Here is a 57,671-nt window from a genome sequence, read left to right on the forward strand (position 1 = left end):
TGGATCAAAAACCAATAGCGGCTCGCATCCTGTAAGCACTGTGATAATAGTTAAAACAAGTATTAATAAAGCAGGTTTAAACTTCATTCTAGTACCCCTTTCTTTTTTTTATTTGGCTGTGTTAAAGGTTATTGTTGATTTTGCCACTCTGTTGATTGGAGCGGAAATCAACAGACAAGTTTAACACAGCCTTTTATTTAATAAGATTTAACGTTTCATAAAACGTGAATTATTTCACAATTGTTTTCAAATAGAAATCTTAAATATATATCTATAAAACAGCTATATAAATCATATCTTTAATCCAAATATCTTAACTGCTGAACTTGTACCAATTCTTGATGCCCCTGCATCAACCATAGCCTTAATATCATCCGAATTACGGACTCCTCCTGATGCCTTAACGCCAATATTTGGTCCAACTGCTTTCCTCATGATTGCAACGTCATCAACAGTTGCTCCGTATAAAGAAAAGCCTGTTGAAGTTTTAACATAGTCTGCACCAGCTTTTACAGAAATTTCGCATGCACGTACTTTTTCTTCATTAGTTAATAAACAGGCCTCAATAATTACTTTTACTAAAGCCTTCCCTTTAGCAGCGTCCACAACAGAACGGATATCTTTTTCAACTAGTTCATCATTTTTATCTTTTAAAGCTCCAATATTAATGACTGTATCTATTTCCGCAGCTCCGGATTCAATCGCATTTTGGGTTTCAAATGCCTTTGTCTCAGGTGTACTAGCTCCTAAAGGGAATCCAATAACCGTACATACATTTACATCAGAATCATGTAATAGTTCCGCAGATAACCTTATCCATGTAGGATTTACACAAACTGAAGCAAATTTATATTTTTTTGCTTCTTCACATAATTTAATGATTTCTTTTTCCTTTGTATCTGGCGCCAGTAGTGTATGATCAATAATGTTTGTATAATTCAAACTTATCACCTCGTAGAGTATTTTTTTATTATTAAAAAACAATTCTTAAACTAATAAAAATTAAGATTAGTGTTCTGTTTCCCATGTTTATTTAATAGCTTTATGTTCTCTTATAACACGTATTGTTTTTAGTTCATCATCCTCTGCACCTTGAACAGGAAGACCAGCTTCGATATTTTTTCTGGTATAGATTATATTATCTTCTGTGATTATTTCTCCTGGTATAAAGATTGGGATTCCTGGAGGATATACCATTACAAATTCCGAAATGATTCTTCCAGCAGACTGTTCAATTGGAATCACTTCTGTTTTCTCGTAAAAAGCATCGCGCGGTGTTAAAGCTAACGAAGGAATCTCAGGTAACAAGACGGAACTGTCTACATTTGCATCTGCTTGATTCTTATATTCTAGTGAAAGTTGTGATAAGGCCTGTACAAGTGTCATCAAATCTTCTTCAGAGTCCCCTGGTGTCACAAGACAAAGGATGTTGTAAAGATCAGATAATTCGACTTCAATATTAAATCGATTTCGAAGCCATTTTTCAACATCGTACCCAGTAAGCCCAAGCTCCTTTACTGATATTAATAGCTTGGTAGGATCTATCGCCACAGCTGCGCTTGATTCCAGGATTTCTCGACCCATACAATATAGATGGTCTATTTCATTAATCTTTGAACGTGTTTTTTCTGCTTTTTTAATCGTGTCCTCCAGCAGCGCTTGCCCTTCCGTTACTAATGATTTTCTGGCCACATCTAAAGAAGCTAATAAAATATAAGAAGTAGAGGTGGTTGTAAGCATACTTAATACAGATTGGACGCGTTTAGATGATACTAGGTTACCGCGTAGGTTCAAAATAGAACTCTGAGTTAGAGATCCTCCTAATTTATGCACACTTGTTGCAGCCAAATCAGCCCCGGCCTCCATAGCGGATAAAGGTAGTTCCCGATGAAAATGAATATGTGCCCCGTGCGCTTCATCTACAAGTACAGGTATATTCCTAGAATGAGCAATCTTCACTATCTTTCTTAAATCTCCCGATACACCATAATACGTAGGATTGATAACAAGAACAGCTTTTGTTTCAGGATGCAGTTCTAATGCTTTTTCAATAGAATCTGGTGTAATTCCATGAGAAATACCAAAGTAAGGGTCCACTTGAGGATGAATAAAAATCGGGACGGCACCAGAAAAAACAATCGCACTCATGATGGATTTGTGAACGTTTCGTGGAACTAAAATTTTATCCCCTGGACCGCAAACAGACATGATCATCGCCATAATGGCACCACTAGTCCCCTGTACAGAGAAGAAGGTATAATCTGCACCAAATGCTTTGGCCGCTAACTCTTGTGACTGTTTGATGATTCCTTTTGGGAGGTGTAAGTCATCAAGAGGCCCTATGTTGATTAAATCGATTGAAAGAGCATTTTCACCGATAAATTCTCTGAATTCAGGATCCATTCCGTTCCCTTTTTTATGACCGGGAATGTGAAATTGGATCGTTTTTTTTTCTGCATGTGTTTTTAGGGCTGTAAATAATGGTGTATCATATTGGTTTACCAATGTGTAACACACCCTTTCTCATCTTAAATTTTGTAAAGTCATAGTTGTAGTAGATGATTAAAACTTTCTTCAGACAGGTACTTTCCTACATAAAAAGAACCAAACTCGCCAAATCGGGCACTTACTTCATCGAATCGCATTTCGTAGATTAGTTTTTTAAATTGAATTGGGTCCTCCCCAAATAATGCTACGCCCCATTCATAATCATCCAATCCGACAGATCCTGAAATGATTTGCTTTACCTTACCGGCATATTTTCGGCCAATTAAGCTATGGCTTCGCATCATTGACTTGCGTTCCTCGGTTGATAACATATACCAATTATTACTTCCACTGCGTAGCTTATTCATCGGGTAGAAACAAATATATTTTACATTAGGAACTTTTGGATACAAACGTTCTCTGATTTCAGGTTTAGCATAGGGATCTTCCCCTTTTGGAAGATAATTACTTAGTTCGACTACTGAAACATACGATGTAGTTTGCACGGTATACTCAGCGAATTTAGTTTTATTAAATGCTAACTCTATTTGAGTTAGTTCATCAAGGGTGGGACGGAGAAACATAAACAAAATATCAGCTTTATGTCCCAATATTTGATATAAAGCCTGACTACCTTCTCCTCGGTCTTGAATACCACTCCATAGATTCCACAAATCAATTAACTCTTTAACCACCTCTTGACGTTTGTCGTCATTTAAAGACTTCCAGCTTTTCCAGTCAAACTTGCGGAAATCGTTTAGGCAGTACCATCCTTCTAATGTTTCAGTTACATTAGACATTGTTTTCATCTTCCTTTGTTAATAAATCTTTTATACCCATATAAATCAATTCAAAGAGTTCTTCCAAATCTTCTTCCTCTACACAAGAAAAGGCGATTCTTAAGTCCGTTGAGTTAATGGCTATTGTGCCTACTCCATATTGATTTAGCAAATGAAGTCTTAACTCAACCGCATCTACATCTTTAAGTTTTAAACACATAAAATAACCTGAATTAAATGGATAGAAACTCAAAACTGACTGATACTTTTTATTTTGGACAATCTTTTTAACCTTTAGGGCTCTTCGTTTCATTACTTCATGCTTTTCATGTTTTTCAACTTCAAATTGATTAGATTGCAATGAATGTAAAATAATTGTCTGCGACAGATGCGAACTACTCGAAATCGTTCCTCTGATTAAACCTTTTGTCTTTTGCTCTAGTACATCTAATATTTCAGGGCTTTCGGAAGCAAAAGTTAGGAATCCCACTCTTAGCCCCCAAACGTAATTCTCTTTTGTTGCCCCGTCCACTTTAATTGGTAATAAATTCGGATGAAGCCCAGCTAATCTACCAAACAAAGATTCTTTAACTGAATTCTCATAAAACAGACCAAAATAGGCATCATCGAGGATTACAGCTACACTGATACCTGCTTCTGCAGCTTCTTTTAATACCGAAACAATCCCTTGGACTTCTTCTTCACCTGGAGTATATCCTGTCGGATTGTTAGGGAAATTAAGTAAGACGATGGCTTTACCTGCATCCTCTTGTTCCATTAATCTTTCCCTTAATGCCAGAACATTAAATTTATTTAACTCATCAAATAGGGGAAAAGTCTTAAGTTCGCCCCCTCTTCGGATGTGAAAAATCGTCTGATAGTTCCCCCAATATTTATCTGGAAGGATGATCACGTCATTTTCATCAACAAAAAGATCAGCTGCTATGCTCAACCCGTGGGTTAACGCATTCGTTGTAATTGGCAAACCCATATGTTTTTCCTTTAAGGAAGGATTATCTCTTAATAATTTCTGTTTCCATTCCAAACGTAAATCTAATTTCCCGGGTGGTGGGGCATAAGGGTATACATCATCAGGTGAATACCCCTGTAAAGTTTCTTGTATATGCTTAAAATGCATAGGTGCATCGTTTTCAGTTGCAATTCCTATCGTTGCATTAAAACGTGTAGCTTTTTTGCTGGCTTCAGCACTTTGGCTTAAGATTCCTTTTGGATAATATAGCTTTTTTCCCAAATTAGATAATAATTGATAGATAATTGGATTATATTTTAATAATTCATCGTTTAGCTTCTTAGCAAGTTCGTTCATTTTACTTCTCCTTTAAAGTTAACTAACCTTAATTTTAAGAGAATGGAACTAATGGCTTCTATTAATATTGTATTCTCTTCCTCTGTACCAATAGATATTCGGATATGTCCCGGCAATCCCCAAGTATCTCCATAACGCACGATAACACCTAGAGCCAAAAGCTGTTGATAAACCTCTTTTGCATATGCTCCAAATTCAATTAAAATAAAATTACTCATGCTTTTTGTATACTTTATCCCAAGTTCTGTCAGAGCATTGTAAAGCTGTTCACGACCTTTGGTATTCACTTGTTTTGATTGATTAACATGTTCCTTATCTGTTATAGCGGCGGCGGCGGCTGCCTGTGCAAGACTATTAACATTAAATGGTTCTTTGACATGAAGAATGCTTTGGATAATGGATTCTGGTGCCACACCAAAACCAACCCTAACCCCAGCAAGACCATAAATTTTAGAAAAGGTTTGTAAAACTATAATGGGATCATCAGAACGAACAAACTCCAATCCATTTGTATAATCTTCATTTGTAGCAAAATGACTATATGCACTATCAAAAACAACTAAAATATTTTTAGGCAGTGAATGAAGTAGCTTTTCTAGCATCGACTTTGGCATGTAAGTACCTGTTGGGTTATTAGGAGAACAGATATAAATTATTTTTGTATGTTCTGTCACTGCTGCTAAGATCGTTTCAATATTAAATTGATATTCATCATCAAGCGGTACTGGAACGACCTTTGCACCCATTAGCTGTGCACCAAAATCATATTCACTAAATGAAGGAAAAGGGACAATAATCTCATCACTCGGTTCAAGATAGGTTTCAGAAATTAATGTAATTAATTCATCTGCTCCGTTCGTAATGATTAATTGTTCTGTATTTATAGCCAGGAAAGAAGCAATAGTCTTTTTTAACTCGACGGCATGTGCATCAGGATAACGATTCAGTTCATTCAGTATGTTAGAGATGGCTTCAATCGCTTTCGGTGAAGCGCCAAGGGGATTTTCATTAGATGCTAATTTGATTACTTGTTGCAAGCCTAATTCCTCTTTTACCTCCCACAATGGTTTACCTGGTGTGTAGGGCTTAATACTTTCTAACGCCTTACGTTTCAAAATCTGATTCATTTGAAACACAACCTTTCCATCAAACGTGATAATTGTGAATCAATTCACACATTTACATAAAAACTTCATATAACATCTACATAAAAAGACATATAAGAATCCACTTCTCCATATTATCGGATTTTAAATTTTTATGACCATCCAATGAACTACTTTTTTCACCATCCATTTGATGTTTATCAAAAAAAGGACCATGTCACTGACATGATCCTTCTAACTTGAGATATTCGTAGACTCAAGTGCTTCCGCAAACCTTTTAATTCCCTCATCAATCGATTCTTCATTTTCCCTAGCAAATGTAAAACGAACAAAACCTTTTTGAGACCCCATCGTATAACCTGGGACATAAATAACTCCCTTTTTAATGGATTCCTCCAATAATTGCGTTTCATTCACCCCTTTTTTTATCCTGCACCAAATATGAATGCCGCCCATAGGGGTGAAATAATCAACTTCACCCTTTAAATAAAATTTAAGACTTCTAATAATTTGGTTTCTTCTTTTTTCTAATTGGTTGTTTAAATTTGCAATATGAGAATGAAAATTTTTGGATTCTAAAAAATCATTTGCTATCCACTGTGTAAAACTTGCGTGACCGAAATCGATTTGCTGTTTCGCATCTGAGAGTCTTTCAATAACAGAGGTTGGGCCTATTATCCAACCAATCCTTAATCCCGAAGCAACGATCTTTGATAAAGAGCTAATATATAAAACATTTCCGTTGACATCCATTGATTTTAAAGTAGAGACCTTTTCCCCTGAAAAGGATGTTAAACTGTAAGGGTCATCCTCAACTACGGGGATACCATGTTCTGAAGATATTTCAAGAATGGCTTTCCGTTTTTTTTCACTAAGTAAAGTACCCGTTGGATTTTGAAAAGCAGGATTCAAGAATATCATTCGTATTCGATGCTTTTTATGCATGGAAAGTAAGTCATCCGGGTTGATACCATCATGGTTAACAGGAATGTAATAGGGTCTCAGTCCTGCTGATTTAAAGATAGGAAGATTATAGTTATATGAGGGATCTTCCAATGCAACTGCATCTCCTGGTTTTAGCAGACATTGAACCACCAAGTGTAGTGCTTGTTGTGCACCAGATGTAATTAAGATGGTCCCAGGATTGGTTTCAATTTCTCGATATTGTTTGACATGCTTTGCAATCGTTTCCCGCAAAATTGCATTTCCTTGCGGATGATCATATCCCAAGCTTCCAATAAACGAGCGAGAAGAAGTAATCTCTCTTAAGTAATGCAACGGAAATAAATCCTCTGACAATTCTCCGCTAGCTAGATTGATTAACTTATGTTCGACAGCTTCTTTCCTTATCCTCTGGGTTACAGGTAAATTAGGTAAAAACGATCCTGCCTCAATGTACCTGTTCCAGGATGGAATACGTTTCCTAGTAATTCCCCAAATATCTTTACTAATAGTCGTCCCGCTTCCTCTGTTTCTTTGAATTAGTCCATTTGACTCTAATTCATCATATGCAGCAACTACGGTACTTCTATTAACATTAAGGTCTTTAGCTAAGGTTCTCTCAGAAGGCAATGGTTTATCTGGTGGAAAAGTACCATTCGCAATTCCATTTTCGATATATTCAGCCAGTTGTTTATATATTGCTTTTTTAGCTTGACGATCTGGTTTCCAATCCATATGTGTCAGTCCTTATAATGTATTGTAGTCTAATTATTATTTTTCTTTGTTAACATTTTTAGTCGGTTGCTTAAAATTCTAAAAAAACCTATCGTTTTAGACGATAGGTTTTTTTGGGGAAACAAAATAATTATTATTTAGAATTGTACATCTAAATATTGATTAGAGTCTACTTGTCACTAACTAATAATAGTATAATTACTAAATTTAATAACCATCCAATTCAATATAAATTTAACCAACCACTTCATTATCCATTAAACTGTAATCCTCTCTTCTTAAGAAAAGATAAGCTCTGTATTATGAACCAACCCTTGCTGTTCTAAATTTTACAAACAGACCGCTCCTAGATGCTTTCGCAAAAATACCATCGAAATCGGAACAGGTCTAAGTCGTTACTCTATATAGATTAATAACATCCTTTAATGCTGCCGCTGCTGCTCCTCTTGGGTGAGATGCGCCTCCAATTGCACAAACGGACCCCATTTCAATCGTTTCAAAAACGACACCTTTATTTGTTTCATTGACATGAGCTAAAGGATGCTCGCTTACCAGTTTAAATGGTTTTACTTCTACGATTACATTCTCACCTTCTTTGTAAGCACTAGCTAAAAGCTTAAGCGTACGGTCATTTTGTTTAGCTTCCTGAATGTCTTCCTTAGTGACTTGTTCAATGCCTTTAATTTTACATCGTCCATTAATAAGCTACTTCCGAAAAATCCATTAGCGGGGAGGAGAATTTTGCAAGCCGAATCAAAGCCTTGAACATCTAAAGCAGGGTTCGCTTCCGCAATTCCTTTTTCCTGTGCAATTTTTAGCGCTTCTTCAAAAGACAAATTGTTCTCGCTCATGCTTGCTAAAATAAAATTGGATGTTCCATTTAAAATGCCTTCAATACGAGTAATCGTGCATCCTGCTAAACTATATTCCCCAATATCAAGCGTTGGTATGGCTGCCGCGGTTGCGCCGCTGTATTTTAATCGGCTACCATGCTTGGTTGCTTGTGTTTTGATTTTATCGAATGACTTTACAAGTGCTCCTTTTGAAACAGAGACAATATCCATCCCATTCACCATAGATTTCTGAATATAGCCAAGTGCTGGTTCTCCCGTTTCTATATTTGTCGGAGTGCACTCGATTAGGACATCGCCTTGAAAAATTGGTTCAGTAAAAGGGAGTTTGAAATATTCCTAATATCTCAAAAGCGCTTCCGAAACCGTTCCGAAATCAATCAAGCTTGTGAGCTGGATTCCTTTTTCTTCGTAAATCATTCCTTTACTGCCAACGATTCCGGTTACGAGTAAGTCAAAGCCATATTTTTCTTTCATTAAAGCTCCATTATGTTTTGTTTTTAAGCATTCCCATTGGTTAGCTATCCACCAGTCTAAATCACTTAAAACAATGTTTGATAGAAGGGGGGACAAGATACCTCCTTGCGGAGTCCCTTTGGTTGGAACCCCTATCCCTTTTATGGGTGCCTTTAGCATTTTCGAGACAATAGTTAGAACTCTTTTGTCCCGAATACCTATACTATAGATTTGTTTGATTAGTTTAGAATGACTTACATTTTCAAAGAAACCTTGTATATCAATATCTACTACATGATGCAACTTCACATTATTGATTAAGAACTGACATCTAGCCATTACATGATGGGTTGACCTGTTTGGTCTAAATCCGTATGAATAGTGATAAAATTTTGCTTTTCAAATTGGCTCTAATACTTGTTTGAACATCTGTTGAATTAATCTATCTCTCATAGTTGGGATACCTAATGGTCGATTCTTCCCATTCGGTTTGGATATTTCAACTCTTCGTACCGTTTGAGGTTTATAATTCTTTAATGATTTTCGAATTTCTTCAATAAATCATCAGCGTTTTCAATTTTGTATTGTTCAATCGTGATGCCATCAGTTCCAGCTGTTTTTGAACCTGTATTCGCTTTGATGTTTCGAAAGGCTAATAATATATTGTCTTTCGATATGATATGTTCATATAGCCTTAAACCCTTTGTAGCATTGTTTTTACTTCGCTCGTAAAGGTCATCAAATATGTCTTGCATACCGTAATATTCTGCATGTCGTAAAGCTGTACTCACCGATGGATTGTTTCTCCTTCCTTGCGGAAAATCCCATCATCTTACTCGACACTGTGAGTTTCATTAAATTGTTTTGCCTTCAAAGAATAAGACTTGGGACCATCCCTCCACGCTCGTTACACGTTTCATTGGTACTATATCCCTACTTTCGCAAGAATAAAGTCACTTCGATGTTTATTTATCTTATAGACACCATCCCGATAGTAGTCGTTTTTATATTGGATGTTTCTTACTTACAACGTTCCGATTAACCTAGCTTTACATATATCCGTAGGTGCTTACTTTAAGCCTGTCAATTCTATATCCTCATAGTTAGATATTCCGAGGTTCCTATGTACTAGTCGTACTTTTCGGTGTTTGACACTGCATTTACAGCATACGTCTTTCGAGCGTATTAATTTCTAGACCCGTACATTCGCAAGTTCGTCAGTCCATCTGGACATTCTCACCTTAGATATTTTGTAGCATCCCGATCTATCATGAACCATATTCTGTTTAGGAACTTAGGCACATTTCAGCCGACTTCACCTAGCTTCATACACGTTCGGGCTACTACCATTCCGTGCATGTAGGAGTATCAGATAACTCGTTTCAGCTCAACATGACGGCTTTCATTCCGAGTTTCGATTAATCAGTTGTAATTGCCTTTAAGCAACCCTCCTATTTCGTGCATTGGCACTTATAAGGAAACGTTTCGCACAGTACATTTTTTCACAATCTTATATAACCTTGTGCTTTCATTTGAATACCATCTTTCAACAAAATACAGATTTAGTTGAAACCTTTTTTACTAGAGAAAGATCGAACGTAATCCCCACATGCATTGCTGCTTTTTTATTCTTCAGCTGACGCATTAAATGGGATGTACCCTCCACTCCAACTATTGCTAACTTCCCCTCACTCAATAAATAATACTTGAAATTGATTGGCTAAATCATTGCCGCCAATCTGCCACCAAACATGTGGTAAACCGCCCGAACTAAAACTAAATAAACTTAACTTATGACAAAAAAAACTTAATAATATCAATCATTTGACTATTTAATACAGTTTAAAATTACACATTCCTAAACTGTAGGTCAGAGGTTCGAATCCTCTTTGGGACGTAAAAAAGCCTTGAATATTCAAGGCTTTTTTCTTTTGGGAATATAATCTGAGTCTTAGACAAGGGGTCCTTCACCTGTATAAGTCGCCGCTTTTCTAGCTCTTAAAAATCTTACTAAGTTCAAGATAATCACTTTACAAACAGCATAGGTCGGAACAGCTAAAACCATACCAAGTACGCCTGCCAGGTTTCCTGCAGCTAATAAAATAATGATAATTGTCGCCGGGTGTGTATCCAATGATTTACCTAAAATCATCGGAGACAGGAAATTCCCTTCAATTTGCTGGGCCACCAGTATAACGACTATTACAAATAAAGCCTTTGTTGGTGAATCAAAGAATGCGACTAGTACGGCTGGCGCACCACCAATGATGGGCCCTACATATGGGATAATATTGGTGAAGGCTACAATAAGTGCCATAATTAATGCATAGCGTAAGTCAATAATTAAATACCCGATAAAGGCTAATGTTCCTACGGCCAAGGCTACCACTACCTGCCCCTGAATGTATGCTGAAAGTGTCTCTCCTGTTTCTTTCAAAATTTTTAAAGCCTCATCCCGGTATTCAGCTGGAATGAACTTAGATACGGCTTTCGGAAATTTTTTTCCATCCTTAAACATGTAAAATAATAAAAATGGAACAGTGACAAGAATAATCGCTATATTCGTGACGATGCCAAAAAAGCCCATGAGCACGTTCGTTAGTGTATTTGGCAGTGAATTAGCATACTCCATTAAACGTTGTTGCACCGTATCAATCATTTCACTCTGCTGCTCTCTAAAGTTTTTAACTTCTGAAGACTTGATGACATCATTAACAAAATCAGTAGTCTTATGAGCAAAACCAGGCAGATCATTGGCAAGCTGTGTTGCCTGTTTGGAAACAGCTGGAACAAGGCTACCTATTACCAACGCAAGAATACAGCCAAATACAACATAAATGACTAATATGGCTGCTACCCTAGGGAGTTTTTTTCGTTCCAGAAAATTCACAACCGGATTCAATAGAAAAAAAAGGAACCCAGTTATCAGAATGGGAAAGAACACCGTCGAGAAAAACACCCCTATAGGATTAAACATAAATGAGATCTTGGTTGAAACGAAAATAATCGTTAAGATAAGCAAAATTTGAATTAACCAGAATTGGATTTTAGATTTTGACACGATTTATACCTCTTACCTTTATTATTTGGATTAAAGTATATCAAAATCTTGGAACAATATACAGTCTTATCATTGTAAGGATTTACAATATTGCAAGCATCCCAGTTAATCCGAACATACGTTTGATTATTATTTAAATTTCGTCCAATCATACATTTTTTGCTTTTGTTTTTTCACTCGCTCTTGCTTTTTACTTTCAACCTGTTTTTCTTTATTGAAATTCATGATAAAACCACAGTCTTCGCAGATGTAGGAATAAATATTGGATTGCTCTGGAATTCTATTTAACGGATTGTCTTCTTCAGATTCTAAATAAAAGTGTATCTTGGCTTCAGATTTTATATTCCACCTAGTATCCTCATCATATTTTTGATATTCTGCAGCAAAAAAACCTTTTCTAAAATGGATCCCATTACAAACAAGACACTCAATTTCTCTTATATTTTTTTTCATAACAGACACCTCCAGTAAATTTTATGAAGGACGTCAATATTTCAAAACTTGAAAAAAATTGTATTTTAAAACTTACTAAGAATGAAAAATTTAATGTTGAAAAAAAGAGTGAATTTATAATTTTTTGATGGGAGTAACCAATGCAATGATGACTTCCACGCCTTTAGTAGATGCCGCTAAAACAAACACCATGGCTGGTTCTTCCTTTGCCATTAGAATTCCTACATAAGCCCCAAGAGGCATAGCAAGCCTGGTGAACATTCTGGAGATTCCCAAAACTCTACCTAGTAAATCCGCTGGTACTGTTTCCTGGCGAATAGAAGCTACTAATGAATTCCAAGCAGAGTTACAAATCATTGTCACCCCCAATGCAATTCCCGGTGCAAGCCAAAAATCACCAGCAATAGCAATTAAAAGACCTAGTGCACCAGTTCCCAGAAGAATCGGAATCAAAAGGCCGCGTCGAAACCTATCCTCAAGAGGTACTGCAATCAGACTCCCTATCAAACCCCCGATTCCTATCATTGAGTAATTGACTCCACTCTGACTCGAATTAAGTTGGAGTTCCCCCAAGAGATAATACATAAATACAGCTAGGACGCTACTTGCTCCGAAATTCCCTACCATTGCTTGTAGGGACAAGGAAAGGTTTAATCGATCCTTTACGAGCCAGCTAAAACCATGGGACATATCTTGAAAAAAGCCGAACTTCTGACTACTCGTCTTAATAAACCTCTTTTTAGGAAGATTCAAGGTGATGAAAATAATCACCAAGAATGAGGCAACATCCAACCAAAGAGTTTGAATGCCACCAATGGCCCCCACTATGATCCCTGCTACAACTGGTCCAATGAGTTCGACAAGTTGATTAATAAATTGATAAGCTGAATTCGCCTTCGTCAGACTTGAACCAACTATGTCCGGAATGGAAGAAACAGTAGCTACATCAAATAAAAGGGACAGTGCAGACAAAATAAAGCTTATGGTAAATAAATGCCATAATTGAAGGACTCCCAGCAGTTGGAATATGGGTATTAGGCTGACTAAAACTAATCTTGAGATATCCGCGATAATCATAATTATCCGCTTATCCCATCTGTCAACTGCGACTCCAACAAATGGCCCAAATATCACGACGGGCAATACTCCCATAACAAACATCGATCCCATGACGACCACTGAATCCGTCAAGCGATAAGATATCCATGGAATAGCGAATGTATATAGAGCATCACCGAGTTTGGATATTAACAAACCGAACAATAACTTCAAATAACTAGCAGGTAAGGGTAACACGTATCCTTTGACTTGCTTGTGTTTTTTAACCCTCTGGGACTGAACCAAATTATCGACTTCCTTCCACTTTCCCCCTTATCAACAATATTTCACCGTTCATTCTTAGTAACCCTATTATACTATATATTTCTAAAAATCTTAATCTTCCCTCTTGTTACAAAAAAATAAGTCACGAGTAAATCACTCGTGACGACCCTTTTCTATTCTAGTAATTCTAAAACACCATCTGTATCAATTACTGTTGCAAATTCCTCGTGCAAGCTGACTAGAGCTAAGTTGTGAATTTCTTCAGCACTGTACAGATTCCCATCAAAACTAACTCTTTCGAAAGTAGCGGTCGCATCTGATACGATGAATGGGGTAAAGCCGAGATTTTTTGCCATACGAGTTGTTGTTGAAACACAATGATCGGTTGTTAATCCTACAATAACGAGTGTTTCAATTTCACCTTCTCTTAAGTATGCTTCCAAGTTCGTACCGATAAAGGCACTGTTTACATTTTTCACTATGACTGGTTCCTCTGGTAGCGGTGCAACAATTTCTTTAATATTACGCCCAGGATGATGCGCCAAGGAAGGATTGCTAATGTGCTGAACATGAATGACAGGTCGATTTGTTTTTCTCCACTCGTTTAACAATAAGGCCATATTCTCTTCGGCATTTGGATTGTTTCTTTTTCCTTGCCTTGGATCATCAAAATAATTTTGCACATCTATTAATAGTAAAGCAGCGTTTGCAGAGATTTTCATAAAAAACCCTCCTATTTCTATATGAAACTATTCTATAAATCCCATAAGCCTTTTTACATTGTTTGCATTATCTGTTGATGTCAAAAGCTCTAGCATGGTAAATGCTACATCGAATGAAGTGGCCGGGTTGAACGATGTAATAATGTTTTTATCGATGACAATCCTTTGAGCCGGAATCACATTCACTCCCATTTCTGCTAATTGTATTTGCCGCTTCCTATTACTTCGATTATAGGTCGTAGCATTTCTCCCTAGTAGAACACCGCTTTTACCAATTACTAATGAACCTACACAGATCGCTGCAATGAGTTTTCCCTGTTTATCGAATTCTCGGATAAAATCAAGGACATCGGAGCGAAAAGCATCCTCGTAAAAACCAGCTTGTTCAAAACCACCAGGTATGGCTAAAGCATCAAACTCATGGGCGGTAACCTCTGATAACAGCCTTTCCGGTTTAACCGTTAAATTCCAGGTGCATTTTAATTCCTCTCTTGTTCCCACCGTTACGAGTTCAGTTGACCCCTCGCATACGTCTTTGTTCCAGCCAAACACATCTGTAAACACGCTTGCCTCAACAGCTTCAAATCCATTAGGTAAGAGTAAACATATTTTTTTCATTTCCATCATCTCCTTAAGTGAATTGTATGTTATAATTTACCATTAGTAAAATTGAAATAACTAAACTATAAGTTTAGAATTTCTGATAACAAACTGGATGAATGGGAGAATCATAAATGGAGATACGTCAATTACAAACGTTTAAAACAGTTGTCGATTTGAATAGCTTTACAAAGGCGGCCCAAACACTTCAGTACTCACAAGCTTCCATTACATCTCATATTCAGCAGCTTGAGGAAGAGATTGGCCTTCCATTATTTGACCGTCTGGGAAAACACATTCAACTTACGATTGTTGGCGAGGAATTGTATCATTATGCTGTAGAATTACTTAGCGTCTATTCAAAGATTCAACATATTTCCACCAATGACAGAACATTGAAGGGCGAGATCCGCATTGGTGCAGCCGAGTCTATTACTGTATATAAGCTAGGCTCGGTGTTATCTCAGTATAAAAAGAATTATCCCGAAGTAACTTTTTCACTAATTAATGATGATTGTCTTCCACTAAGGGAGCGGCTTTATTCTGGTGAGCTCGATATTGCGATTACCTTGGAACCTAAGGTAAATGATCCAAATTTAATCACCCAAGTCTGGTCCGAAGAGTCCTTAGTCTTCGTTGGGGAAAACAATCATTTGATAAAGGCCATGGAGGAAGCCACTGGAGAATGTTTTATTTTCAGTCCGAAAAGCTGTGCATTAAGGAAATTTTTTGAAGGGTATTTAATTAGAAAAGGAATTAGTACACATAACCATTTGGAGTTTAATAGTATGGAAGCGATGAAACAGTGTGTTGTAAGCGGGTTAGGAATCAGCTTAATGCCCTACATAAGTGTAGAAGCATTATTAAGAGAAGAAAAGATGAAGTCAATTGAGTCAGCTTCGGAAAATCCTGTGTTCTATGCACAAATCTCTTACCATAAAAACAAATGGTTGTCGAAGGCCCATAGGAAGTTTATTGAGATGGTTTTGGAGGAAAGTTACAGTTAAAGAACTCAACCCCGCGTTAAGGTTTAATAACATCCTCTTTTGCACATAAAAAAGCCTTGATTTTTTTTCAAGGCTTTTTATTCTGGTTTATAATAAATAACTGAACTATAGGTTTATCCTTCTAACGAGCCAGCCTGAGAAGTTTTTTGAACTTGAGTTACTGCAGTTAATGCTGATGAAATTTCATTTGATGCTTGTTTGATCGCTTCCTGGGCAAGTGTAGGATCGGAATTTGCTTTTTCAATTGCTTTTGTTAACAATTCTTGCGTAAGAGTTACATTGGCTTTTGCTTGATTAAGCTGATTTACATCAATTTGAGGCATGGGTTTTCTCTCCTTTTATTTTAAAGTACTTCTTTATAATGACCTCTCAATTTATTTTTATTAAGGAAAAAACTACCTTGAATTTGTCTTTAGAAATTTAAAAATTGTCCCCCATAAACTCGCAACAGGCAAATCATTATTACCAATTTTTTCTATGTTCAAATTTAAGTTAAAAGGCATAAAATGACTTCTTCCTCCTTAATCTAAAACTGTCCTAGATTATGTAAAAGAATTAAAGCAGGCTTAGAACTAGAAAATTAAGCACTTAGGAGTGATTGAGAATATGAAGAGAAAAGGTATTGTGCCGATTCATGGTTTGTTATTACTGGCCGTAATAGCTGTTTTTATTTGGTCAGTTATAAAGCCTGCCAGCTATTCGTCATGGGTATTAGAAGTCACTCCTGCCATTATTGTTTTGATTATCGCACTTTCAACATACAATAAGTTTCGTCTTACTACCCTTTCATACTTCATTATTACTATTTTGGCAATTTTGATGTTTATCGGCGGCCATTACACCTATTCAAAGGTTCCTTTCTTTAATTGGATAAAAGATACTTTTGATTTAAAAAGAAATCACTATGATCGATTTGGACATTTTTTAAAAGGCATGTTTGGCATAGTAATCAGAGAAATATTATTAAGGAAAACCCTCTTAACAAAAGGTATCTTATTTTGGATTGTGACAAGTATTTCTCTTGCCATTTCAGCTATGTATGAAATTATTGAATGGATCAGTTTTATTATAGGAAAGGGAGGAAAAACGGCTAAAAACTTTTTAGGGAATCAAGGTGACATATGGGATGCTCAGTGGGATATGCTATTAACTCTAGCTGGTACCATCCTAGCATTACTTTTCCTTTCCAAACTGCATGATATGTTGTTACAGAAAGAATTAGGAACATCAGCCGTACTAAACAAGAAACGCTAATTTAACGTAATTCAATCGTCATTTTTTCGGTTTAAAAATCGTTAGATTAGCGTTTAAAATTTTTTTCTACATTAAATATCTTATATAAACATAAATCATTGATATAAGGATTGATACCAACATAAGCGGGAAACCAATCAACAAAAACTTTAAAAACGTTATATGATATCCTTCCTTCGAAGCTATTCCTGCTACTACAAGGTTCGCACTAGCCCCTATTAAAGTTCCATTTCCTCCCAAGCAAGCCCCCAGTGACAAACTCCACCAAAGTGGATTTAAATTGGTAATGCCTAACTGTCCCATCTCTTTAATCATAGGAATCATTGTCGCTACAAAAGGAATATTATCAACAAAAGCAGAAATGAATGCACTCATCCACAAAACAAGTAAGGTCGATGACTTTAGTTCCCCGCCTGTCCAAGTCATGGCGTTTTTAGCAAGAGCTGCGATTAACCCTGTTTCAACAAGCCCCCCTACAATTACAAATAATCCAATAAAAAAGAAAAGGGTTGTCCATTCTACTTTTTCTATCGCCGTTACCAAATATTTATCTCCTGTAAAAAGCAACAAAATAAATGCACCAATTAAAGCAATCGTTGCCGTTTCTATATGTATAAATTGATGAATAAAAAAACCACCAATGGTAATAAAGACCACAATTATACATTTCCTTAATAATGCAGAATCTTTTATTTCATCTCTAGGATTTTTTCTAAGTAAATGATTTTTTAGATCTTCTGTAGTCTCTAAATGTTTTTTATAAATCATTACTAAAATCAATATATTTACAATTAATATAATAGCTATTACGGGTGCAAGATTATTAATAAACGAAAGAAAAGTTAACTCTTGAACAGCACTTCCGATCATTAGATTTGGTGGATCACCAATCATGGTTGCGGTTCCGCCGATATTAGAAGCCAGTATCTCAGCTATTAAAAATGGAATAGGATTTACTTTTAATTGGGTAGTAATGCTTAAAGTAACTGGAACAACTAAAAGAACAGTTGTTACATTATCAAGCAAAGCAGAAGCAACAGCTGTAAATAAACTCAATGCAACTAAAATTTTTATAGGAGCTCCTTTTGCCTTTTGAGACAACAAAACAGCAATGTACTCAAACACCCCTGTTTGAGCAGTAATCCCTACTATAATCATCATTCCCACTAATAACCCAATGGTATTGAAATCTATATGGTGGATGGCATTTTTTTGATCCAAAATTCCGAGCGCAACCATGAATAATCCACCAAGCATAGCAATGGTAGTCCTATGTATTTGTTCTGAAATAATTAATGCATATGTAACAAGAAATATGATAAGCGCAATAATCTCCTGTGAACCCAAAGCGTGTCACTCCTTATTTGAACCAAGTCGTTTATTAAAATTTTCCTATTGTATAGATTCTACTTTCTTGCATATTTTATCCAAAGAATTTATTTTAGTCGTAAAAAAAATAGGAAGGCATATATTCACGCCTTACCCAAAAGTGATAAAGGTATTCATTATTGCTTTTGTTGGTCTGCTACCACTAATACATCCATATGTCGTACCTCTCTTAACAATCGCTGTAATACAGAACCTTTTATGATCTCCTCGAAGCGAGTACGAGCGGATTGGCCGATAATTACTTGTGTTGCTTTTTTTTCATTCATTTCACTTACTAGTTTATTAAAGACATTACGGCGATTTTTGGTCTCATATATTTCGAATAGTCCGCCAAGCCGTTCTGTCAGTTTACGAATTTTATTTAATACTTGTTCCTCTTCTTCGTTTAAGGGATGGTGGTCTTTTACATATGATACATACCATGTGGCTTTTAAACGATAGGCGATGCGAAATCCGCGTCGAATCAGTCTTTCACTGTCAGGCCTTAAGTTGGTACATACAAAAATTACTTCTTCCTGTCGCCACGGCCCTCTTAATGCTCTTTTTCTCTCCCACGCTTCTAGGCGTTCATCCACATCATCTGCAACTTCACGTAATGCTAGCTCTCTTAGAGCAATAAGATTTCCGGTCTTAAAAAAGTTATTTAGTGCTTGCTCCACTTTTACAGAAGCGTAGATACGTCCTTCCCTCATTCGTTCTCGTAATGCTTTCGGAGAGATATCAATCAATTCAATTTCATCCGCTTTTCGAAGAATATGATCTGGCACCGTTTCCCTTACCCTCACCCCAGTTATCTGCTCGACACTGTCATTTAAACTTTCTAAATGTTGAATATTCATTGTTGAGATAACTGAAATACCTGCATCCAACCTAGTTGAAACATAGAAAGCTCTACTTCTATTCAAGTAGAGCTTTTTTGTTTAAAACTTCATCCAATGAATGTGTAAGTTTAATAAACTGTAGCTGTTTACCACTAGATAAATATCTTACCGCTCCAGGTCCCCCTATGTAAAAACGGGTTTTCTTACAGTCAGAGGCAAACCTGTCAAGCTTGGATAAAATTGCTGGGTCCTGTTTGAAAGGAAAAGTCGTGGTAGCAGACAAGATGACTTTATCTGGCTCCAATTTTTGGATCGTCTTTTCAATTGACCCTTCAGCTGGAGAAGCCCCTAGTAAAATTGTTTTCCAACCCTTTAACATAGCTTGAATCAGGAGGATTAGCACCGGAACTTCATGTTGTTCGTACGGCAAACAGGCTCCTAAAAGGGTTGGTGCATTTTCCCTATACTTAAAATTACTCCTCAATTGAACAAGAAAATCTCTTACCGTCAGGCTGGCAAACGATTCCTGATATTCTCCCCATTGACCGTTTTCCCACCGATTGCCTACTTCCTGTAAAAATGGGATCACAACAGATTGTATAAATAATTCTAATCCCTTTTGGTGATAGGCCTGTTGGAGAATAAGATTCATTGCTGCTTCGTTACAGTGGGTGCCCTCCTTCAGTAAATCCAGGACAAATTCGTTTAATTCTTCATATTGATTCTTCTTTTTCCAGCCAGAATCCAATAGGCTTTGATCAGTTGGAGACCCACCTTTTTCTACAAGATATGCTGCTTGTTTGACAGTATGTCCCTGGTCAACTAATCCTTTTACTTTCATAAATGTATTAATATCTGCTTCACTATAAATACGGTATCCATTTTCTAATCTTTCAGGATTAACAATTTGATATCTCTCTTCCCATTTTCGAATGACCTGCTTTGACAATCCGGTTATTTCTGAAACTTGTTGGATTGAATACGTTGTATTTTCTATCTCTATCTCCATAACTACCTCTCACATGCCCAATTATCTTTATCCCGGTCATGCCTTGCTTCATAAGCTGGATGTGTAGATGGTACGCCATTTGGATATACCTTTCTCATCTCTGTACAATTTTTGAAGGATTCCGTTTTACCGGATGATGTCCCCCCTGAAGTTGAATCTTCTGGTGTGGTACCACTCGGTGGAGCCGTCGAACCATTATTCGTTTTCGATGAGTTATCCAAATCGCCCTTCGTTGTCCCCTGTGCTCCATATGCCCAAAGGCCAGCATTAGCAGCTCTTGCTTCTCTCGCAAATTTAACAAAATAATCACTGTATTTCACATCAGGTGGATAGGTAGATGGTTCTGCAAATCCTTTTAATACTAAATCAGCATTGAACATTTTTGAACGAATCTCCGCCTCGTCCATATCATTGGTTGGAATGCCTAACCAAACGATTCTTAACAATCTGTTGTATCGGTCCGTTTCAGATACATCTTTTTGAATCCATACCTGTTTTCCCGTTAACTTTGAGGTTGTATAATTACTTGCTTCTTTCCCAAACTCCTCGTGTCTTGTCGTGGATTCCGGTGTATTAACCCCTACTAATCGAATTTTTCTCCCATCTGAAGTTACAATCGTGTCGCCATCAACGACTCTTCCAACACTAATAAGCTCCAATCCCCATCGCTTTGCCAAATCTTCTTTCTGTTGCACTGAGTCAGCTTGTTTCTCCTGTTCTTCCTTTTCAACCTTCACTTGTTCTTCAGGCGATTTTTGTTCTTCAACCGTTGTTTTCTCCTTCACTTCTTCTTTTTCTATATTCGGTGAGCTCTGAGAACAGCTAGTTAATATAATGGAAGAAGTTAAGAGAAAAGCTAGTATAATTTGAAATCCTTTTATCCTTTTCACAATCCATTTCCCCTTTTGCCAAACTGAAAATCGAAAAAGGACCCTTAAAGGCCCTTCGTCATTTATATGATGGAATTATACACCTTTTCCAACACGTTTATAAAGTTTTTATCTAATTCTTTTTCATCCATTGTTAATAGCTCACGATCAAACATCACCCATTTACCATCTATCATCACATGACGAATTTGCTCTTCTTTTGTTTCAAATAAAAGGTTATGAACTCTGGTAGAGAACTCCTCACTATTAACCTGCGGAATCAATGAATCCTTTTTGATAAACACCAAGTCTGCTTTGTAACCTTCCTTAATTGCTCCTAACCCTTTTTGTTGGTAAGCCTTCGCCCCGTTCACCGTCGCCATTTTGAAGATATCTACTGCCTGGAATCGATTGAAGGGACTGCCTAATTTTAATAAATAATAGGAAGTTTTCATCGTTTCCCAAATATCGACGCTCGCAAAATCCGTTCCAAGACAGACATTTATCCCTTTTTCAAGCATACCACTAATTGGTGCCATTCCAGCACCAGACCATAAGTTAGAATTAGGACAGTGAACGACCGAGGCATTAGCTTCTGCAACGATCTCTATATCCTTCTCGTTCATATGGACCCCATGATAAAGGACTGTTTTCTCATCCAATAGCCCCTTCTCTTTATATAACTCTATGGAGGATCTTCTGAAATTCTTGTAAATAATATCCTTTCTCCAATCATTCTCCATGCAGTGAGTCATGTAAATGGTATCAAACTCATTTTTCTTACGAACACAATCCTCTAACGTTTCTTCGGTTATATCTTCCTCTTCTAGCAAATGGGTTCCGAACGACACATTCCCTACAATTTTTTGATAGTAATCTTCTATATTCGTATGTGTATCTAAGATCCCGCGCAACCCTATTTTTTTAATCGCTCCAGCCACTAACTCTGGCCAATAGGCCGGTTCATTTTCACTCACGAAGGTAATCCCCTTTTTTACCATCTCTGTGTTTGCTTTAAGACAGACCCACTCATATTCCTCAGGAGATAATTGATCAAGATTTTTGAAAAATTTTGTTTGAATCTTCCCTTGTACGGTATCATCACACCAAGATTCTATCTTCATCTCCTTTGCCAGTCCTTTGGCTAACAAGGAATACCCGTGAAAATGAGCATTAAATAGACCGGGAATAATTATGTAGTCATAGCAATCTATTATTTTATCATTATCAACTAAATCGTTCTCACACCCAAGTTTGATGACACCATCTTCAATGACTATGTCACCATTCACCAAATTACAATTTTCGTCTAAGTAACTAGCATTTTTAAAAAGCATGTCCTCACTCCATGTATTAATTTTCCATACTTACCAAACAATTGTACACCATTCAGTTATATTGCCGCTCTTTTTTAGGTCATCTTACAAAAAAAAGAGAGACTTCCTTTAAATTTAAGGGGCAGCCTCCTCCTACAAAGCAACAATTATTCAGCCAATGTACGGTAACGTCCACTGAAATAAATTAAAGGCTCGGCATCCCCGATGTGAATAGCTATCACTTTTCCAATCAACAAGGTATGATCTCCTTCGATATGTTCTGCCGATACTTCGCAGGCAATCTGCGCAACAGCCCCAGCTAATACTGGCTTTCCATCTAGATAGTCAAACCCTACTTCTCGATGCTCCTTAATCTGCCCTGCAAAAATCATAGAGAGTTCTTGTTGGTCGGCAGCTAGAATATTGACAGTAAACATTTTACTCTTTTTTATTTTCTCAAGAATACGAGCTTTTTCAGCTACAGAAATGACTACAAGCTTCGGATTGAGTGAAACGGACATAAAAGCGTTAGCGGTCATACCATGTACTTCCCCGTCTACCTCTGTAGCCACTACAGTTACCCCTGTCGCAAATTTGCCCATTGCATTTCTAAATTGACGATCATCCATTTAATCCTCTCCTCTCATCCGCCTAGATTGTAAAGAATGATTCCAAAACAGGCAGTAAATAACAAGATATTTAATCCCACACCAATTAATGCTCCTTGCCCTAATCGTTTCCTTCCCTTCGCAAAGCTCACAATCGGAATCACTATTAAGGCGATTACTGCTATACATAAATAGGCCATAAATATAGGTGAAATTAATAGTAATATGAATAATCCTAAAAGGTAAATTCCCATACTCAAACCTATTCCAAGCCATAGGTCTTTTAATGAACCATCCTTCTGAGTCTTTTGGGTAAGAGTCATTTCCTGTTCTCCCCTTCTCCATTGTTATTCGGCATTTATGAAGGCTCTAGCCTCTATCTCTGCTCGAATCTTCTTTAATTCCTGCTCTTTATCATCGCGATAAAATAAATTGTACGTATCAAACGGGATGATTCTACCATCTGGATGTGCGATATGTACGCAGGATTTTTTGACAGACCGCACATCAAAATTGTATGCATCTAAAAACTGCATGATGATTACCCGAAATACGTTGTCATAGCCTATGTCTCCTGGCATAGATACTTTTGGTAAGCAACAGAGTAAATCCTTAAGGGATATTGAGGCAGAATCAGGTGAATGATTTAAAGAAAATAATTTAAAAATCATATTTTTGATATTCTCATCCTGTTCAAAAACAATGGTATTGCGTTCACCTTCTAATAAAATATTAGGATCAATCAGGCCTGTTAATGGTGTTGCTTCACCGTTCATTTTTAATGCATACCCCATTGCCAAACAATCCGGGTGGCAAGGAACAGGAATAATATCCTTTGAGCCAAATACATTTGATTGATTAATGATCATCTGTCTTACTTCGCTTAATGTAAGGCGATTTGTTGCTGGATCGTATTCTTCCAATCTGCCTGCAGCCTGAATCGGTTGGAAGGTAACTCCTCTAACACATTTCTGTTTCAACCCATATTGAATGATTTTTCCGACCTCATGATCGTTTAAGCCCTTCTTTAAGGTTACAACCAGGGTCGTAGAAATATTAAATTCATTTAAATGTTCGATTGCTTTTTTTCTTACATCCCTTAAATCTACCCCTCTTAATTCCTCTAGTGTTTCTTTTTCAAAGCTATCAAACTGGAGATAAATTTCAAACCCAGGGGAGTAAGTGGCAAGTCTTCTCACAAACTCTTTATCTGTTGCAATGCGAAGACCATTCGTATTCACCATTATATGTCGGATCGGTCTAGATTTTGCCATATCAAGTATGTCAAAAAACTGTGGATGGATAGTGGGTTCCCCGCCACTGATCTGAACAATATCTGCGTGTCGTTCATTTTTAATGATATTATCGAGCATGAATTCAATTTTCTCTAAGCTTCGGAAGCTTCCTTTTTGAGGAGAGGATTCCGCGTAACAGATGGGACATTTTAAGTTGCATCTTTCCGTAATTTCTAAGAGAGTCAAACAGCTATGTTGTTCGTGGTCCGGGCAAAGGCCACAATCATATGGGCACCCATATTTAATTGGTGTATTCCATCGATATGGCATTTCCGAAGGTTTAATAAACTCCCGGCACCATTTGTAATATGCCACATCTGTTGAAATCAAGACTTTCTCTCTACCGTGCTGCATGCAATGCTTCACAAGGTATACCTTTTCATTTTCAATAATCACTTTAGCTTCCACCTTACGCAGACAGGTAGAACAAATACTGTTTGTTAGTTCATAAAATAAATAGGGACGGTTAGGCATGAATTTCTCTCCTTTTTTCGGTTTGTTTTTTACTAATCAGCCATAGGTAATACATAATTCCTAGTAAACTAGCAAATTGGATATTATTAAAAATCCAGTAAGGATGTGGAGTTGGTTTAATAAAATCAATGATGAGACGAAAGAAGAGATAACCTAGCATAAATAATTGAAATAACAGCCCTTCCCACCCGATCTGTTTTCTTTTTAGATAATGAAGAAAGAAGATTAGAATACATAAGAAAGCGATTTCATATAACTGAGTGGGATGCCGAAGAATACCATCTCCAAAATCTACTCCCGTTGCCCATGTGGTTGGAACACCATAGGTATGATCATCTAAACCAGTTAAGAAGCAGCCAATTCTTCCAATCATCATTCCAACAGAAAGAGGTAAAACGAAATCATCCCCCGTTGAACGCGTCCATCCAATCCATTTCTTAGCTGTCTCCACCCCAATTAATCCACCTAACAATCCGCCCACAATTGTTTTTCCTTCTACTAGATAAACTAGATTATTCCAGTTATCCAGTGTCTTCACCGGATCCTCTAACCAATAAAGAAGCTTTGAACCTAAGGCAGCACCTAATGTCGCACCAACCACCACCCAAAGTGCTTTATCCAAAGGAATTCTTTCCTTATTTCTCGTATATAAATACACGCGAAAACCAATAAAATATGCTAAGGATTCAAATATCAAATGTGGATGCACACCAAAAATATAGAAAGGGAAATTTATCATCCCCCCTCCTTTCTTTACTATAATCTTCCATGCTGATAATTATATTAACACAATTTTTCAAAAAAACTGTTAATAATTCCAAAAATACTAATCATTTCAGTAATAGAAAGAATAAAGCAAAACTGCATAAATATTTAATAGATTTGTGCTACTATTAATTCGACACCTTTTAAAAAATGGAGGCTAGTATCATGAAAATATTAGTTGTTGGAGCAGGAGCTGTTGGGGGTTATTTTGGAGGTCGTTTAGCTGAAAAAGGAGAAAATGTTACCTTTCTTGTTCGGGAAAATCGAAAGAAACAGCTAGAACAAAATGGACTGATCATCCATAGCATCCATGGAAACTTACATATAAAGCCACAACTACTTCTCTCTGGAGAGGCAACAGAACCCTTTGACGTTATTTTGATATCCACGAAGGCTTATCACCTTGAACCAGCAATTGAGGACGTGCGCCCTTACATTGGAAAAGAAACGATGATTCTACCACTTCTGAATGGGATGTCACACATAGACAAGCTGGTGGAATCATTTGGTGAAAAAAACGTCCTTGGTGGGCTTTGCTTTGTGGAATCCACCCTTGATCAGCATGGAACCATCATTCAAACTAGTCCTATTCACGACTTAGTTTACGGTGAAAGAAATGGAGAAAAATCTGAACGAATAACACGTTTAGAGAACGTTCTTAAGGGGACAAAAGCCAATTTTCTGCTTTCAGATAAGATTAACCAAGAGATGTGGGTAAAATATTTATTCATATCCACACTTTCCGGTATCACCTCCTTGTTTAGGTCTCCAATCGGACCCATTCGTGAAAATAAAGAGGGATTAAACACTATTGAGAAGGTGCTGCAAGAAACGGCTACCATTATGAGAAGTATCCATGCACCCCTGCCAGAAGGTATTGAAGTCTTACAAAAGAATAAATTAATGGCTATGAATTATGAGATGAAGTCCTCGCTCCAACGAGATATGGAAAAGAGCTTGCCCATTGAAGCAGATCATCTATATGGATATTTATTAAACATAGCCAGCCAACATACTATTGATGCTTCCACCTTAAAGATTATTTATTTAAATTTAAAAATTTATGAAAATATGAATTTTTAAGATTGCAAGCAAAAATCTACGTTTGGGGAAATATTTATAACATTTTTATTTCCCTATTTTCTTTTTTATTTTCTTATAAAGACGATAGCCTTTCCTTACACCATCCACGATAAAAAAGGGGATGGGCGGATGGAATTTAAGTATATAGGGCCTATAAATCTTGTAATATGCTTTTTTCAAATCTTTCCACTTGTGACAGACACCCTGTTTATAGAAATCAGATACATCTACTATATATCCTCTACCATTATGCATCACGACGTTTTTACCATGAACATCAAAGGGATTTAAGCCAACTTTTCTTGCATATTCTAATCCAGCATCGATATCCTGAATCACATTTTCAGGTATAGGTACACCCTTAACTATAGCATCAAATAAAGTAATCCCCTCCAGCTTTTTTAAGATCAAATAATTCTCACCATAGTCTAAAAGCCTGGAATAAGATTCATGGTTCCCTAATTTTTTATATACCTCTATTTCCTTCTTTAGTTCTTCAGGTTTCCGTCCATATATTTTTACAACCCAGTTTGGGTTGGACTCATGAGCAAACACTCCCGCGTAATTCCCGCTACCGATAGTCCTCCATGAATTAGATTGATTTTTTACAATAATGGGATCAAATGGGCTGGGCGACCGTAATTCAATTTTGGTTAATAACTCATTTTCTATTAGCTTTATATATTGTGCGATTTGCATCCGTACCCACCTTCTCTACGCTTCCGTTCATATTACATAAATCATAATGTTTTTACCCCATTTCTTCAACCGAATCTTTTCAGCAGTACGAAACCATAGTACACTTAAAAAAAGTTATCATTTTTCTATTTTTTAGCTCTGTGAAACTAGTGTGCTGATTTCCGCTCCAATCAACAGAGGGGCAAAAATCAACATCCTATAAACAAAGCCTATTAATTAAAAGTGAGGAGATACTGTGAATTTTCCCATTTTAGAAACAAAGAGACTGAAGTTAATTGAAATTACTCATCAGCATGTTGATTCCATTTATGAGGTATTATCTTTAGAAGAAGTAACACGTTTTTACGGAACGAATCGTTTTACCCTGCCGATTGAAGCTTCCAGATTAATTGACATGTTCCACAAAAACTTTCATGAAAAAAAAGGGATCCGCTGGGGAATTAAAGTAAAGGAAAATCAAAGGATTATTGGGACAGTAGGTCTGAATGCTTTACATATGAATAATAAAAGGGCTGAAATTGGCTACGAACTACATCCCGCGTTTTGGAGAATGGGATATGCCTCTGAAGCTATAAAAGAAGTATTGGCGTTTAGTTTTAATCAATTAAATTTATATCGGTTAGGAGCAGTCGTCTTTCCCGAAAATGAAGCTTCCATCAATTTGCTAATGAAACTAGGCTTTGAGCAAGAGGGCTTTCTACGAGGGTATATCCATCAAAATAATGAATTCCATGATACATGCGTACTTTCTCTGTTGCAGCCTGATTGGAAAAGAAGCCAGGAAAATTAGTTCTCCTGGCTTTCATTATTTTCAAAGAAATTCTTCATTGCCTCTGGATCATGTGTTTTTCCATTGTGATAATAAGGATTATCTTCTGATGGTTCCTTAGGGTCGAGGTTCGTTTTGATTACTAACATCGGTGAAGAAGGACTTTCAGCAATCATTCTGTCATTTAATTGGTCAAAATCAGGCATCTTCTTATTTCCAGGTTGTCTCGGCTCCAACACTAACACCTCCTAGAAATAGCATGCTGATATTGTCAGTTTGCCATTCATTAAATTTCCAAAACCAAATCAGATTCAGAACAGAAAAAAACTAGGAAGTTTTACCTTCCTAGTGTCCTTACTCTTCTTCTGAGCCGACTAAGAACTCTGGATTCAGATCCTCAAATTCTTCGTCGTCTACATCCAATCCCCAATCATCGTCACAGTCTTTGCAGCCTTCAGAACTAACGCGAACACAAACCTTTGTTTCGCCAATTACTTCTACAAGGAATTCCCTTTCGACGTGAACGATGATACGATTACCGTTAGGGGAAATGACTGCTTCCACACAATTTGGCTGTTGCAACACTTTAGCGCAGATCTCACTGTCATCGTGGCAGTCATGGTCACGGTACTTTAACTTGATAACATCAGTATATTGTACTCGTTCAGTTACTACCTCTGTTTTGGTATTATCATTAAACGAGTACCAAACGTTGATATCATAGTGACCGTGAATCTCTACAGTCTTACCTACTTTTTTCGCGTTGTATTTATGGTTGATAATCCAACAACCAAGAATACTTGTTGGACTGTGCGCCGGGCTAATCGTATGATTGGACTGGGTGAATTTACGTCCTTTCGCTACTACGGCCTTCGTAATTATCTCTCTATATTCTCCCATTTCGCGCGAACCCTCCTCATTCAGTTTCATTTCATCGTATGCTAAATTGTAGACTAGTGTGATATATAATTTTGTGAATACTAGTTAAAAGTTTAGTCATAGTTCATTTTATGCGGGATTTAATGGTGTGTGCCTAACATGCCTGTACTTAAAAATGGATGTTTCTTATGTAGATTCAATCGAGGAGAATGCTGATTCTTGAAAAAGAAAAAGGCTGACCCTTTATTTGAGTCAGCCTCTAAACCTAATTAATGCTCATGATCACAATCGTCGTGGCCATCACAAGCTCCGCCGCCATTTTTCAAACTGCCGCCTGTTTCACCCATTAATACATCGCCACCTGTGGAAGTGATAATCTCATCAGTGACTGTGTTTGAAATAGTCGATGCAATTAGTTGCAACAACTCATTAACTTCTAATTGGGATTGCTTAAAATCCTGGACAACAGGAATTTCATCTAGCTCCTGTTCAATTGAAGCAATTTTATCTTCAACTCTCTTTAATGCCTCAGGTTTTCCATAATGCTGCAGATTAACGGCCTGCTTCTGAAGACCTTTCATATCTGCAATTAATGTTTTTACCTTTGGATTTTCATGAATATGAGCTTCTGCTCGTTTGAAGAAGTCTACTTCCTCAGTTTCTGCTATCATGCGTGCTAAATCTGCTGCACGAGAGACGATATCGTCTTTAGTATACTTCGCCACTTTACTTCACCTCTGCTGGTTCTAATTCTTCCACCATTTCTCCGTTTAATGACCATGTTTTTGCTTCTGTAATTTTTACTTTAATAATTTTGCCAATCGATGATTTAGGTGCTACAACGTTGACAAGCTTGTTTCTTGTCGTGTAACCAGCAAGAACATTAGGGTTGTTCTTGCTTTCCCCTTCAATCAGTACATCAAGAATCTGACCTTCATGTTTTTTCATTGCTTCTAATGAAAGGTCATTAACAAGCTTGTTTAGACGCTGTAACCGTTCTTTCTTCACTTCCATTGGAACATTGTCTTCCATTTTGGCCGCTGGTGTTCCTTCGCGTGGAGAATAAATAAAAGTATATGCTAATTCATACCCTACTTCACGATAGAGGGACATTGTCTCTTCAAACTGCTCATCCGTTTCATTTGGATATCCCACAATAATATCAGTTGTCAAAGCAACATTTGGAATCGCCGCTTTAATTTTTCTAACAAGCTCTAAATATTGTTCTCTTGTATATTTACGAGCCATGATTTTTAATACATCCGTTGAACCTGATTGGACTGGCAGGTGGATATGATCCATTAAGTTGCCGCCTTTAGCCAAAACTTCAATTAAATGATCATCAAAGTCACGCGGATGGCTTGTAGTGAAACGAATTCGCGGAATATCAATCTTACGTAATTCGTCCATTAAATCACCTAGACCATAGTTCATTCCTTCTAAGTCTTTACCATAGGCATTTACGTTCTGACCAAGGAGAGTTACCTCCTGGTAGCCTTGTGCTGCCAAATGACGTACTTCCTGGATGATTTCTTCTGGTCTGCGGCTACGTTCCTTACCACGTGTATAAGGTACGATGCAATACGTACAGAATTTATCACAGCCATACATAATGTTAACCCATGCTTTAATTTTGCCACGGCGTACCTTTGGAAGGTTTTCAATAACATCCCCTTCCTTAGACCATACTTCCACAACCATTTCCTTTGACATATATGCTTCATGAAGGATGTTTGGCAGACGGTGGATATTATGAGTACCAAAAATCATATCCACTTGGTTATACGTCTTTAAAATCTTATTAACAACGGACTCTTCTTGAGACATACAGCCACAAACACCTAAAAGTAAGTCTGGCTTCTCTAATTTTAGTGCTTTCAAATGACCTAATTCACCAAACACTTTATTTTCAGCATTCTCGCGAATTGCACATGTGTTTAGCAAAATTACATTTGCATCCTCAGTATTATCAGTAGGCTCGTATCCTAATGCTAAAAAGATTCCAGCCATAACCTCCGTATCATGCTCGTTCATTTGGCAGCCATACGTACGGATATAGAACTTTCTTCCTTCACCCATTCCACGAAACTCTTCTGGAATAGCAAAGTCATTGTGATACTTTACTTCTTCTTTACCGCGTTTCTTCGCATCCTTTAAAGAAGGTGCAGTTATTACTTGCTCAAAGTACTTGCTGTAATCCTTGGCGGATTTTTTGTCCGAAGAATTAGCCGTTTCTACTTGTTGACCTTCTAAACGTTGCTTTTCATTCATTTGGTTCAAAATCCCCTTTCTTACATAGTTAACTGATGGCTTCTATTAATTTCATTAATTATTCTTTGTGCTAAGAATAAATTTTTGGTTAATCTGCACATTATTATAGTATAAAGGTTTACTCTAATGAAAACAATAGAAATCCCTGTAAACACGCCCTTTTAGAGGACATTGCTAATCATTTAAAATAAAAAATTAACCAATTAATAATTGTACTGGATTACTAGTAATATAAATGTGATGTAACTCACTATTTTCAAAAAAAATTCCCGTGGAACAAAGTTCCGCGGGATCTTTTTATTTATTACATAAATTCGCCGACTAATTTATCAAAATAGTTTTGGTCAAGATTTAGGTCCGCTTGAGATAACGGAGCTGCTGCGTACCCTTGGATTAACTCCTGGTAAGATTGACGCTCAGTATTTTGATAGATTAAACCAGTTACAAGACCATTATGCTTCATCAATGTTTGCATAGCCATTTCACGACTATTTGGGTCGTATCCTTCAACATCACTTAGCTTTGTAAGGTTTTCTTTGAACCAGTCATATGTGTTGACCTTATTATAAGTTACACATGGGCTGAACACGTTGATTAGTGAGAACCCTTTATGATTGATACCTGCTTCAATTAGAGCAGTTAGTTCTTTTAAATCAGTTGAAAAGCTTTGTGCAACAAATGTTGCGCCAGCAGTTAAAGCCATTTCCATTGGAGAAATCGCTTGTTCAATGGAACCCATTGGCGTTGACTTTGTCTTAAAGCCAGCTGCTGAACGTGGTGATGTTTGACCTTTAGTCAAACCATAAATTTGGTTATCCATAACAACATAAGTAACGTCGATATTACGACGAATAGCGTGAATCGTATGACCCATACCGATGGCGAAACCGTCACCGTCACCGCCAGATGCGATAACAGTTAAGTCACGATTAGCCATTTTAACACCCTGTGCAATCGGTAATGAACGGCCATGAATACCGTGGAACCCATATGAATTGATATAACCAGAAATACGTCCTGAACAGCCAATACCAGAAATAACAGCTAAATTTTCAGGTTCTAAACCAACATTTGCTGCAGCACGTTGCATTGCCGCTTGTACGGAGAAGTCGCCACAGCCAGGGCACCAGTTCGGTTTAACATTGTTTCGAAAGTCTTTAAAAGTGGCCATTTAGAACAACTCCTTACATTTTGTATAAACTTCGTGCGGCAAGAACGGATTACCGTCATATTTAACATGCTTAACGATTTTTTCAGCATGTCCAACATTCATCTTCATGATATTCGCTAACTGTCCAGTTGCGTTATTTTCAACAACAACAACCTTCTTTGCAGAGCGAACTAAAGGAAGGACTTCGTCTGTTGGGAACGGATGAATTAAACGAACATGAGCATGGTTCACTTTTAATCCGTCCTTCTCAAGACGAGTCATAGCTTCTTCAATTACACCGCGTGTTGAGTTAAAACCAACAAATAAAACATCAGCATCTTCATGCTTTACATTTTTATAGACTGGTGTATCAAAGCGGATATTCTCGACTTTACGGAAGCGCTTATCCATTTGAGCAATTCGGTTAGGAGCTGACTCTGATGGTTTACCAGTTTCATCGTGTTCTACACCAGTTACATGGTGAATACCATTTTTCATACCAGGAATAACACGTGGAGATACGCCATCTTCTGTCACTTCATAACGCTTGAAATAGCCATTGTTTTCGTTCGCAGGAATGTCTCCTGAAACTAACTTACCTCGTCTAATTTCTACTTTACTAAAATCTAAAGGTTCAACTGTTTGTTTACCTAAAGATAGTTGAAGATCAGTAAGTAGAATAACTGGGCACTGATATTCTTCTGCTAGATTGAATGCTTCAGCGGCATCATAGAATGCCTCTTGAACTGTACTTGGAGCCATAACGATCTTTGGAATTTCACCGTGAGTTCCATAAATCATAGCCATTAAGTCTGATTGTTCTTGTTTTGTTGGTAATCCAGTAGATGGACCGCCACGTTGAGTATCAACGATAACAAGTGGAGTTTCTGTAATACCAGAAAGACCAATTGCTTCCATTTTCAAGGATAATCCTGGGCCAGCAGAGGCTGTAATTGCACGAACACCACCATAGTTAGCACCAATAGCCATTGTACATGCTGCGATCTCATCTTCTGTCTGAATAACTGTTCCGCCAAGAGCAGGAAGCTTTTTAATTAAATATTCCATAATCTCAGAAGCTGGAGTAATTGGGTATGCAGCCATAAATCGGCATCCACCAGCGATCGCACCTAATGCAATTGCATCGTTCCCAATCATAAACATACGCTTCTTACCATCAGCTTTTTCAAGCTGCATAGTTTGGACACCTGCTCCAAGTTTTTCTTTCATATAATCATAGCCGGCTTTAATTGCATCCATGTTTTTCGCAACAACTTGTTCGCCTTTTTTACCGAAAATTTCATGAACTACTTCTTCAAAAACTTGAATATCCAAGTCTAACACAGCAGATGTTGCACCAATAGCTACCATGTTTTTCATTAAAGAAGTTCCTAGTCCAGTAGCAATTTCTGTAAATGGAACCGCATACAAGGAAGCTTGTGTATCTTCAGGTTTCTTTGGATCGAATTTGGAGTCAGCTAGAATGACACCTTTGCTATGAAGCTCTTTGTAGTTTACATCAACAGTTTCCTGGTCAAACGCTACAAGGATATCTAGATCGTCAGAAATAGAACGAACTTCAGTCGTACTTACTCTGATTTTATTGTTTGTATGACCGCCTTTAATACGAGATGAAAAGTGACGATAACCATACAAGTAATATCCCAGGCGATTCAGTGCGATTGCAAAGATTTCCCCAGTACTTTCAATACCTTCCCCTTGTTGTCCGCCAACTTTCCACGAAAGTTGATTGATCATGACTTACACCCCTTTGGATATGTAAAAAATAAGTTGATTGACCATACTAAGTGTAGCACTTTTCCGAGTAAATCACTAGAAATTAGCCCATTTAAATACTTTGCAGACTAAAAAATAGAATCAAGGATACGTACTAAACGCTTACAATTCTAGACCTATGGACTAAAAATTGCAACCCTTTCACGCGAAATATTGTCTAAAATATGAATATTTTTTTATTATTTGAAATTAACTGTGTTACTTTAAAGCAAAAAATAGATAAATAGCAGATAAAAACTGTTATTCTAATGCGGTTTTGCACGATTCATCACTAAACACAACTTCTTTTTTTTAAAATTTTCCTTGTATATCAGAATAATATTTTTATATGCACTAACAAGCCCTAGACATAAAAAAACCCGCTTGTGTTCAAACAAGCAGGAAAATTTTTGCCCCCCGGAAAATAGTCTATCTCTTTCAACGTGGTTCAACAATCAGTTTGATAGCTGTGCGTTCTTCCCCATCAATTAAAATATCGGTAAACGCAGGGACACAGATTAAATCAACTCCGCTAGGCGCTACAAATCCTCGTGCAATTGCTACTGCCTTTACGGCTTGGTTCAATGCACCCGCACCAATGGCCTGTATTTCTGCTGCACCTCTTTCACGCAGAACTCCGGCAAGTGCACCAGCTACAGAATTAGGATTAGATTTTGCTGAAACTTTTAATATTTCCATTCCTAGCTCCTCCTTAAAAAATCCCGATCCCGCATGAGCAGTTTCATGTACAAATCAGGTTATAACTATCCACTGCTACTATATTCAGCCTGCAAAAGACATATTCCGGCTTGGACAAAAAAAATGCGTTGTCTCCCCTTGGTACACTATGGAACATTCCCAATAAAAAAAGAGCAAAAGGGTTCTTTTGCTCTTACGAATAAAACGGATGGTCATCATTTATTAAAATCGGACTGATTTTTTTCGTCAATCCTGTTTTTCGATCTAGTTCAATATAAACAGCGCTTAACTGATTTCTACCTGAGGTAGGAACTTCAAAACGGACTGGAAGGCTGGTTAGGAACCTCTTAAGGACAGCATCTCTTTCAACACCCAATATGCCGTCATATGGACCTGTCATACCCACATCTGATAGATACCCAGTCCCAGAAGGTAGAATCCGGCTATCAGCTGTTTGCACGTGTGTGTGGGTACCAACAACTGCTGATACTCTTCCATCTAAGTACCATCCCATGGCTTGTTTTTCACTCGTCACTTCTGCATGGAAATCAACAAAGATAAATGGGGTTCTTTCCCTTGCTTTTTCAACTAACTCATCAGCTTTTTTAAATGGACAATCTAATGGTGCCATAAAGGTTCTTCCTTGGAGGTTGATGACTGCAATCTCAAAGTCATTAACTTTAAAAAAAGCCATCCCTTGCCCTGGTGTACCTTCAGGAAAATTCGCTGGCCTTACCATATTTTTTGCCGAACCGATAAACTCAAAAATATCACGATTATCCCAAGCATGATTGCCAAGCGTTACTGCCTGTGCCCCATACCCTAAAAATTCCCGGTAAATTTTTTCTGTAATTCCCTTACCTCCGGCAGAATTTTCCCCATTGATAATAGTAAACGTTGGCCGATATTTCTCTTTTAATTTTGGTAAATATTCCTTCACCATGTCCCGGCCTGGTGAGCCGACCACATCTCCGATAAATAGTAAATTCATTATTTTTCCTTTCGTCAATAAGTAATTTTAGTTGTCTCAATTGTATCACAATCAAAATAAATTAATCTTGTACCAAATAAATAAAGCGGTGCAAATGCACCGCTTTATTTTGCATATTCTACAGCTCGTGTTTCACGAATAACTGTGACTTTAATATGTCCCGGATAATCTAGCTCTTCTTCAATTCGCTTACGAATATCTCGTGCTAATCGATGAGCAGCAAGATCATCAACTGCATCAGGTCTTACAATAATACGTACTTCACGACCAGCCTGTATCGCAAAGGATTTCTCAACTCCCTCATAGGATTCAGAAATCTCCTCAAGCTTCTCTAGGCGGCGGATATAGTTTTCAAGAGTTTCACTACGTGCACCTGGTCTAGCAGCTGACAATGCATCAGCAGCGGCAACCAGTACGGCGATAATGGATGTTGGTTCTGTATCACCATGGTGTGACGCAATACTATTAATAACAACTGGATGTTCTTTGTATTTGGTTGCCAGTTCAACCCCAATTTCTACGTGGCTACCTTCCACTTCATGGTCAATTGCTTTACCAATATCGTGAAGCAATCCTGCACGACGAGCTAGAGTTTCATCTTGTCCAAGCTCAGCAGCTAGTAGACCTGAAAGCTGTGCCACTTCCATTGAATGCTTTAATACGTTTTGACCGTAGCTTGTACGGAACTTTAAGCGACCAAGAATTTTAATAAGATCTGGATGGAGTCCATGCACACCCACTTCAAAAGTGGTCTGCTCACCGACTTCACGAATATACTCATCCACTTCGCGACGAGATTTTTCTACCATTTCCTCAATACGTGCAGGATGGATTCGGCCATCTTGTACTAGTTTTTCTAGTGCTAAGCGGGCTGTCTCTCGACGAATAGGATCAAAGCCTGATAGAATAACAGCTTCAGGAGTATCATCAATAATCAAATCAATTCCCGTTAATGTTTCAAGTGTACGGATATTTCGTCCTTCACGGCCAATAATCCGGCCCTTCATTTCGTCATTTGGAAGGTTAACGACTGATACAGTCGTCTCCGCAACATGGTCAGCAGCGCAACGTTGGATTGCTAGCGAAAGGATTTCTTTCGCTTTCTTATCAGCTTCCTCTTTTGCACGATTTTCGCTTTCCTTAATCATTATTGCAGTGTCGTAGACAAGTTCCTGCTCCATCTTGTCAATAATGATCGCTTTCGCTTCCTCACGAGTTAAGCTCGAAATCCGTTCGAGTTCAGTTTGTTGTGTTCTTACCAACTCGTCCACTTTGCTTTCCATCTCTTCAATATGCTGTTGTCTTTGGTTTAGAGAATCATCCTTCTTTTCTAAAAGATTTTCACGCTTGTTTAACGTTTCCTCTTTTCGATCTAAATTCTCTTCTCTTTGCAGTAAACGGTTTTCTTGTTTTTGCATTTCATTTCTTCGTTCACGAACCTCACGCTCTGCTTCTGTTCGAAGCTTGTGGATTTCATCCTTTGCTTCCAGCAAAGCTTCTTTTTTCAATGAATCAGCATCACGTTTAGCATCTTCAAGAATCTGCTCTGCAGCATTCTTTGCACCAGCTACTTTTGCTTCAGCAATGGATTTATGAACAAAATAGCCAACAACGGCACCGACGATAAGGCCAAGCAAAATGGAGATGATAGTAATTAGGTCCATCGTTACACCTCCTCTTGCTATGAACTTTTGTTACATTTTTTAAGTGTCGGCATGTACATTGTTTAGACTCAACATACAGCAAGCACCAGGGCTTTTCAAATTGTAATATTACCAAAAATGTAAAATATACATGTTAATTGTAAAGCTGTGAATATTCATTGTCAAGGCTTAGTCCACAAGGCTTTTTGAAATATTTAGAATTCGTAATCAGTATTTAACCAAGTAACAAAGAAAACAATTGAATAATTATTCATTAATTTTAATTATTATTCAACGTTATCAAAAAAGCAAAACCCAAAGAGGGCTTTGCTCTATTAATTATCAAGTAAATTAAATTCCTCTTCTTCTTCTGCTTCCGTTACGAACTTTTCACCATCTAAGCCGTAGTGTTCACGGATTTTATTTTGAATTTCAAGACGGACATCAGGGTTTTCTTTTAAGAAAAGCTTGGCATTTTCACGACCCTGGCCTAGTCTTTCATCATTATAGGAATACCAAGAACCACTCTTCTGAACGATATCTAGTTCGGAGCCCAAATCGATAATTTCGCCCTCTTTGGAAATACCTTCTCCATACATAATGTCTACTTCTGCCGTACGGAAAGGAGGAGCAACTTTATTCTTAACAATCTTTATCTTAGTCTTATTACCAACGATATCATTTCCCTGCTTTAATGCCTCTGCACGACGCACTTCAATACGGACCGTGGAGTAGAATTTTAGTGCGCGTCCACCTGGTGTTGTCTCGGGATTACCAAACATGATTCCAATTTTTTCACGAATTTGGTTAATAAAAATAGCGATCGTCTTTGATTTGTTAATGGAACCAGATAGTTTTCGCAGCGCTTGAGACATCAAGCGAGCTTGTAAACCAACGTGAGAATCTCCCATTTCACCTTCAATTTCAGCCTTTGGTACTAATGCTGCGACTGAGTCAACTACAAGAATATCAATTGCACCACTTCGAACAAGTGCCTCTGCAATTTCAAGTGCTTGTTCACCAGTATCTGGTTGTGATAACAATAGTTCATCAATATTAACACCTAACTTTTGTGCATATGCTGGGTCTAAGGCATGCTCGGCGTCAATAAACGCAGCTTGCCCACCTTTTGCTTGTACTTCGGCAATTGCATGCAAAGCAACAGTTGTTTTACCTGAGCTCTCTGGACCATAAACTTCAATTATACGGCCTCTTGGATATCCACCCACTCCAAGTGCGGCATCAAGTGCTAATGACCCGCTCGGACTCGTAAGAATCCTAGTTTCAGTTTTTTCTCCCATCTTCATGATAGAGCCTTTACCAAATTGCTTTTCAATTTGTTTTAACGCCATTTCTAATGCGGCTTTACGATCACTCACGAATTTTTTCCTCCCTTATATATAAACACATGCTTAAAATCTATCAATTTAAAACCTATAAATAATATACCCTCTTTTTAGTTTTTTGTCGAGCAAAAAAACGAACATTTATTCGATTATTTTCCAATCAATTTATACTGGGAAACAATCATATTCCCCCTACTTTTTGTATAAGTAGGTATAAATCTCAGATTTTAAATGTGATTTGGGTAAATTATCAAAAATCTTTTTTTGAGAATAATTGTTAGATGCTTGTTCTATATGACCGGTTCCTCTTTTTTCTCTATGTTCGGGCTCATAGACTGCTTCTATGCGACCGATTCCTCTTTTTTTCTCCTGTTCGGGCTCATAGACTGCTTCTATGCGACCGATTCCTCTTTTTTTTCTCCTGTTCGGGCTCATAGACTGCTTCTATTCGACCGATTCCTCTTTCTAACCCTATGTTCGGGCTCATAGACTGCTTCTATTCGACCGATTCCTCTTTCTAACCCTATGTTCGGGCTCATAGACTGCTTCTATTCGACCGATTCCTCTTTCTAACCCTATGTTCGGGCTCATAGACTGCTTCTATGCGACCGATTCCTCTTTCTTTTCCCCTGTTCGGGCTCTTAGGCAGCAAAAACCGTAACCACCCCCACCGTCACTCACTCCATCTAGTCGTATAGACTATATAAAGAATAAACTTAGACAAAAAAATCACAGAACACTATTTAGTATTCTGTGACTCTTTTAAATTACGCAATATAAAGTAGCTGCCGTATTTCACCGCACGGTTTCGTATCGCTTCCCTCGTTCCTCCAAGAGAAAGCTTTTCAACCCTCGTCGGCAACCCTTTCATTGCCATTCCAATATAAACGGTACCTACAGGCTTTCCTTCCACCTCAGATGGACCGGCAACACCCGTAAAACTGATCCCGATATCCGTCCCCAAAATCCTCGCAGCATTTTCAGCCAACTCATGTGCACATTGCTCACTTACAGCGCCATGCTGATCTAGCGTTTCCTGTTTCACTTGTAAGAGCTGATGTTTTACCTCATTTGAATAACAAACGATTCCACCTTTAAACACTGTACTCGCACCCGAGATAGACGTTATCTCTTCCTGAAACATGCCTCCCGTTAAACTCTCTGCAGCTGTAATCGTTAGTTTTCTCTCTTTCAACATCTTTGTTAGTTCGGCCAATAATGACGTATTATCATAGCCATACAGAAACTTTCCGACACGCTGAGAAATCTTAGCTTCTACATCATCAAGCATAGAAAGAGCAATATTCTCATCCGTATGCTTAGCAGTCAGCCGTAACGTAACCTCTCCATCCCCTGCAAGTGGAGCAATCGTTGGATTGCTTTGGGCATCAATCAAATCCATGATTTCTGTTTCCAATGCTGCTTCCCCGATACCGAAAAACCGCAGCACTCTTGAAACAATTTTCTCATTCGATTGAGCCTTCGATGAAAGTGCTTTTCCCCCATAATGAAGAAACATTGGTTCCATTTCCTTAGGAGGACCCGGTAGAAGCATATAGGTATGGCTTTCACCACTTACAACCATTCCTGGCGCCATGCCATGATCATTCGGCAGGACTTGTGAGCCTTCCAATACATGTGCCTGCTTACGGTTATTTTCAGTCATTTCACGGTTTATCCGCTTAAAGAAAAGCTCGATCGATTCTAACGCAGCTTCATCCATAATCAATTGTTTACCAAGATGACGAGCAATGGTTTCCTTCGTTAAATCATCTTTTGTTGGTCCTAAGCCCCCTGTAAAGATAATAATCCTGGAACGTTTTTCAGCAATTTCGATCGCCGACTTCAATCTGTCAGGGTTATCACCAACTACAGTATGATAAAAAACATTAATACCCAGGCCCGCCAACTGTTGCGAAATAAAACGGGCATTCGTATTCACAATCTGGCCAAGTAACAACTCGGAACCAACTGCTATAATTTCAGCGTTCAACATACTCTCGCCCTCTTTACAAGTAGATTGATATCTATTTTGAATTCTTTAAGACGTGACTATTTTTAGCAAAATAATCCCAGCCAGACCAAATAGTGAAAATAAGTGCTACCCATAAGGATACTACATCAAATCGGAAAGAGATTAATTCAAAAATAGTATTATGTAAAAGGATAGTTGAAATAGAAACGATTTGTGCCCATGTTTTAATTTTCCCGAGCATATTCGCGGCAACTACCTCGCCTTCACCCGCAAGTAAAAGTCGTAGCCCGGTTACGGCAAATTCCCTACTGATAATAATGATGACAATCCATGAAGGGGCATAAACATCATTCAGTTCAACAAGAACAATTAAAGCAGCTGAGACTAGTAATTTATCAGCTAACGGGTCAAGAAATTTCCCCATATTTGTTACCATGTTATACTTACGAGCATAATGACCATCAACCCAGTCTGTTGTTGAAGCTAAAATGAAAATTAGTGCTCCTACAAAGTGAGTAACTGGCAGATCTACACCGAATAGGTGCATGTCACCCCAATCAAAAGGTGCAAGCATAATAATCAAGAATAGTGGAATTAATAATATTCTTGATACTGTAATTCTGTTTGGAATATTCATAATTTTCCTCCGCGTAGTTATTGAAAGCGAAAATAGTCATCAATTGATGACTATTCGCTTTTCAGAACATATTGGATCTTGATGTTCTGAACATTTGCTGTTGCTGGAATGGCGTACTCAAGCTTTTGGTCATTAATATAAATTTCAGTGTTAGCCGCATTGCCGACCCTTATGTTCGCCAAAGTTTCTGCTGATAAATCCACGGTTTGACTTGAGGTCCCATTAATTCTAAGCGTGTCCGAAATGAAGGTTTTCCCCTTCCCGTTTTTAACACTAACCCAGGCATCTCCGCCTTTAGCAACCAATTTCACAACAAATTTATCCGCATTTTTCAATTCATAGGTCGTTTCACGACCAGCACTTTGAACGACAGTTAATTCTTGAGTTGGAGTGACCACTTCAGGAGCTTTTTCTTCCTCTTTCTGTTTAGCGGTCTCCTCTTCTTTCTCTTTCTCTTTTTCTTTCTTCTCAGCTTCTTTTGCTTTTTCAAGATTCTCAGACTTAACGTATTTTACTGGGTCGTTTTCTTTACTAAGAGATTCATTAGAGTCACTACCAGCATGATTGGTTACAAGAACATAGATGAGACTTGCGAGCCCAACCACAAAGACCCCAATTAATATTTTCGGTAGTAGATTCAAAATTTTTGAATTACCTTCATTAATTGTTTTATGAGTCTTTACTCTAGATAACTGCTGTGGTAATTCATCATGGTAAGCAGCCGGAATTTCACTTTTATAGGTCTCAAATATTTCGTCGGGATTAAGACCTAGCGCCTCAGAATATTGCTTAATGAATGCGCGAACATAAAAATTTCCGGGCATACTTGCATAATTTCCTTCTTCTATACTAATTAAATAACGCTTTTGAATTTTTGTCATGGATTGTACATCATCCAAGCTTAATCCTTTGGCTAATCGAGCTTCTTTTAGTCGATTCCCTAATTCAGTCAACTGTAACACCTTCCAATTAATTAAAAATCAAAATCTCCAAAATCTGATCCGGAGAACATATTATGTTGATCAACAACCTCATAAGTAATCTCTTCTTCCGCATCATTCCTGAGTTCGATAATATAATCAAAATCATCGAGGGTATACTCAGAATTTTGCACAAAAATATCTGGATGTTCTATTACTTTAACAGAAGGTAAGCGCATGATTTCACGGACAAGTTGCCAGTGACGTTCATTTGCACGTCTGGTTGAAACAATACCATCAAGAATGAATAAGTTGTTTTCATTGTACTCATCTTCAATTAGTTGATTTCGAATGGTTTGTTTTAGAAGAGTAGATGAAACAAATAACCAGCGTTTATTTGCACAGACACTCGCTGCTACTAGTGATTCGGTTTTGCCTACTCGCGGCATTCCTCTAATTCCAATTAACTTATGTCCTTCCTGCTTAAACAATTCTGCCATAAAATCAACTAATAATCCAAGTTCATCTCTAACAAAGCGAAAGGTTTTTTTATCATCTGCATCTCTTTGGATATAACGACCATGTCTAACAGCTAATCTGTCTCTTAGTTTTGGTTCTCTTAGTTTAATCACTTTTATTGTGTCCATTGTATGTAAAATTGACTCAAGTCGTTTAATTTGATCGTCATCTTTTGCGAGTATAAGAAGTCCGCGTCTTCCTTCATCCACACCATTAATAGTTACAATATTAATTGAGAGCATCCCCAATAGGGATGAAATATCCCCCAAAAGACCAGGGCGGTTTTTTTGAATCTCATACTCTAAATACCATTCTTTTTTCATTATAAAAAACCCCCTACTAAGAAGTTTCGACATTTTTTTCACAACTAATCATCTAAACCTTATAATAAATGATTTTGAATGAAGATGAAAGAAAAAACAAAGATTATGCCCTATTTATATGTAATAAAGGAAAAATAAATTTTCCAACAAAAAAAGAGAGGATAACTCTCCTCTCTTCTAGCGGCTTCCGTTATTTTGAATAAGTTTAACCATCATATTAGCAATAGCCTGCTGTTCATCTTTATCAGCAACTGACCAAAGGTCTGCAAGCATTCTTTCTTGCTCATTTTTTGGTTCAACTTGCTTTGATAAGTAATCACCAATTTGAAACGCTAAGTTACCAATAGCCCCTTCACTCATACCTTCATTTTGTGCATGATGAAGACGATCAGCTAAAAAGTCTTCCCATTGTTTCCAGTTTTCTAAAACTGACATGACATTACCTCCTTTAAAATAGTACAAGGTTATTTTGCGAAAAAGAGGTGTGTCCTATACATGAATAACTTGTGAATTTTATTTCCGATTACAATAAACAATGTATATTTATGTATACCAGCCGCCATTAACGGAAAGTACTTGTCCAGTGATATATGAGGAGTCTTTGGAAAGCAAGAAAATGACTGTTCCTGCTATTTCTTCAGGCAACCCGAGTCTTCCCATAGGGATTTCTTCACACAATTCCTCTATTTCTTCCTCATTAAAGCCTTTCATCATGGGCGTGGCCACTGCTCCAGGAGCAATCGCATTCACCCGAATCCCATTTAAGGCCACTTCTTTACTGAGGGCCTTTACAAAGGCACCTTGCGCACCCTTTGCAGCGGAATAAACCACTTCACATGCCGCACCCGTTTGACCCCAAATGGATGAAATGAAAACAATACTTCCAGACCCTTTATGTAAAAACTTCGGCAGCATTTCCTTAGTAAGCATTATTGGATTAAGAACGTGCACATTCATCAATTCTTGCGCATCTTCCAGCTCCATATCCATGAGCAGCCCATAATGACTATTCCCGCTACAATGAATGATGGCATCTAAGGAAAAAATTTGTGAAGCGATTGTTTCATAGCCCCTTGAATTTGATAAGTCTGCCTGAATGGGTAAATACTCCCCGCCAAATTGTTCAAGCTTCTCCATTAACTCCCTAATAGAATCGCTATTCTTATTATAATGTACATACAAATGATACCCCTCAGCTGCTAACCTAAATGCAACCGCTTGTCCTATTCCACCACTTGCTCCCGTAATGAGTGCGTATTTTTTCATTTTATGATCACTCTCTCTATGTAATACCAGGAGAAAAAGCGCCGCGTAAACGACGCTTCTTCCTTTATTTTTTCTTTGGAATGACTTGGCATACTGAAAAGCGTTCTTCCGAGATAACTTCTGCTGCTAATGATTGAACATCCTGTAGCGTAATATTTTCTAATGTAGGAACGACATCAAATAAATTCATATCATTAAAGGCATACCTCGTGAATTGATTGGCAATATATTCTGGCGAGTTGACAGCACGTAGAAAAGCACCAATTTTTTTCTTCTTTGCCCTAGCAAGCTGCTCTTCAGTAATAGAACTATTCTTTTTTGCATCCAAAAGTATCTTTTCTAATCTCTCAGCTAATTGATCTGGTTCTCTTGTGTCTCCACCCACCATGGCAAAGCCAAAACCTTGTTCTTGTGTATAGTCGAATGAGAACGTTTCATCAATTAAGCCCTCACTGTAGAGCTGATTATAGTTTTCAGAACTTTTTCCGAATAACAAATCTAACAGAACATTCATTGTTAGCTCATTTTTAAGCATTTCCTCTCCCATTTGATCAACATGGAGGGCTTTGATTCCTACTAATGTTTTTGATGTTTGAACATTCATTTCAAGCACTTGCTTATTTTCTGCAGCCTGAGTTGGTTCTGAATCAAATTTACGTTTGATTTCTGGCTGGTCCTTATAATCCTTCTTCGCCTGGTTATCCCTTACTTGATTCATTATCTTTTCAGGATCGACAGGTCCAACAATAAACAACAGCATATTACTTGGATGATAAAAGGTATTATAACATTCGTATAACCAATCCTTTGTAATATGGGAAATAGATTCAATTGTTCCGGCTATATCAATTTTCACCGGATGATTTTGATATAAATTTTGAATCAAACCAAAGTATAAGCGCCAATCGGGATTGTCATCATACATCGTGATTTCCTGCCCAATAATCCCTTTTTCTTTTTCCACCGTTTTCTCAGAAAAATAAGGCTCTTGAACAAAATCAATCAATGTTTCAAGATTCTTTTCCACATCAGATGTGCTAGAAAACAAATAGGCGGTTCTTGTAAAAGAAGTAAACGCATTTGCAGAAGCCCCTTGACGACTAAATTGCTGAAATACGTCACCATCTTCTTTCTCAAAGAGTTTATGTTCTAAGAAGTGAGCGATGCCATCTGGAACCTTCACGTATTCGTCTTTCCCCAATGGAATAAAGGTATTATCTACAGAACCATATTTTGTCGTAAATGTCGCATATGTTTTATTAAAGCCATTCTTCGGTAAAATATAGACGTTGAGGCCATTGGACATTTTTTCATGATACAGCTCTTCTTGAAGTTGGTCAAAATTAATCTTCTCCATTATTTGCCCGCCTCCATTCCGGTTAAGAAATAAATAGTATCTAAATCGATTTTGTTTGCAACTGCAACAATTTCTTCTTTTGTCGTTTTATCCATCTCCGTCAGCCATGTATCAAGCTTAATATCAGTATGTGCCACAACATTATGATAAAGGATTTCCGTTAGACCACGAGAGGTATCAATGGTTTCTAAGATTTGATTTCTAATGACCGCCTTGGTTTGCTCCAACTCTTGGTCAGTGAAATCTCCCTTTTTCATTGCCTCCATCTGCTCATTGATTATTCCTATTGCTTGATCATAGTTTTTTAAATCAATTCCTGACATGACCATCATTAATCCTTTATGGCTTTCTAAGCGGCTGGCAGCGTAGTAGGCCAAGCTTGCTTTTTCGCGTACATTTATAAATAATTTTGAGTGTGAAAATCCTCCAAAAATCCCATTAAAAACCTGAAGTGCAAAATAATCCGGATCTCCATACACAATATTTGTACGATAACCGATATTTAGTTTCCCTTGTTTGACATCCTGCTCTTCTTTAACCTCATTCACTTCGGATCTCTTATTCACTTTTTCCCGCTCTATCTTTTTGGGTGTGCGATTTTCAAATTGAAGTAGATCTGAGGCTATCTTCTTAACATCTTCTTCATTTACATCACCAATTACATACAAGTCCATTTCATCCTCTAAAAAAGCAGTTTGAAAGTACTCATATAGGTTTTCAGGTGTAATTGCATCAACATCGGCTGTATCCCCATTTACCTCTAAAGCATAGGGCTCATCTTTACACATTTCTTGAAGTAGCCGAACATTGGAATAGCGCATTTTATCGTCAAATACAGATTGAATTCGTTGCTTCTGGGCTCGCTTTTCTTTTTCTACGGTTTCTTTATCAAAAGCACTACCTGAAACATTTGGATTAGTTAAGATTTCTGCTAACAATTCAAACCCTTTCTTTAATAATGGGCTAGAATCACTTAGAAATTTTTCATTTGCTATCTCTAAGGAAAAACTGATGACATGGTATTCACCTTTTTTAGATAAATCCACAAATAGAGTTGCCCCATATAATTCATCTAGGTAAGAGCGAAGTGCCGTGGTTGAAGCGTATTTTGCTGAACTACTTTGTAATACTTGAGGAAGAAGGGCTCTTTTCGTCACATCTTCTTTTGTTAATGGTGCCTTCATTTTCCAAACGAAGGTATTCGTTTTATATTTATCAGTTTGAATGACATGAAGTTTATACCCTTGCATTTCCAATATTTTTTCTGCAGTAGCGTCCATTTACATCCTCCTTATCGGTAAAGGTTATATATTACAATATGTAAACATTTTTCTTTATATCTTTTCCTTTGTAATAAAACCTATACTTATTACTATAATTTGACAAGCTTGTTTTATACAAGTAAATGCGATTATAAATAATAGACCGAATTAAAATTAGAAGTTGATTTCCGCTCCAGACACTTCGCTTTCCGCGGGCGTGCCGGGGAGCCTCCTCGTCGCTTGCGCTCCTGCGGGGTCTCCCCTGCCCCGTACTCCCGCAGGAGTCTTCGTGCCTTCCACTCCAATTTACATTGTCTATAAGATCAACCTTGAAACACAGCATAAAAACCGAAAAGCTCCCAGTGGGTAACTGAGAGCTTTTTCTATGATTTTAATTAACGGCTTCCCTTGATATAGTGAGTACCAACTGCTTTTGGTGCATCGGCACGACCGATGAATCCTGTTAGAGCTAAGATTGTTAATACGTAAGGAGCGATTAGCAAGTATACGCTTGGAATTTCCTTTAAGAAAGGTAAACTTGATCCAATGATACTGATACTTTGAGCAAAACCAAAGAAGATTGCTGCTCCTAATGCGCCAAGTGGATGCCATTTACCGAAAATCATTGCTGCTAACGCCATGAAACCTTGACCACTGATAGTAGAGTGGCTGAAGTTAGAAGTGATGGATTGTGCGTACACTCCACCGCCTAGACCGCCAAGTGCTCCAGAAAGGAGAACACCTAGGTAACGCATTTTTGTTACATTAATACCCATTGTGTCAGCTGCCATTGGGTGTTCACCAACAGAACGAAGTCGAAGACCAAATGGAGTTTTGAAAACGACATACCATACAATAATGGCAACAAGAATTGCTAGGAAAGAAGTCCAATAGGTGTTTTGGAAAAAGATTTTTCCAATAACCGGAATGTCTTTTAATACAGGAATATCAATTTTGCTAAAGCCTTTAGAAATAATTCCAGTTTCACCTTTATCATAAATAAGTTTGACAAGGAACAAGGTAAGTCCTGTTGCTAATAAGTTGATCGCAACACCAGATACGGTATGGTCAGCACGGAATGTAATAGACGCAACCGCATGGAATAATGAGAAGAATGCTCCAGCAGCCATAGCTACTAATAAAGCAATCCACGGTGTAGCATCACCAAATGTATCAAACGTTGTTAAGTTGAACACAATGGCTGTAAATGCCCCTATTACCATTAAACCTTCAAGTCCAATATTTACTACCCCAGAACGCTCTGAGAAAATACCGCCTAATGCAGTGAAGACAAGTGGAGCTGCCCATAATAATGTGGAAGGAACTAGAATTATTAAGATGTCCATTAAACTCAACTTACTTCACCTCCTTCTTACTGATTCTGTCAAGAAATACTCTGATGATGTAGCTTGATGCAACAAAGAATACAATTAAAGCAATGATGATATCAACTAATTCATTAGGAACACCTGCTTCAAGAGGCATGTTTAATGCTCCCACTTTTAGAACACCAAACAGAATAGCCGAGAAGAAAACACCTAATGCTGTATTTCCACCTAGTAAGGCAACAGCAATACCGTCAAACCCTACTCCAGAGAATCCACCTTTAACCGCTGCATATTCGAAAGTACCAAGACCTTCCATTGCTCCTGCTAATCCAGCAAAGGCTCCTGAAATTAACATAGAAAGGATAATATTCTTATTAACGTTCATACCAGCGTAATGCGCAGCGTGCTGGTTAAATCCTACTGATCTTAATTCGAAACCCCTTGTTGTTCTTTCTAATAAGAACCACATAACAAAGCAAGAAAGGATAGCAAGAATAATTCCCCAGTGAAGTCGTGAATAATCAGTTAGACTTTCTAACCATTCAGATCTTAATGTAGCTGATTTATGAATCGGACCTGTATTATCACCTTTTTGTGATATTAGGTTACGAATAATATAGTTTGACACATGAAGTGCGACATAGTTCATCATAATTGTTACGATTACTTCATGAACACGGAAACGTGCTTTTAATAAACCAGGAATAAATGCCCAAAGTGCACCTGCTACAATTGCCGCTAAAATAGCAAGCGGTAAATGAATCACACGAGGAAGATCAAAAGCAACTCCCACCCAAACAGCAGCTAACCAACCAACTAAGAATTGACCTTCAACCCCGATATTGAACAAACCAACTCGGAAGGCAAAGGCAACAGCTAAACCGGCTAATATATAAGGTGTAAATTGTCTAATTACTTCCCCAATATAATAAATATCTCCAAATGCACCATTCCATAATGCTGTAAAGGCTGCAATCGGATCATAACCACTGACAATCATGATAATTGTTCCTACAAGGATACCTAATAAGACGGCAATAACTGGTGTTAAAATACTTCTTAACCGTTTAGACATTTGTTACTTCACCCGCTTCCTTTCTATTCGATCCAGCCATCAATAATCCAAGCTCCTGCTCATTTGTTTCCTTCGGATTTACGATAGCTACGATTTTCCCCTCGTATATAACAGCAATGCGGTCACTAACGTTCATAATTTCATCTAATTCAAAGGAAATAAGTAGAACTGCTTTACCATTATCGCGCTGCTCGATTAAGCGTTTATGAATGAATTCAATTGCCCCAACATCCAAGCCTCGCGTCGGCTGTGCCGCTATCAGTAAGTCAGGATTGCGGTCTACTTCACGACCAATAATCGCCTTCTGTTGGTTACCACCTGAAAGTGCACGTGCTAACGTGTACTCACTAGGCGTACGAACATCAAATTCACTAATTAGTGATTTTGCTTTTTTATAAATTTCCTTGAAGTTTAAAACTCCGTTCTTAGAAAATGGTTTTTTATTATAAGTCTGTAAAACCATGTTTTCTCCGATTGGGAAGTTTAATACTAACCCATGCTTATGACGGTCCTGTGGAATATGGCCCACACCCGATTCTGTAATATGCCTCGGCGTTTGATTGATCAATTCTTTACCGTTTAATTTTACACTTCCGGTTTCAGCTTTTCGCAAGCCAGTAATTGCCTCAATAAATTCTGACTGACCATTACCATCAACCCCGGCAATACCAACAATCTCTCCAGCACGTACAGAAAGATTCAAACCATTAACCACTGTCACGCCTCGCGGGTCTTTAACGACCAAATCACTAATTTCAAGTACATCTTGTTTTGGAGTTGCTTCTTTCTTTTCAGTTTTGAAGACAACATCACGGCCAACCATCAAGCTTGCAAGCTCATTAGGGTTGGTTTCACTAACAGTAACCGTTCCAATCCCCTTACCTTTACGAATAACGGTACAACGATCGGAAACTTCCATAATCTCTTTCAATTTATGAGTAATAAGAATAATAGATTTGCCTTCTTTAATAAGCGTTTTCATTATTTGGATTAATTCTTTGATTTCCTGCGGCGTAAGTACAGCTGTTGGTTCGTCAAAAATAAGAATTTCTGCACCACGATAAAGAGTTTTTAAAATTTCAACCCTTTGCTGCATACCTACTGAAATATCGGAAATTTTTGCTTGAGGGTCAACCGCTAAACCATAGCGTTCTGAAATCTCACGCACTTGTTGTTCGGCATTTTTAATATCAATTCGGCCAGCAGAGGTTATTTCTCTACCTAAAATAATGTTTTCAGTTACTGAAAATGTATCAACCAACATAAAGTGCTGATGAACCATTCCAATTCCTAAATCATTTGCAATGTTCGGGTTAGAAATGTTTACAGGCTTCCCTTTAACGCGGATTTCCCCCTGCTCTGGTTGATATAAACCAAATAGAACATTCATTAAGGTAGATTTCCCCGCACCATTTTCACCAAGTAATGCGTGAATTTCACCCTTTTTTAATTGAAGAGTTATGTTATCATTCGCAACAAAGCCATTAAACTCCTTACGGATGTTAAGCATTTCAATTACATATTCCATCTCTTCTCACTCCCTGTGACATGATAAAGGAAAAATTGACCAGAAGTAGTAAGAGGTCAGACCTTTCCGAATTTTAAAAAAACAGGGATTTCCTCCCCAGTACAAAATCTTAAATGAAAAGTAGAATTTCTATTCTACACTTCAGTTAAGATTCTTTATCAAGGTAAAAGCGGGCTAGGTTTCACCAACCCGCTTTTTTCCTCACAAAAATTATTTTGCGCTAAAAGTTTTTAATTCATCACGAGTTCCAGGAACTTTTACAGCACCTGATTTAATCTTTTCAATCCAATCTTTAACAGCAGTTTCAATTGCATCTTTACTTGCAGCTTTGCTGTTGATTGGTGCTAAGCCAACGCCATCCTCAGCCAAACCATAAACGATTGATTGGCCGCCAGGGAAGTTTCCGTCTTTTGCTTTTTTAGAAATGTCTATTACGGCATTGTCAACACGCTTAAGAGCTGATGTAAGAACGATATCAGGACCCATGTTTGCTTGGTCACTGTCTACGCCAATTGCCCAAATTTCACGAGCCGGATCTTTTTTCTTTAAATCATTTGCTTCTTTAAATAATCCAACCCCAGTTCCACCAGCTGCGTGGAATACTACGTCTGCGCCAGAAGAATACATTTTAGAAGCGATATTTTGACCAAGTTCTGCTTTGTCAAATGCTCCAGAATACTGTACATCAACTTTTACTTCTGGCTTAGCAGCTTTAACACCAGCTAAGAAACCAGATTCGAAACGCTCGATAACAGGGATTTCCATACCACCGATGAAACCGATGTGGTTAGATTTTGTTGTTAGAGCTGCTGCAACACCAGCAAGGAATGCTGCTTCTTGCTCTTTGAAAAGAACGCTAGCAACATTTGGTTGTTTAACTTCAGCATCAATGATAGCAAAGTGTGAATCTTTTTGTTGTTTCGCGATTTCTTCTACTGCAGCTTGCATTAAGAAACCGATACCGAATACTAAGTTAAAATCTTGACGCGCAAGAGTATTTAAGTTTGTAGAGTAATCTGCATCAGACTTAGATTGTAGGTAATCAAATCCACCTTTACCTTTTTTCAATCCATTGTCAGCACCAAATTTTTGAAGACCTTCCCATGCTGATTGGTTGAATGATTTGTCATCAACACCACCGACGTCAGTAACCATCGCAACAGAGAATGCTTTTCCTTTTTCTTCTCCACCTTTAGATGTTTCGTTTTTACTTGTGTCATCGCTTTTTCCACAAGCACCTAAAAGTGTTCCAGCAGCAAGAACTAAAGATAGCGCCATTCCAATTTTACGCTTTTGCAAGGTATTGTACCCCCTATGATATGTTTGATATAGTAGAAATTTTCGCAGAACTGAGTGCGTTTTCATCACGTATTAAAAAAATTAAATACGTTTCCTTAAGACATGAAAACTAAACTTGTCTGCTTTAAAATAGTTTACCGAATATAGGACTGGTTCATCCATTTCATCGAAGTGCATTTGCTTTAAGACTAACAATGCAGTTTCAGGATCACATTCTAGAATTGGGGAAATTTTCTCATGATAGCCTATTGGCTCGATTTGGGCTACCGCGTATGTAATTCTTCGGTTAGCCTCTTCATCCAATATGCGGAAGAAACCTTCCTCATAGGAAAAAGTTTTAGGCAAAATCCGTTCAGGAACCTTGTCAATACAGTAGACAACTGGTTCACCATTTGCGGTTCTAACCCTCTCCATCACGAAAATCTCCTCACTTGTAGAACATGAGAAACGACGAATATCCTCTTCGGTAGGCCCTTGTGTTGATGAGCTTAAGAAAATCGTTCCTGGTTTCATACCAGCTTGTTTAATCATGTCAGTGACACTATTAAGTTGTTCAATCCCTGAAGTAAACAGTGGCTTTGCATTAACGAAGGTACCAACACCATGGCGCCTTATGATAACGTTTTCTTCCTCAAGAATACGTAAAGCCTCTCGAAGTGTTGCCCTGCTTACACCAAGCTGTTTAGCAAGATCGAATTCGGAAGGTAATTTTTCTTTTTCTTTATATATTCCATTTTCAATATCCTGCTTTAACCGATCGATTACTTGTAAGTATAAATGCCGGTTATCTGACTTAATTGACATGCTGTATCCTCCAGGCTTTTTCCTAAGACATCAGACATCTGATATCATTCCTACTAACCGAGATTATAGTAACATTTTTTTAGTGATAAATAAATAGGTATTCAAAATTTTGTCGAAAAAAGGTTCATTCTTGAAAAATGTCTTAAAGTTGTTGATATTATTGCGTTAAAATCTGCTATAATATATTCTTTCTATAAAAATCTATAGGTATTTCACAGTAGAACATAGGTCTTTTTCATCATTTATATAAGCGTGCGCCTAATACTATAGTATGGGACATGTGGAAATTTAGTATAAAAAAAAGAGCCATTGGCTCCTTTTTTTATCTATGAACTTTGCTCTTCTTTAGGCTTTGTCTGTAAGACCGCACGAGGCTTACTTCCTTCATATGGTCCTACTACACCACGCGCTTCCATTTCATCTATTAGACGCGCTGCTCTAGTATAGCCAATTCGGAAACGACGCTGTAACATTGAAACAGATGCTGTTTGCATTTCAATAATTAAATCAACAGCCTCATCATATAAATCATCCTCGACAGCCCCTGTTACTTCCGGAATATCATCTGGAATCATTTCTTCTTGATATTGTGCTTTTTGCTGCGAAATGACAAATTCAACGGTATCCTCAACCTCTTGATCGGAAAGGAATGCACCTTGGACACGAACAGGCTTTGATGCTCCCACTGGCAGGAATAACATATCCCCACGCCCCAGCAGCTTTTCTGCTCCACCCATATCTAAGATAGTTCTTGAATCCGTTGCACTGGAAACAGCAAAGGCAATACGGGAAGGGATATTTGCTTTTATGACACCTGTAATAACATCTACAGATGGCCTTTGGGTAGCGATAATTAAGTGAATTCCAGCTGCACGAGCCATTTGCGCCAATCTTGTGATCGAATCTTCTACATCTGAAGAGGCAACCATCATTAGATCCGCTAACTCATCCACTATAACGACAATATAAGGCAATAACGGCTGTTTGTCATTTTCCTCTAGATTATGTCTTCTCACATGTTCATTATAGCCCTCAATATTACGTGTTCCTGTGTATGAAAATAATTCATACCGTCTTTCCATTTCACTCACAACCTTTTTCAAAGCTTGTGAGGCTTTTTTCGCATCCGTCACAACTGGTGCAAGTAAATGTGGAATTCCATTATAAACATTTAGTTCCACCATTTTCGGGTCGATCATCATCAACTTTACTTCATGGGGCTTTGCCCGCATAAGGATACTAGTTATGATTCCATTAATACATACACTTTTCCCGCTTCCGGTAGCTCCTGCCACAAGGAGATGGGGCATCTTATTTAATTCGGCCAGAACAGCCTCACCCGTGATATCTCTACCAAGTCCGATTAGTAATTTAGCATCAGGCTTATCATTCTGAGTAGCATCTAATACTTCACGAAGAGAGACCATGGCTACCTCTGAATTTGGCACTTCAATTCCAATAGCAGACTTTCCTGGAATAGGTGCCTCAATTCTTATATCCTTGGCAGCAAGTGCTAAGGCTAAGTCATCACTTAAGCTAACAATTTTACTTACCTTTACACCCACATCTGGGTGCACCTCATATTTTGTTACAGCTGGTCCTAAATGAACCTGTGTGACTCTCGCCTTAACACCGAAGCTTTGAAAAGTTCTCTCAAGCTTTGCAGCATTTGCATGAATTAGTTCATACTCACCACTTTGATCTGTTTTCTTTGGAAGCTTTAATAATCGAAGAGGCGGCAATTCGTATGCAACATTTTCTACTTCGGTAAACGTGATAGGGGGTGCTTGATCATCTTCCTCTTCCATGTTTCCTTTATTCCCTTGCGGTTGTTCATTTTTACTTTGCGAACGTATATCTACCGATTCTTCCATATAGGCTTTGTCAGCAAAACTTGAAATAATAGGCTCAGGAACTGTTGTTTCCTCCTGCACTGGCGTATGTTGAACGTTAATGACAGGTCCACTTTCCTGTGCAGTGTTTTCCTGTTGTTTAGCTTTTTGTTCCTTTTTCTCATTTTTCCGCTCTTCTTGTTTTTGCTTCCATTCTGACATATCCGTTTTAAATGCTTCCCATTGATTTTTAGAGAAATCGACCAGCGTCAGCATAATCTTGCCTATGAAGTCTCCAAAAGATTTGCCTGTTAGTAAAACAATGCCAATGATAATAAATATAAATGCAATGATCTTAGTACCAGTTTCTGCGAACAGGTACTGGAAAAGCGCAAATAAAATAGCTCCAAGGATACCACCGCCAAGGTCGGTTGTACTTGTTTCCCCTCGAAGTTCCATCATGAATAATTCCCATGTATTACTAATGACACTTGGATCTTTAAATTTCCCATCATTCGTAAGTAAGTGGAACAATGTAACATGGCTTAATAAAAGGATTGCAGAAACAATAAAATAGCTTCCGACTAATTTAATATGAAAGAAAAAGGGGATTTGTCGCTTCCACATTAAATATACGCTTAATACTACCATCCCCAGCAAACCTAGCATATACCATTCACCCATCCAAAATCTAAAGAAAAGGACAGTAGCTTTCCCTACTGCTCCTAGTTTTGCAATGGAAATAATGGCTATAGCTAAAATAGCAAGCGCTGTTAATTCATATTGAACCGTTCGTTTTAAATGGTTATCTCTCTTTTTGGGTTGTCTTCTCTTTTTTTTGGCCATCTAATCACCTTATACGTTAGTTATGGTATATTATTCCACAATATTACTATTAGTTAGTATGTATAACATAATAAATAATAGAGAAATGGAAGAAAGCAGCCGATTTGGCTGCTCTTTTCTTTGTATCCTGATTATACCATAATCTATTACTGCATTGCGGACAAACCTTCTTGGACGCCGAAAGAAATTTTAGCTCCAGGGCAAATCCGTTCATCTAGAAAGTGCTGTGGATCACTGCTTAGAATTCGGATTACTTGAACATTTTGCGGATCCATTTGCTCGACTAGGAGTGGAACTCCTTGATAGGTTATCATTTTTTGCTGCTGAAATGAGTCTTGCTCAGTTGGAAATATCAGTTCATTTGGCATCATTGTATATAAAATCATTGAATCAGCCCCTCATTATTTTCCTTACGAAGGTCGATCATTTCATTCAGTTTCTTCATAGCTGGCCCCAATCCGCCCACTTCATCAATTAATCCAGACGTCACGGCGTCCGCACCAATTACATTTGTTCCAATATCTCTAGTCAAATTACCCTTTGCAAACATTAAGTCTTTAAAGGTATCTTCGGAAATTTTCGAATGCTTGGTAACGAAATTTACTACCCTTTCTTGCATTTTATCTAAGTATTCAAAAGTTGCAGGAACACCAATGACGAGGCCAGTTAATCGTATTGGGTGAATCGTCATTGTAGCTGTTTCTGCAATAAAAGAATAATCACAGGAAACAGCAATTGGAACACCGATTGAATGTCCGCCTCCTAGAACAATAGAAACAGTTGGTTTCGATAAGGAGGCTATCATTTCAGAAATGGCAAGTCCCGCCTCAACATCCCCTCCAACTGTATTTAAAATGATGAGCACTCCTTCAATCTTAGGATTCTGCTCAATAGCTACGAGCTGTGGCAATAGATGCTCATATTTAGTGGTTTTATTTTGAGGAGGAAGTGCCATATGACCCTCAATTTGACCAATGATCGTTAAACAATGAATTCTTGAATCTGCAGATAGTTGTGGAACATTCGTTTGGCCAAGCTGCTGAATTTTTTCTATTAAACCTGAAGCAGGCTTTTCCTCTTTTTGAGGTTCTCCTCCATCTTGGTTACCAGTTTCATTCTTTTGTATATCGTTATTCATCCAAATACTCCCTTCAAAGCATGATATATTTTAGTATTGACCTATGATTTGATTTCATTCTACTAATCCATATAAAAAAGGTACTGGATTATAGTCCAGTACCTTCTTATTTACACTTCCATAATTATTGGTAAAATCATTGGTCTTCTTTTTGTTTTTTCAAATAAATAGCGATTTAATTCATCTCGAATTTCTTGTTTCAAGCCTGCCCATTCAAATGAACCCTTAGCGATTGTTCGATCCACAATATCCCGTACCAATTTAGTCGAATCATCCATTAATTTTTCAGATTCTCGAACATATACAAACCCTCTTGAAATAATTTCAGGACCTGCTGCAATCTTCTTTTCTTGTTTCGTCAAAGTTACAACAATAATGAGGATGCCATCCTGAGATAAAAGCTTACGATCCCGCAAGACAATATTTCCAACATCCCCTACACCAATTCCATCAATGAGGACATTACCAGAAGGAACCTTACCTGCCAGCGCTAGCTTTCCTTCTTTCCATTCCACCACATCACCACGGTCAGGAATCACAATCTTTTCATCTGTAAGACCGCATTCAAGTGCTATTTTCCGATGAGCTTTTAACATCCGATACTCAC

At 37.7% G+C, this 57,671-nt stretch carries 53 protein-coding genes and 3 pseudogenes (2 of these 56 cut by a window edge); 4 read left to right on the forward strand and 52 right to left on the reverse strand.

The features are described 5' to 3' along the window. The 14 genes and pseudogenes from qoxA to AA0X95_RS20810 all read right to left on the reverse strand — a co-directional run. A protein-coding gene (qoxA, locus tag AA0X95_RS20745; protein WP_413301173.1) for a cytochrome aa3 quinol oxidase subunit II crosses the window boundary here: on the reverse strand, positions 1–87 show its beginning. It extends 762 nt beyond the left edge of the window; only the first 87 of its 849 coding nucleotides appear in the window; its start codon is at positions 85–87; the stop codon falls past the left edge of the window. A gap of 204 nt (positions 88–291) precedes the next feature. After that, positions 292–942, reverse strand: coding sequence for a deoxyribose-phosphate aldolase (gene deoC, locus AA0X95_RS20750; protein ID WP_413301175.1), 651 nt, complete (start codon positions 940–942; stop codon positions 292–294). A gap of 87 nt (positions 943–1,029) precedes the next feature. Beyond that, positions 1,030–2,505, reverse strand: coding sequence for an aminotransferase class I/II-fold pyridoxal phosphate-dependent enzyme (locus tag AA0X95_RS20755; RefSeq protein ID WP_413301177.1), 1,476 nt, complete (start codon positions 2,503–2,505; stop codon positions 1,030–1,032). A 38-nt stretch (positions 2,506–2,543) separates the two neighbouring features. Next, positions 2,544–3,287: a hydrogen peroxide-dependent heme synthase gene (hemQ, locus tag AA0X95_RS20760; protein ID WP_413301179.1), complete on the reverse strand. Its 744-nt coding sequence runs from the start codon at positions 3,285–3,287 to the stop codon at positions 2,544–2,546. Then, on the reverse strand, positions 3,280–4,593 hold the full coding sequence (locus AA0X95_RS20765; RefSeq protein WP_413301181.1) for an aminotransferase class I/II-fold pyridoxal phosphate-dependent enzyme: 1,314 nt from the start codon (positions 4,591–4,593) through the stop codon (positions 3,280–3,282). The genes hemQ and AA0X95_RS20765 overlap by 8 nt, the downstream gene beginning before the upstream one ends. Further along, entirely contained in the window at positions 4,590–5,720 is a 1,131-nt protein-coding gene (gene hisC / locus AA0X95_RS20770) for a histidinol-phosphate transaminase (RefSeq protein WP_413301182.1), read from the reverse strand. The genes AA0X95_RS20765 and hisC overlap by 4 nt, the downstream gene beginning before the upstream one ends. Positions 5,721–5,933: 213 nt before the next feature. Further along, entirely contained in the window at positions 5,934–7,376 is a 1,443-nt protein-coding gene (locus AA0X95_RS20775; protein WP_413301184.1) for a PLP-dependent aminotransferase family protein, read from the reverse strand. 387 nt (positions 7,377–7,763) lie between these two features. Then, positions 7,764–8,452: pseudogene (locus tag AA0X95_RS20780) on the reverse strand (homoserine dehydrogenase). Positions 8,453–8,689: 237 nt separating this feature from the next. Then, a pseudogene (locus AA0X95_RS20785) lies at positions 8,690–9,474 on the reverse strand (reverse transcriptase domain-containing protein); the annotation flags it as partial. A 1,160-nt stretch (positions 9,475–10,634) separates the two neighbouring features. Further along, entirely contained in the window at positions 10,635–11,744 is a 1,110-nt protein-coding gene (locus AA0X95_RS20790; protein ID WP_413301186.1) for an AI-2E family transporter, read from the reverse strand. Between the two features lie 129 nt (positions 11,745–11,873). After that, a complete protein-coding gene (locus AA0X95_RS20795) occupies positions 11,874–12,197 on the reverse strand; it encodes a hypothetical protein (RefSeq protein WP_413301188.1) in 324 nt (107 codons plus the stop codon). A 114-nt stretch (positions 12,198–12,311) separates the two neighbouring features. Continuing rightward, positions 12,312–13,493 carry an MFS transporter gene (locus AA0X95_RS20800; RefSeq protein ID WP_413310134.1) on the reverse strand — a complete coding sequence of 394 codons (1,182 nt, stop codon included), beginning with the start codon at positions 13,491–13,493 and terminating at the stop codon, positions 12,312–12,314. Between the two features lie 200 nt (positions 13,494–13,693). Further along, entirely contained in the window at positions 13,694–14,236 is a 543-nt protein-coding gene (locus AA0X95_RS20805) for a cysteine hydrolase family protein (RefSeq protein ID WP_413310137.1), read from the reverse strand. A 33-nt stretch (positions 14,237–14,269) separates the two neighbouring features. Continuing rightward, positions 14,270–14,860 (reverse strand): DJ-1/PfpI family protein, encoded by a 591-nt coding sequence (locus AA0X95_RS20810; protein WP_413301190.1) that lies wholly within the window; start codon positions 14,858–14,860, stop codon positions 14,270–14,272. A 116-nt stretch (positions 14,861–14,976) separates the two neighbouring features. On the opposite strand from AA0X95_RS20810, the gene AA0X95_RS20815 reads away from it, so the two are divergent. Beyond that, positions 14,977–15,849 carry a LysR family transcriptional regulator gene (locus AA0X95_RS20815; RefSeq protein WP_413301192.1) on the forward strand — a complete coding sequence of 291 codons (873 nt, stop codon included), beginning with the start codon at positions 14,977–14,979 and terminating at the stop codon, positions 15,847–15,849. Positions 15,850–15,962: 113 nt separating this feature from the next. On the opposite strand, the gene AA0X95_RS20820 is transcribed toward AA0X95_RS20815, so the two are convergent. Then, positions 15,963–16,172, reverse strand: a complete 210-nt coding sequence (locus AA0X95_RS20820) for a hypothetical protein (RefSeq protein WP_413301194.1) — start codon at positions 16,170–16,172, stop codon at positions 15,963–15,965. A 283-nt stretch (positions 16,173–16,455) separates the two neighbouring features. Between AA0X95_RS20820 and AA0X95_RS20825 the strand changes: the two genes are divergently transcribed. Further along, positions 16,456–17,103, forward strand: coding sequence for a DUF2238 domain-containing protein (locus AA0X95_RS20825; protein ID WP_413301196.1), 648 nt, complete (start codon positions 16,456–16,458; stop codon positions 17,101–17,103). A gap of 66 nt (positions 17,104–17,169) precedes the next feature. Here the strand turns inward: AA0X95_RS20825 and AA0X95_RS20830 are convergent, their stop codons facing one another. The 9 genes and pseudogenes from AA0X95_RS20830 to AA0X95_RS20870 form a co-directional block, all read right to left on the reverse strand. Next, positions 17,170–18,450 carry an SLC13 family permease gene (locus tag AA0X95_RS20830; protein ID WP_413301198.1) on the reverse strand — a complete coding sequence of 427 codons (1,281 nt, stop codon included), beginning with the start codon at positions 18,448–18,450 and terminating at the stop codon, positions 17,170–17,172. Positions 18,451–18,608: 158 nt separating this feature from the next. After that, positions 18,609–19,361 (reverse strand): annotated as a pseudogene (locus AA0X95_RS20835) (universal stress protein); the annotation flags it as partial. Positions 19,362–19,389: 28 nt separating this feature from the next. Further along, entirely contained in the window at positions 19,390–20,322 is a 933-nt protein-coding gene (locus AA0X95_RS20840; RefSeq protein ID WP_413301200.1) for a MerR family transcriptional regulator, read from the reverse strand. A gap of 2 nt (positions 20,323–20,324) precedes the next feature. Then, positions 20,325–21,212 carry a thermonuclease family protein gene (locus tag AA0X95_RS20845; protein ID WP_413301202.1) on the reverse strand — a complete coding sequence of 296 codons (888 nt, stop codon included), beginning with the start codon at positions 21,210–21,212 and terminating at the stop codon, positions 20,325–20,327. Between the two features lie 62 nt (positions 21,213–21,274). After that, a complete protein-coding gene (locus tag AA0X95_RS20850; RefSeq protein ID WP_413301204.1) occupies positions 21,275–22,528 on the reverse strand; it encodes an amidohydrolase family protein in 1,254 nt (417 codons plus the stop codon). 146 nt (positions 22,529–22,674) lie between these two features. Further along, positions 22,675–23,136, reverse strand: coding sequence for a flavin reductase family protein (locus AA0X95_RS20855; RefSeq protein ID WP_413301206.1), 462 nt, complete (start codon positions 23,134–23,136; stop codon positions 22,675–22,677). Between the two features lie 14 nt (positions 23,137–23,150). After that, positions 23,151–23,438 (reverse strand): hypothetical protein, encoded by a 288-nt coding sequence (locus AA0X95_RS20860; protein ID WP_413301208.1) that lies wholly within the window; start codon positions 23,436–23,438, stop codon positions 23,151–23,153. A 24-nt stretch (positions 23,439–23,462) separates the two neighbouring features. Continuing rightward, positions 23,463–24,884, reverse strand: a complete 1,422-nt coding sequence (locus AA0X95_RS20865; RefSeq protein ID WP_413301210.1) for a radical SAM protein — start codon at positions 24,882–24,884, stop codon at positions 23,463–23,465. Then, positions 24,877–25,623, reverse strand: coding sequence for a prolipoprotein diacylglyceryl transferase (locus tag AA0X95_RS20870; RefSeq protein ID WP_413301212.1), 747 nt, complete (start codon positions 25,621–25,623; stop codon positions 24,877–24,879). Before AA0X95_RS20870 ends, AA0X95_RS20865 begins: the two co-directional genes overlap by 8 nt. 191 nt (positions 25,624–25,814) lie before the next feature. On the opposite strand from AA0X95_RS20870, the gene AA0X95_RS20875 reads away from it, so the two are divergent. After that, positions 25,815–26,732 carry a ketopantoate reductase family protein gene (locus AA0X95_RS20875; RefSeq protein ID WP_413301214.1) on the forward strand — a complete coding sequence of 306 codons (918 nt, stop codon included), beginning with the start codon at positions 25,815–25,817 and terminating at the stop codon, positions 26,730–26,732. Positions 26,733–26,777: 45 nt separating this feature from the next. Here AA0X95_RS20875 and AA0X95_RS20880 read toward each other — a convergent pair whose 3' ends face one another. Beyond that, the gene (locus AA0X95_RS20880; RefSeq protein ID WP_413301216.1) at positions 26,778–27,431 is read right to left on the reverse strand and encodes a serine/threonine protein kinase; all 654 of its coding nucleotides are present in this window, start codon (positions 27,429–27,431) and stop codon (positions 26,778–26,780) included. Positions 27,432–27,666: 235 nt separating this feature from the next. Here AA0X95_RS20880 and AA0X95_RS20885 point away from each other — a divergent pair, with 235 nt between their 5' ends. After that, complete coding sequence (locus AA0X95_RS20885) at positions 27,667–28,221, forward strand: GNAT family N-acetyltransferase (protein ID WP_413301218.1); 555 nt, start codon at positions 27,667–27,669, stop codon at positions 28,219–28,221. On the opposite strand, the gene AA0X95_RS20890 is transcribed toward AA0X95_RS20885, so the two are convergent. The 27 genes from AA0X95_RS20890 to AA0X95_RS21020 all read right to left on the reverse strand — a co-directional run. Beyond that, positions 28,218–28,436: a hypothetical protein gene (locus tag AA0X95_RS20890; protein WP_413301219.1), complete on the reverse strand. Its 219-nt coding sequence runs from the start codon at positions 28,434–28,436 to the stop codon at positions 28,218–28,220. The two genes, AA0X95_RS20885 and AA0X95_RS20890, sit on opposite strands and share 4 nt — an antisense overlap. Before the next feature lie 118 nt (positions 28,437–28,554). Then, a complete protein-coding gene (locus tag AA0X95_RS20895; RefSeq protein ID WP_309864678.1) occupies positions 28,555–29,100 on the reverse strand; it encodes an outer spore coat protein CotE in 546 nt (181 codons plus the stop codon). 248 nt (positions 29,101–29,348) lie between these two features. Continuing rightward, entirely contained in the window at positions 29,349–29,804 is a 456-nt protein-coding gene (locus AA0X95_RS20900) for a RicAFT regulatory complex protein RicA family protein (RefSeq protein WP_413301222.1), read from the reverse strand. Position 29,805: 1 nt separating this feature from the next. Continuing rightward, a complete protein-coding gene (gene miaB, locus AA0X95_RS20905; protein WP_413301224.1) occupies positions 29,806–31,350 on the reverse strand; it encodes a tRNA (N6-isopentenyl adenosine(37)-C2)-methylthiotransferase MiaB in 1,545 nt (514 codons plus the stop codon). Between the two features lie 304 nt (positions 31,351–31,654). Then, entirely contained in the window at positions 31,655–32,521 is an 867-nt protein-coding gene (locus AA0X95_RS20910; RefSeq protein WP_413301226.1) for a 2-oxoacid:ferredoxin oxidoreductase subunit beta, read from the reverse strand. Next, entirely contained in the window at positions 32,522–34,258 is a 1,737-nt protein-coding gene (locus AA0X95_RS20915) for a 2-oxoacid:acceptor oxidoreductase subunit alpha (RefSeq protein ID WP_413301228.1), read from the reverse strand. It lies immediately after the preceding gene. Positions 34,259–34,714: 456 nt separating this feature from the next. Continuing rightward, positions 34,715–34,975, reverse strand: a complete 261-nt coding sequence (gene spoVS, locus AA0X95_RS20920) for a stage V sporulation protein SpoVS (RefSeq protein WP_038541258.1) — start codon at positions 34,973–34,975, stop codon at positions 34,715–34,717. A 193-nt stretch (positions 34,976–35,168) separates the two neighbouring features. Then, positions 35,169–35,966 (reverse strand): TIGR00282 family metallophosphoesterase, encoded by a 798-nt coding sequence (locus AA0X95_RS20925; protein ID WP_413301230.1) that lies wholly within the window; start codon positions 35,964–35,966, stop codon positions 35,169–35,171. 104 nt (positions 35,967–36,070) lie between these two features. After that, a complete protein-coding gene (gene rny, locus AA0X95_RS20930) occupies positions 36,071–37,630 on the reverse strand; it encodes a ribonuclease Y (RefSeq protein ID WP_308080139.1) in 1,560 nt (519 codons plus the stop codon). Between the two features lie 314 nt (positions 37,631–37,944). Next, the gene (gene recA, locus AA0X95_RS20935; RefSeq protein ID WP_413301233.1) at positions 37,945–38,988 is read right to left on the reverse strand and encodes a recombinase RecA; all 1,044 of its coding nucleotides are present in this window, start codon (positions 38,986–38,988) and stop codon (positions 37,945–37,947) included. A gap of 706 nt (positions 38,989–39,694) precedes the next feature. Next, positions 39,695–40,948: a competence/damage-inducible protein A gene (locus AA0X95_RS20940; protein WP_413310140.1), complete on the reverse strand. Its 1,254-nt coding sequence runs from the start codon at positions 40,946–40,948 to the stop codon at positions 39,695–39,697. Positions 40,949–40,982: 34 nt separating this feature from the next. Further along, positions 40,983–41,567 (reverse strand): CDP-diacylglycerol--glycerol-3-phosphate 3-phosphatidyltransferase, encoded by a 585-nt coding sequence (gene pgsA / locus AA0X95_RS20945; RefSeq protein WP_413301235.1) that lies wholly within the window; start codon positions 41,565–41,567, stop codon positions 40,983–40,985. Between the two features lie 50 nt (positions 41,568–41,617). Further along, positions 41,618–42,529, reverse strand: coding sequence for a helix-turn-helix domain-containing protein (locus tag AA0X95_RS20950; RefSeq protein WP_413301237.1), 912 nt, complete (start codon positions 42,527–42,529; stop codon positions 41,618–41,620). Between the two features lie 11 nt (positions 42,530–42,540). Further along, the gene (locus tag AA0X95_RS20955) at positions 42,541–43,332 is read right to left on the reverse strand and encodes a DUF3388 domain-containing protein (RefSeq protein ID WP_413310143.1); all 792 of its coding nucleotides are present in this window, start codon (positions 43,330–43,332) and stop codon (positions 42,541–42,543) included. A gap of 174 nt (positions 43,333–43,506) precedes the next feature. Beyond that, entirely contained in the window at positions 43,507–43,764 is a 258-nt protein-coding gene (locus tag AA0X95_RS20960; protein ID WP_309864905.1) for a DUF3243 domain-containing protein, read from the reverse strand. Between the two features lie 108 nt (positions 43,765–43,872). Beyond that, positions 43,873–44,595: an elongation factor P 5-aminopentanone reductase gene (gene ymfI, locus AA0X95_RS20965; protein ID WP_413301239.1), complete on the reverse strand. Its 723-nt coding sequence runs from the start codon at positions 44,593–44,595 to the stop codon at positions 43,873–43,875. A gap of 64 nt (positions 44,596–44,659) precedes the next feature. After that, positions 44,660–45,952 (reverse strand): EF-P 5-aminopentanol modification-associated protein YfmH, encoded by a 1,293-nt coding sequence (yfmH, locus tag AA0X95_RS20970; RefSeq protein WP_413301241.1) that lies wholly within the window; start codon positions 45,950–45,952, stop codon positions 44,660–44,662. After that, on the reverse strand, positions 45,952–47,232 hold the full coding sequence (gene yfmF / locus AA0X95_RS20975; protein WP_413301243.1) for an EF-P 5-aminopentanol modification-associated protein YfmF: 1,281 nt from the start codon (positions 47,230–47,232) through the stop codon (positions 45,952–45,954). Before yfmF ends, yfmH begins: the two co-directional genes overlap by 1 nt. 377 nt (positions 47,233–47,609) lie before the next feature. Continuing rightward, positions 47,610–48,569 (reverse strand): ABC transporter permease, encoded by a 960-nt coding sequence (locus tag AA0X95_RS20980; protein WP_413301245.1) that lies wholly within the window; start codon positions 48,567–48,569, stop codon positions 47,610–47,612. 1 nt (position 48,570) lies between these two features. Next, positions 48,571–49,617, reverse strand: coding sequence for an ABC transporter permease (locus AA0X95_RS20985; RefSeq protein WP_413301247.1), 1,047 nt, complete (start codon positions 49,615–49,617; stop codon positions 48,571–48,573). Beyond that, a complete protein-coding gene (locus tag AA0X95_RS20990) occupies positions 49,610–51,145 on the reverse strand; it encodes an ABC transporter ATP-binding protein (RefSeq protein ID WP_413301249.1) in 1,536 nt (511 codons plus the stop codon). The genes AA0X95_RS20985 and AA0X95_RS20990 overlap by 8 nt, the downstream gene beginning before the upstream one ends. Before the next feature lie 210 nt (positions 51,146–51,355). After that, complete coding sequence (locus tag AA0X95_RS20995) at positions 51,356–52,444, reverse strand: BMP family protein (protein ID WP_309864926.1); 1,089 nt, start codon at positions 52,442–52,444, stop codon at positions 51,356–51,358. An 81-nt stretch (positions 52,445–52,525) separates the two neighbouring features. Further along, entirely contained in the window at positions 52,526–53,248 is a 723-nt protein-coding gene (locus tag AA0X95_RS21000) for a GntR family transcriptional regulator (RefSeq protein ID WP_309864929.1), read from the reverse strand. Between the two features lie 326 nt (positions 53,249–53,574). Continuing rightward, positions 53,575–55,926 carry a DNA translocase FtsK gene (locus tag AA0X95_RS21005; protein WP_413301252.1) on the reverse strand — a complete coding sequence of 784 codons (2,352 nt, stop codon included), beginning with the start codon at positions 55,924–55,926 and terminating at the stop codon, positions 53,575–53,577. 146 nt (positions 55,927–56,072) lie between these two features. Next, positions 56,073–56,312 carry a YlzJ-like family protein gene (locus AA0X95_RS21010; protein ID WP_413301254.1) on the reverse strand — a complete coding sequence of 80 codons (240 nt, stop codon included), beginning with the start codon at positions 56,310–56,312 and terminating at the stop codon, positions 56,073–56,075. Next, positions 56,309–57,064: a ClpP family protease gene (locus AA0X95_RS21015; protein ID WP_413301256.1), complete on the reverse strand. Its 756-nt coding sequence runs from the start codon at positions 57,062–57,064 to the stop codon at positions 56,309–56,311. The genes AA0X95_RS21010 and AA0X95_RS21015 overlap by 4 nt, the downstream gene beginning before the upstream one ends. A 110-nt stretch (positions 57,065–57,174) precedes the next feature. Continuing rightward, a protein-coding gene (locus tag AA0X95_RS21020) for a ribonuclease J (protein WP_413301258.1) crosses the window boundary here: on the reverse strand, positions 57,175–57,671 show its 3' end. Its footprint extends 1,171 nt past the window's final position; 497 of the gene's 1,668 nt are visible here — the last part of the coding sequence; its start codon lies off the right edge, out of view; its stop codon occupies positions 57,175–57,177.

This window comes from Neobacillus phoenicis (genome assembly GCF_047302305.1).
GTDB lineage: Bacteria > Bacillota > Bacilli > Bacillales > Cytobacillaceae > Neobacillus.

Coding starts and splice junctions, on each gene's coding strand:
- hemQ (WP_413301179.1), bottom strand. CDS start 3,287: ATGTCTAATGTAACTGAAACATTAGAAGGATGGTACTGCCTAAACGAT.
- AA0X95_RS20765 (WP_413301181.1), bottom strand. CDS start 4,593: ATGAACGAACTTGCTAAGAAGCTAAACGATGAATTATTAAAATATAAT.
- hisC (WP_413301182.1), bottom strand. CDS start 5,720: ATGAATCAGATTTTGAAACGTAAGGCGTTAGAAAGTATTAAGCCCTAC.
- AA0X95_RS20775 (WP_413301184.1), bottom strand. CDS start 7,376: ATGGATTGGAAACCAGATCGTCAAGCTAAAAAAGCAATATATAAACAA.
- AA0X95_RS20795 (WP_413301188.1), bottom strand. CDS start 12,197: ATGAAAAAAAATATAAGAGAAATTGAGTGTCTTGTTTGTAATGGGATC.
- AA0X95_RS20810 (WP_413301190.1), bottom strand. CDS start 14,860: ATGAAAAAAATATGTTTACTCTTACCTAATGGATTTGAAGCTGTTGAG.
- AA0X95_RS20815 (WP_413301192.1), top strand. CDS start 14,977: ATGGAGATACGTCAATTACAAACGTTTAAAACAGTTGTCGATTTGAAT.
- AA0X95_RS20820 (WP_413301194.1), bottom strand. CDS start 16,172: ATGCCTCAAATTGATGTAAATCAGCTTAATCAAGCAAAAGCCAATGTA.
- AA0X95_RS20825 (WP_413301196.1), top strand. CDS start 16,456: ATGAAGAGAAAAGGTATTGTGCCGATTCATGGTTTGTTATTACTGGCC.
- AA0X95_RS20840 (WP_413301200.1), bottom strand. CDS start 20,322: ATGGAGATAGAGATAGAAAATACAACGTATTCAATCCAACAAGTTTCA.
- AA0X95_RS20850 (WP_413301204.1), bottom strand. CDS start 22,528: ATGCTTTTTAAAAATGCTAGTTACTTAGACGAAAATTGTAATTTGGTG.
- AA0X95_RS20855 (WP_413301206.1), bottom strand. CDS start 23,136: ATGGATGATCGTCAATTTAGAAATGCAATGGGCAAATTTGCGACAGGG.
- AA0X95_RS20860 (WP_413301208.1), bottom strand. CDS start 23,438: ATGACTCTTACCCAAAAGACTCAGAAGGATGGTTCATTAAAAGACCTA.
- AA0X95_RS20865 (WP_413301210.1), bottom strand. CDS start 24,884: ATGCCTAACCGTCCCTATTTATTTTATGAACTAACAAACAGTATTTGT.
- AA0X95_RS20870 (WP_413301212.1), bottom strand. CDS start 25,623: ATGATAAATTTCCCTTTCTATATTTTTGGTGTGCATCCACATTTGATA.
- AA0X95_RS20875 (WP_413301214.1), top strand. CDS start 25,815: ATGAAAATATTAGTTGTTGGAGCAGGAGCTGTTGGGGGTTATTTTGGA.
- AA0X95_RS20880 (WP_413301216.1), bottom strand. CDS start 27,431: ATGCAAATCGCACAATATATAAAGCTAATAGAAAATGAGTTATTAACC.
- AA0X95_RS20895 (WP_309864678.1), bottom strand. CDS start 29,100: ATGGGAGAATATAGAGAGATAATTACGAAGGCCGTAGTAGCGAAAGGA.
- miaB (WP_413301224.1), bottom strand. CDS start 31,350: ATGAATGAAAAGCAACGTTTAGAAGGTCAACAAGTAGAAACGGCTAAT.
- AA0X95_RS20910 (WP_413301226.1), bottom strand. CDS start 32,521: ATGGCCACTTTTAAAGACTTTCGAAACAATGTTAAACCGAACTGGTGC.
- AA0X95_RS20915 (WP_413301228.1), bottom strand. CDS start 34,258: ATGATCAATCAACTTTCGTGGAAAGTTGGCGGACAACAAGGGGAAGGT.
- spoVS (WP_038541258.1), bottom strand. CDS start 34,975: ATGGAAATATTAAAAGTTTCAGCAAAATCTAATCCTAATTCTGTAGCT.
- AA0X95_RS20925 (WP_413301230.1), bottom strand. CDS start 35,966: ATGAATTTACTATTTATCGGAGATGTGGTCGGCTCACCAGGCCGGGAC.
- rny (WP_308080139.1), bottom strand. CDS start 37,630: ATGGACCTAATTACTATCATCTCCATTTTGCTTGGCCTTATCGTCGGT.
- pgsA (WP_413301235.1), bottom strand. CDS start 41,567: ATGAATATTCCAAACAGAATTACAGTATCAAGAATATTATTAATTCCA.
- AA0X95_RS20960 (WP_309864905.1), bottom strand. CDS start 43,764: ATGTCAGTTTTAGAAAACTGGAAACAATGGGAAGACTTTTTAGCTGAT.
- ymfI (WP_413301239.1), bottom strand. CDS start 44,595: ATGAAAAAATACGCACTCATTACGGGAGCAAGTGGTGGAATAGGACAA.
- yfmH (WP_413301241.1), bottom strand. CDS start 45,952: ATGGAGAAGATTAATTTTGACCAACTTCAAGAAGAGCTGTATCATGAA.
- yfmF (WP_413301243.1), bottom strand. CDS start 47,232: ATGGACGCTACTGCAGAAAAAATATTGGAAATGCAAGGGTATAAACTT.
- AA0X95_RS20985 (WP_413301247.1), bottom strand. CDS start 49,617: ATGTCTAAACGGTTAAGAAGTATTTTAACACCAGTTATTGCCGTCTTA.
- AA0X95_RS20990 (WP_413301249.1), bottom strand. CDS start 51,145: ATGGAATATGTAATTGAAATGCTTAACATCCGTAAGGAGTTTAATGGC.
- AA0X95_RS21000 (WP_309864929.1), bottom strand. CDS start 53,248: ATGTCAATTAAGTCAGATAACCGGCATTTATACTTACAAGTAATCGAT.
- AA0X95_RS21005 (WP_413301252.1), bottom strand. CDS start 55,926: ATGGCCAAAAAAAAGAGAAGACAACCCAAAAAGAGAGATAACCATTTA.
- AA0X95_RS21010 (WP_413301254.1), bottom strand. CDS start 56,312: ATGATTTTATATACAATGATGCCAAATGAACTGATATTTCCAACTGAG.
- AA0X95_RS21015 (WP_413301256.1), bottom strand. CDS start 57,064: ATGAATAACGATATACAAAAGAATGAAACTGGTAACCAAGATGGAGGA.